Consider the following 57,671-nt stretch of genomic DNA (forward strand, 5'->3'; position numbering starts at 1 on the left):
AATCAGCTGTTCGCCCTCTTCTGCGACCTCGCCCTCATCATCGTGCTCGCCCGAATACTGGGCGCCGTTGCTCAGCGCTTCTCCCAGCCCGCGGTCATCGGTGAGGTGATCGCGGGCATTCTGCTCGGCCCCACTCTCCTCGGCCATTCCGTGCCGGAGTTCCTCTTTCCGCCCGACATACGGCCGATGCTCACCGCGCTCGCCGATGTGGGCATGGCCGTCTTCATGTTCATCGTGGGTCTGGAACTGGACCGGAAAATCCTGCGCGGCACCGGGAAGCTGGCCGCCACCGTGGCGGTCTCCTGCATTCTGCTGCCGTTCGGACTGGGCTCCCTGCTCGCCCTGATGCTGGCGGAGGATCACGCGCCCGACCACCGGCTCAGTTTCGTCCTCTTCATGGGCACGGCGATGTCGGTGACCGCCTTTCCCGTACTCGCCCGCATTCTCACGGACCGGAAGATGCAGCACACCCCGATCGGCGGGCTGGCGCTCGCCTGCGCCGCGATCGGTGACGTGCTCGCCTGGTGCATGCTCGCCGCCGTGGTCGCGCTGGCCGGCGGAGGAGGCGGTGATCAGTGGCTCCTGCTGCTGCTCGTGCCGTACGCCGGTGTGATGGTGTGGGTGGTCCGCCCGCTGCTGCGCCGGCTGGTCGCGGCCGGCGGCCACCGGCTGACGTCCTCGGTGCTGACGGTCGTCCTCGCCGGACTGCTCGTCTCCGGCGCGATCACCGAGCGGATCGGCCTGCATTTCATTTTCGGCGCGTTCCTTTTCGGAGTGGTGATGCCGAAGGAGTCCACGGAGCGGCTCCGCGCGGACATCATCGACCGGATCGGCCATGTGAGCGGTCAGCTTCTGCAACCGGTCTTCTTCATCATCGTGGGTCTGAAAGTCGATCTGTCGGATCTGGGAGGGTCCGGCTGGCTGGACTTCGCGCTCATTCTGACGGTCGCGGTCAGCGGGAAATTCATCGGCGCGTTCCTGAGCGCCCGGGCCTTCGGTGTCACGGCACGCCAGTCGGCGGTGCTCGCCACGCTGATGAACACGAGAGGGCTCACCGAGCTGATCATTCTGACCGCCGGTCTGCAACTCGGAGTGCTCGACGAGCGGTTGTATTCCCTGATGGTCGTGATGGCCGTCGTGACGACGGCGATGGCCGGGCCGCTGCTCGCCGTCTTCCGGCCGCGCAATCCGACCGACCAGGAACCCGTCATACCGGTCCGGGACGCCAAGCCGCCGGCCACCAAGCACTGAGACCGTCGGGTTCCGGCCATGCCGCCGCCCCGGCTCAGCCCTCGGCGGCCAGCTTGTACAGGGCGTTCACCGTCCTCCAGTTGCGGGTGGTGGCCGGGATGCCGAGACGGCGTTCGAAGAAGGCGTTGTCGAGCTTGGTCCTGCCGTAACCGTCGGGGACGTGCAGATGGACCTCGTCGCCGGCCAGGGTGAAGACGGCACTCTCACCGGCCGGCACCGCGAGCCGGGCGGCCTGCTCGGCGGTCGGCTGCCGGGCGAGGAAGGTGACGTACAGCCTGGCCGGGTCGTCCTCCTGGCCGAGGTAGGGGCTGGCGGCCAGGGTGCGGGCCAGCGAGCCGGCGGAGCGCAGCAGGACCGTGACGGACACCCCGAGGTCGTCGGCGATCCGCCGCTCGATGCGCGCGGCCTCCTCGTCGGGCGCCCACGGGCCGGGAGCGTCGAACACCGCGTTGCCGCTCTGCAGATGAGTCCGGACGGCCTCGAACCCCATGCCGGCGAGCAGGGCGCGGAGATCCGCCATGGTGATCCTGGTCCGGCCGCCGACATTGACCCCGCGCAGCAGCGCGATCCGCTTCGTCATGCCCCCAACCTCTCATGCGCACGCGCGCTCACCGGCCGGAGTCCGCACCGAACGCGCCCAGTTCGGTCCGCATCTCGCGTCGGGTGCGCCGCAGCCGGCCCCAGAGTTCGTCGATGCTCTCCCGCACGGCCTGCGCCGAGTCCCCGGCGCGCGGGGCGCCGTCGTCCAGGCGGCGGACCATGCCGTAGACCGCTCCCAGGTCGTGGCTGAGGTCGGCCACGAGGGCCAGCACCCGCTCCGGCAACCGCATCTGGGCCTCTGCGTAGACGTCCCGGTACTGGTCGCGGGCCTCCGTGAGCCGCTGCCGTACGATCCGCAGCTCCTCGTCCCGGCCCAGCGCGAACACCTGGTCGGTGAGCGCGGCCAGGTACTGCCGGGCGGAGGCGTTCAGGGCGACGGAGCAGGCGCGCAGTTCCTGGGCGTGCCGGCGTCGTTCCCGCACCTGTTCGGTGCGGTCCAGCTCGCGCCGCCGGCTGCGGTCGGCCGCGCGCTGGGTCAGCAGCGCGGACAACAGCGTCCCGACGACTCCGACGATCGCGACCACGGGCGCGGTCACTTCCCCGACGTCCACCCCGCCTCCACACCGTAGTTCCGCCACGTTCAGGAAAGCAGTGGCGTGCGCCGGGGTGAACGGCCGGCCCGGACCTCGCCCGGTGTTCGCCCCGCCGCCGACCGGGCCGGACGCTCCCGGCCGCTTTCCCGGGGCCGCCCGGCGCCGCGCCCGCCGCGGGACGGCCTTGCGGAAACCGGGTGGAGGTCGACGCTCCGGCATGCCTACAGTCACGGGATGACCACACGGACCTTCCGCATCACCTTCCGCGGCGCCTTCGACGGCCTGACCGAGGCCCAGCGCGCCGCCCTGCTCGCCGACGCCGCCCGACACGACGTCCTGCGCGCCGCGTTCACGCCCGAGGGGACCCTCACCTACGACATCGCCGCCCGGCCCGCGTTCACCTTCCGCTTCTCCGCCACGGGCGAGAAGGAGGAGGACATCCTGGCGGCGACCGAGCGGGCCGAGCAGACGGCCACGTCCTGGCTGACCGAGCGCGGCTACGGCTTCAAGCACCTGCGGACCACCGCCGAGGACCTCTCCCAGGCGCCCCTGGGCAAGCGGCAGCGCCGCGCCGCCCGGGCGACCGGCTCATGAAGTCCGGGCATAAACTTGAGTAGTCAAGTAGTCGGCAAGAGAAGGGCGGGGCAGGGGCGATGAGCGAGGACGCGCTGGACGCGGCGCTGCGGCTGGTACGGGCCCAGGCGGCGCTGGTACGGCGGTTCGACGCGCGGCTCGGCGGACTGCACGGCGTCAGCCTCGCCGACTTCACGCTGCTGCTCCGGCTGGCGCAGGCGCCCGGCGGCCGGATGCGCCGGGTCGACCTGGCCGAGGCGCTGGGGCTGACCGCTTCCGGGGTCACGCGCGGGCTCGCTCCGCTGGAGCGGATCGGGCTGGTGACCCGGGAGCCGGACGCCCGGGACGCGCGCGTGGCCTACGCGGCGCTGACCGGGACCGGGCGGCGGCTGCTGACGGAGATGCTGGCCACGGCGCGGGAGACGGCCGCCGAGGTCTTCGCCGCCCCGGCCTGGCCGCCGGCGGACATCGCCCGCCTCACGGACCTGCTGTCCCGCCTGGGCGGCACGGGCCTGACGGACCGCTGACGGGCGCCGCTCCGCCGCCTCGGCGCCCCGGCGTCTCGCGGCCCCCGGAGGCGTCAGGCCCCGTCGCCTCCCGGTATCCAGCCCTGGCGGCGCAGTACGGCGGAGACGTCCGGTGCCCGGTAGTGCTCGCCCTTGAGGACCTTGCCGTCGGCGCGGCGGGCGACCTGGCCGTCCGGGCCGCGCTTGCTCATGTTGGCGCGGTGGATCTCGGCGATCACCTCGTCGAGGTCGATGCCGTGCACCAGAGCCGTGCCGTACGCCACGTACACCACGTCGGCCAGCTCGTGCGCGAGCCGGTCCAGCGGACCCTGGACCGCGACCTCGGCGACCTCCGCGGCCTCCTCGGCGAGCAGTTCGCCCCGGTGGGCGGCCAGGGCGGGGTCCACCTCCGTCGGCGTGGCGCGGACGTCGAGACCGAAGGCGCGGTGGAACTCGTGGACGAGGCGGGCGGGCGAAGTGCTCATGCGGCGACTCTAACGGGCGGCACCGACAACGCCCTCCGGCCGCGGTCGCTGTGACCCCGGTCCTGGTCAGCGCCGTACCCGGGCTGGCAGGATCGCCGCATGTCCAAGGTGTTCCCCCGGGCCGGCAGGCGCACGGCGTTCAAGGGCGCGGCCGTCGGTGTCGTGGCTCTCGGGTTGCTGCTGTGGTGGCTGCTGCCGCTCGGCGACAAGCCCCCGAGCGGGACGATCGTGTTCAGCACCGGTACGTCCCGCGGGGTCTATCAGGAGTACGGCGAGCGGCTGCGCACCGAGATGGACCGGGACATGCCGGGGCTGACGGTGAAGCTGCTCACCAGCGCCGGTTCCCAGGAGAACGTGGAGCGGGTGGCGACCGGACAGGCCGACTTCACCATCGCGGCGGCCGACGCGGTGGCCGCGTACGAGTTGCGGCACGGCAGCGGCGCCGGACGGCTGCGCGGGGTGGCCCGGCTCTACGACGACTACCTGCAGCTCATCGTGTCCCCGGACTCGGACATCAGGAACGTCGCGGACCTGCGGCACAAGCGGGTGGCGATCGGGCTGCCCGACTCCGGGGTGCGGCTGATAGCCGAGCGGGTGCTGCGGGCCGCCGGCATCGATCCGCGCGAGGACATCATCCCGGCCGGCGACGGCATCGACGTCGGGCCGGCGCGGCTGCGGGCGGGGAAGATCGACGCCTTCTTCTGGTCCGGCGGGCTGCCCACGAAGGGGCTGGCCGCGCTGGCGAAGAAGGGCGCCTTCCGGTTCGTGCCGATAGACGACGACCTGATGGCCCGGCTGCACGGCCAGGGCGAGAGCGCGCGCTACTACCGGTCCACCAACATCCCCGAGTCGGCCTACCCGACGGTGCAGCAGGGCGCTCCGGTGCCGACGATCGCCGTGTCCAACGTGCTGATGACCCGTACGGACGTCGATCCCCGGCTGACGGAGTGGGTCACCCGCACGGTGATCAAGAGCCGGGACGGCATCGGCGCCCATGTCCACTCCGCCCAGCTGGTCGACCTGCGCACGGCCATCTACACCGACCCGCTCCCCCTCCAGGAGGGCGCCCGGCGCTACTACCGGTCCGTGAAACCGTGACCGGCGGCCTGCCCGGTCCGCGCATGGAGGCCCGGTCCGAGCCTCCGGCCCCGCCCCGTGACGGCCGCCTCGCCGCCTAGCCGGCGCCCATGGAGGTCTCGGCGCTCTCCGCGTGCCGGGGCACCCGGACCGTGACCCGCAGGCCCCGCGGCTCGTGGTGGGCGTAGTCGATCGAGCCGCCGCCCGCCGCGAGCAGGGCGCGGGAGATGGACAGTCCGAGGCCCGAGCCCTTCACGTTCTGGTGCCGGCCGCTGCGCCAGAAACGGTCGCCCACGCGCGCGAGTTCCTCGTCGGTGAGGCCGGGTCCGGTGTCCGTGACGACGACCGCGGTGGTGTCGCCGTCGGCGGCGACGGCGACCTCGACCGTGCCGCCCTCGGGAGTGAACTTCACGGCGTTGTCGATCACCGCGTCCAGGGCGCCGGACAGGGCGATCGGGTCGGCCCAGGCGGTGGTGGGCGGGCAGTCGCCGGTCAGCCGGACGCCCTTGGCCCGCGCGGCCGGCGCCCAGGCGGCCACCCGCTCCCCGGCCAGCGCGCCGATGTCGGTCAGCCCGAGGTCGGCCTCGGCGTGCTCGGCCAGCGCCAGGTCGAGCAGGTCGTCCAGGACCCGCGCGAGACGCTTGCCCTCGGTCCGCACCGAGGCGATCTCCGCGTTGTCCTCGGGGAGTTCGAGCGCGAGCAGTTCGATGCGCAGCAGCAGTGCCGAGAGCGGGTTGCGCAACTGGTGCGAGGCGTCGGCGACGAAGGCGCGCTGCTGCTCCAGCACGGCCTCGACGTTGTCCGCCATCTCGTTGAACGAACGGGCCAGCCGTCTCAGTTCCGGCGGTCCGCCGGCGACCGCGACGCGGGACTTCAGCCGCCCGGTGGCGATGTCGTGCGTGGTGGCGTCCAGGACCCGCACCGGCTTGAGCACCCAGCCGGTCAGCCTGAGCGCGGCGCCGACGGCGAGCAGCATGGCCGCGATCTCGCCGGCGCCGATGACCAGCCAGCCGCGCAGGATCCGGGAGCGCAGCTGCCCGGTGGGCGAGTCGGTGACCACGACCGCGACGACGTCCCCGTCCCGGATCACCGGCGAGGCGACGACGAGCCGGTTGCGCTGCCAGGGCCAGGCCTGCGGCGGATCGTGGCTGCGCCGGCTGAGCAGCGCCTCGTCGAACGCCCGGCGTACCTGGCCCGTGCTCGGGACGAACCAGTCGCCGGGCGCGTTGGCCATCGCCTCCGTGCGGTTGCGGTAGAAGACGCCCGCGCGGATGCCGTAGACGTCGTAGTAGCTCTCCAGCTCGCTGCGCAGGCTCGCCCGGCGCTCGTCGGTCGTGGTGCGGCGGGATCCGCCGGGCCCGTCGGTGACGAACTGGGCGAGCGCGGCGAACCGGGCCGTGTCGTCGATCCGGTCGACGACGACGCGTTGCTGCTGGGCGGCGGCCAGGCTGCCGGCGAGCGGGATGCCGAGCGCGAGCAGCACGGCCGCCAGCAGCACGATGAGCAGAGGGAGGAGACGTGTGCGCACCCGTCCCCGCTAGGCGGCCGGGGCGACGAGCCGGTAGCCGACGCCGCGTACGGTCTCGATCAGCGCGGGCATGCGCAGTTTGGCGCGCAGGGAGGCGACGTGCACCTCCAGGGTGCGGCCGGTGCCCTCCCAGCTGGTGCGCCAGACCTCGCTGATGATCTGCTCCCGCCGGAAGACCACGCCGGGCCGCTGCGCGAGCAGGGCGAGCAGGTCGAACTCCTTGCGGGTCAGCGGGACCACCGCGCCGTCCACGCTGACCTGGCGGGTGGGCAGTTCGATGCGGACGGCGCCGAGCAGCAGGGCGTCCTCGCCGCCGCCGGCGGGGTCCTCGTGGACGGTGCGCCGGCTGACGGCGTGGATCCGGGCGAGCAGTTCCCCGGTGTCGTACGGCTTGACGACGTAGTCGTCGGCGCCCAGGTTGAGGCCGTGGATGCGGGAGCGGACGTCGGAGCGGGCGGTGACCATGATCACCGGCGTGCTGGTGCGTTTGCGTATCTTGCCGCAGACCTCGTAGCCGTCCTGGTCGGGCAGGCCGAGGTCGAGCAGGACGACGCCGAAGCCGTTGCCCTCGGGGACGAGCGCCTGGAGGGCCTCCTCGCCGCTGCGCGCGTGGGTGACCTGGAAGCCATGGCGCGCCAGGACGGCCGACAGGGCCGCGGCGACGTGGTTGTCGTCCTCGACGAGCAGCAGTCTCATCCCCGCCCCCTCCGGTTCAGCGGTCGTACGGTCTCGGTTTCCGTCCGCCTTGTAGATCACAGGCACGCGCGCGTGCACCATGGCAGTGACGCCGATGGACTAGGACGGCGTCAAGGGCCTTCAGGTTGCCCGCGTCTTCCGTTATCCGGCCGATACGCGCGCGGACCGCAAGTGCTACGACATGTGTCCGGTTGCTACCGGATCGTGATGCTCAGATCTCCCTCAGATGTGATGACGCAGGTCACAGCCCCTCACTACTGTCCTCGGATACCCGAGGAGGACGGAGCCTGAGAGCGATGACCAAAGTAACGGTGGCCAAGGAAGACGTGGCCGCGTCCGACGAACTGGTCGTCCTGAAGAGCGTCAACAAGCACTTCGGCGCGTTGCACGTGCTCCAGGACATCGACCTGACGATCGCCCGCGGCGAGGTCGTCGTGGTCATCGGGCCCTCCGGGTCCGGCAAGTCGACGCTGTGCCGCACCATCAACCGCCTGGAGACGATCGATTCGGGCACCATCACGATCGACGGCAAGCCTCTGCCGCACGAGGGCCGGGAGCTGGCGCGGCTGCGGGCGGACGTCGGGATGGTGTTCCAGTCGTTCAACCTGTTCGCGCACAAGACCGTGCTCGAGAACGTGATGCTGGGCCAGGTCAAGGTCCGCAAGGCGGACAAGAAGCAGGCCGAGGAGAAGGCCCGGTCGCTGCTGGACCGGGTCGGCGTGGGCACCCAGGCCGACAAGTACCCGGCGCAGCTGTCCGGCGGTCAGCAGCAGCGGGTCGCGATCGCGCGGGCGCTGGCGATGGACCCGAAGGTCATGCTGTTCGACGAGCCGACCTCCGCTCTCGACCCCGAGATGATCAACGAGGTCCTGGAGGTCATGCAGCAGCTCGCGCGCGAGGGCATGACGATGATCGTCGTCACGCACGAGATGGGCTTCGCGCGGTCGGCCGCGAACCGGGTCGTCTTCATGGCGGACGGCAGGATCGTCGAACAATCCTCGCCCGACCAGTTCTTCAGCAACCCGCGCAGCGACCGGGCCAAGGACTTCCTGTCCAAGATCCTGCACCACTGACCGGCCCGGCCCCCGCCACCCGCGCCTCAGGGACTCGTTCCTCACCACTCAGAAGGATGTTCACGATGAAGCTCCGCAAGGTCACCGCCGCCTCGGCCGTCCTCCTCGCCCTCTCCGTGACCGCCACCGCGTGCGGCGGCGACAAGGACGACAAGGGCTCCGGCGATGGCAAGAAGATCACCATCGGCATCAAGTTCGACCAGCCGGGCATCGGCCAGAAGACGCCGCAGGGTTACGCGGGCTTCGACGTCGACGTGGCCACCTATGTCGCCAAGAAGCTCGGCTACAAGGAGGACCAGATCGAGTGGAAGGAGTCGAAGAGCGCCGACCGCGAGACCATGCTCCAGCGCGGTGACGTCGACTTCATCACCGCCTCCTACTCGATCACCCCGGAGCGCCAGAAGCTGGTCGACTTCGCCGGCCCGTACCTGCTCGCCCACCAGGACGTGCTGGTCCGCGCGGACGACACCTCCATCAAGTCGCCGGCGGACCTGAACAAGGCGCGCCTGTGTTCGGTCACCGGCTCGACCTCGGCGCAGAACGTCAAGGAGAAGCTGGCCCCCAAGGCGCAGCTCCAGAAGTACCCGACGTACTCCGCCTGCCTGACCGGTCTGCAGAACAAGGCGATCGACGCGCTGACCACGGACGACTCGATCCTCGCCGGCTACGCCTCGCAGTCCCAGTTCAAGGGCAAGTTCAAGCTCGGCGGCCTGAAGATGACGAACGAGAACTACGGCATCGGCGTCAAGAAGGGCAGCGACCTCAAGGACAAGATCAACAAGGCCCTCGAGGCGATGGTCTCCGACGGCTCCTGGCAGCAGGCCGTGGACAAGAACTTCGGCCCGGCCGGCTACAAGAACGAGTCCGCCCCGAAGATCGGCGAGATCAAGAGCTGAGGCAACGCCCGGCGGGTGCGCCGTCCCCGAGGGCGGCGCACCCGGGCATCCCTACACGCGGAAGCGCGGGAGAACGTGTTCGACTTTCTTGACGACTACGACGTACTGGGCGCCTTCTGGACGACGGTGCAGCTGACCCTGCTGTCCGCCGTGGGCTCCCTGATCTGGGGCACCCTGCTGGCCGCCATGCGGGTGGGCCCGGTGCCGTTGATGCGCGGCTTCGGCACCGCCTACGTGAACATCGTGCGGAACATCCCGCTCACGGTGATCATCCTGTTCTCCTCGCTCGGCCTGTACTCGACGCTGGGCGTCAGCCTCGGCGCCAGCGACAACATCGACACGGTCAACTTCCGGCTGGCGGTGCTGGGGCTGATCGTCTACACGTCGGCGTTCGTGTGCGAGGCGATCCGGTCCGGCATCAACACGGTGCCGGTCGGCCAGGCGGAGGCCGCGCGCGCCATCGGCCTGGGCTTCTCCCAGGTGCTGTTCCTGGTCGTGCTGCCGCAGGCCTTCCGGGCGGCCGTCGGCCCGCTGACCAACGTGCTGATCGCGTTGACCAAGAACACGACGGTGGCGGCGGCGATCGGCGTCGCCGAGGCGGCGCTGGTGATGAAGGACATGGTCGAGAAGGAGGCGCAGCTGCTGCTGATCTCCGCGATCATCGCCTTCGGCTTCTGCTGCCTGACCCTGCCGACCGGCCTGATCCTCGGCTGGGTGGGCAAGAAGGTGGCGGTGAAGCGATGACTTCGATCCTGTACGACGCCCAGGGGCCGCGCGCCAAGCGGCGCAACATCCTCTACACGGTGCTCTTCCTCGTCGCGCTCGCGGCCGTCGTCTGGTGGGTGTACACCGCCCTCGACGAGAAGAACCAGCTGGCCTGGGCGCTGTGGAAGCCGTACCTCGGCGGCGGTACCGAGGCGTACTCGGCCTACATATGGCCGGGCCTGGAGAACACCCTGAAGGCCGCGGCGCTGTCGATGGTCATCGCGCTGCCCCTGGGCGCCGTCCTCGGTATAGCGCGGCTGTCGGACCACGTCTGGGTGCGGGTGCCGGCGGCGGTCGTCGTGGAGTTCTTCCGCGCGATCCCCGTCCTGGTCCTGATGATCTTCGGCCTGGCGCTGTTCGCCCAGTACACCGACGTGAACTCGGACGACCGTCCGCTCTACGCGGTCGTCACCGGCCTGGTGCTGTACAACGCGTCGGTCCTCGCCGAGATCGTCCGCGCGGGCATCCTCGCGCTGCCGAAGGGCCAGTCCGAGGCGGCCATGGCGATCGGCCTGCGCAAGGGGCAGGTGATGCGGGTCATCCTGCTGCCGCAGGCGGTCACCACGATGCTGCCGGCGATCGTCAGCCAGCTGGTGGTCATCGTCAAGGACACCGCGCTCGGCGGCGCCGTCCTCACCTTCCCCGAGCTGCTCGCCTCGGCGAACACCATGAGCGGCTACTACGGCGCCAACACCATCGCCTCCTTCACGGTCGTCGCCGTGATCTACGTGGTCATCAACTTCTCGCTGACCTCGTTCGCGAGCTGGCTGGAGGGCCGGCTGCGGCGGCGCAAGAAGTCGACCGGCGCGATGCTGAGCGTCGACGACATGGCCGACATCCCGGGTCACGCGGGCACCGGAACCTCGGCCTGACGGCAAGTCAGACCCGAACGCACCACTCGGGGGCAGCGGCATGATCGCCACTGCCCCCGGTCGCTTGACGCGAACTCTGCCAATGGGTTGCATACGTTTTGTGATCGTGCACCCCGCTCCTCCTTCCTGTTCACTTGTCTTCGTCAGGGCATCGTCACGGGCAGGGGGCGCCGCGTCATGGACCCGGTGATCATTGTCGGAGCGGGACCCGTCGGACTGACGCTCGCCCTGCTGCTGACCCGTCAGAACGTCCCCGTCGTCGTCCTGGACGAGGGCCCCGGCAAGGACGAGCCCCGTCCGGCGCGCACCGTCGTACTGCGCGAGGACACGGCCGCCCTGCTGGAACGGCTGACCGGAGTGGCGCTCGACGGGCACGGCGTGCGCTGGGCCGGATGGCGGTCCGTCAGGCGCAGGCAGGTGATGACCGAGATCGCCTTCGCCGAGGACGACCCCGCCGCGCCGCTGCACATCGCCCAGCACGTCGTGACGAACGCCCTGCGCGCGGCCCTCGCCGGCGAACCGCTGGCCGAGATCGCCGTCGACAGCCGCCTGGACACCGTCGAGCAGGACCGGTCCGGCGTGACCGCGCACACCCGGGGTCCCAAGGCCACCTGGTGGCGCGGCGGTTACCTGGTCGGCTGCGACGGCCCCCGCTCGACCGTGCGCAAGCTCCAGGACATCCGCTTCCCGGGCCGTACGGCCGTGGAGCGGCACGCGGTCGCCGCGCTGCGGACGGAACTTCCGTGGGAGGGCTGTGCGTTGCTCCACCGGATGCCGCCGTGGCGGCAGTCCGGGCCCTCGGCCGGAGAGGTGACCGCCCGCCCGCTCCCGGACGGCGCCTGGCGCCTGGACTGGCTGCTGCCACCGGGAAAGGAGCTGGTCACGCCCGAGATCCTGCTGACCCGGATCCGCGAGACCCTCACGGGCTGGACGGGCAGCGACGCACCGGCGTACGACCTGCTCGACACCGGTGTCCACACGGTGCACCACCGGCTGGCCCGCCGCTGGCGCGCCGGCCGGGTCTTCCTCGCCGGGGACGCGGCCCACCTGCACGGCGCGTTCGGCACCCAGGGGCTCGACGAGGGTCTGCGGGACGCCGACAACCTCGCCTGGAAGCTCGCCACGGCCTGGCACCACGGCCCGCACGAGGCCCTGCTGGACAGCTACCAGACCGAGCGGCGCGCGGTGGTCGCCGCCCGGCTGCGCGCCGCCGACCAGGCACTGCCGGTGCTGCGCGGCGGCGGACTGCGCGGCATCGTCCCGGGCGCGGCCCGCGGGCACGACGCGCAGTTCACCGACGGCCATCTGGGGCGCGGTGCGCTGGGCGCACCCGGCACGTACGCCGGCTCGCCGCTCGAGCCCGGGCACCTGGAGGCGGCGATCCCCGTCGACACCCCGCCCGGCGCCCAGGTGACCGACGTCCGGGTCACGGCGGAGGACGGCTCCTTCGTCCGGCTGCGGGACCGGCTCGGCCGCGGCGCGCTGCTGGTCGTGCTGATCGCGCCCGGTACGGGGGTGTGGGACCGCAAGCACTGGGTGTCCGCCGGGGTGATGCCCCGGCTCGCGGCGGCCGTGACGGCGCTGCCGCACCCCGCCGAGCTGCTGGTCGCCGAGAGCTACCCGGGTGCGCCGGCGCACAGTGTGCTGCTGGTACGCCCCGACGGCCACCTGGTCACCGCGCTGAGCGGGGTCCGCCCGGCCGACCTGTACACGGCGGCGCAGGCCACGCTGGGCGGCCCGGCACCGGACCCGGAGCCGCAGCCGGAGGAGGACCGGGCCGAGGAGCGGACGAGCGAACAAGCGGCGACGGCAGAAGCGGGCGCGGGCCGGCGCTGACCCTCCGGACCGGGCAGACGGCCCGTCGTGCCGCACCTCCACGCCGACGGCAACCGACGTCCCGGCCGCGGCCGATCGCGAGCGGGGGGTGACTCCGGGCCCGGCCGCCCCCTGGAAGCCGGCAGGCCCCTGGCCCACACCGAACATGAGCGAACGCACGGCCACTCCCAGGCACGCCTGCCTCCGGCCCCACCGCACGCCGAGAACGAAGGCCGGGCACCGGGTCCCGCCGGACGCCGAGAACGGGAGCCGGGCTTTGGGTCCCGCCGGACGCGAGCGGCGACCGCTGCTCCGGTCCGTGCGCGGCGCTACACCGGGATGCGTCCGGGCGTGAGTGGACGCGCGCCCGCTCCCGGGAGTGCCCGACGCCGGCTCCACCTGCCGCCAGGCGCTGAGCGCAGAAGCCGGGCTCCGACTCCCGTCGGGCGCGAGCAGTGTCCGCTTCCGTCCTGCGCGGGGCACTACACCGGATACGTCCGTCTACGGCCCGCGCCGGGCTCAGGTAGGGCCCGGGCCCTCACCCCGCCCGCATCCGTACCGTCCGCGACCCGGCCCGCGCCGGGCCCGAGGAGGACCCCTTCCCTGCCCGCGCGGGCAGGGAAGGGAGGCGTTCGCTGCCGGGGCGCGCCGGGCGCGAGCGTAGGCGGCCGGTTCCTGGTTCGCCCCGGGCGCTCAGTGGGAACGGTGCGCCTTCGGCCTGCGCTGATCGCGCGCTCTCGCTCCCCGTCCACGGGATGACACTCGGTTGACCGAGGTGGGCCGGCATGCTGTACTCCCGATCGTGACCGACACCTGCGTGCGCCTGTGGCGGAGGGTCCACATGGACCTCGTCCGCTACGCGGGCTGCGTGTGTCGCCCGTCCTGCTGAATTCGCTCCCCTTTCCTCACCGGGCGTCGTCGCGCGCCCGTTTCCGCGAACTCCCAGGACGGTGTGCTCGTGTCTGTCCCCTCTTCCCCGCCCTCCCTCGTGTCCGCTGCCGCCACCGCGGCGCCCACGCAGGCGGACCTCCTCGACTTCGTCCGGCGCACGGCGGCCGACGCCGAGCTGATCGCCTCCCTCCCGCTCGACCCGGAGGGCCGTACGTGGGTCCGGCTGGACGGCCCCGGCGGCAGCGAGGCCTGGCTGATCGGCTGGCCGCCCGGCACCGGCACCGGCTGGCACGACCACGCCGACTCGGTCGGCGCCTTCCTCACCGCCTCGGGCGAGCTGACCGAGAACTCCCTCGCCGCCCGGCTGCCCACCGACGGCTGGAAGACCCTGGAACTCACCGACGGCGTGGACCGCGTACGCCGGCTGCCCGCGGGACAGGGCCGCGCCTTCGGCCGTCACCATGTGCACGAGGTGCTCAACGAGTCCCTCGACCGACACGCGATCTCCGTCCACGCCTACTACCCGCCGCTCCCGCACATCCGTCGTTACAGTCGCACCGGCCAGGTGCTGCGCCTGGAGCAGGTCGAACGCCCGGAGGACTGGCAGTGAGCCACCACACCAGCGAACAGCCGCCCGGCATCGACGAGGTGCTGGAGCGGGTCCGGACGGGCTACCGGCGCATCGAGGCACGGGAGGCGCACAAGGCCGCCCTCCTCGGTGACGCGCTGCTGGTCGACATCCGGTACGCCGCCCTGCGCGAACGGGACGGCCTCATCCCCGGTGCCGTCGTGGTCGAGCGCAACGAGCTGGAGTGGCGCCTCGACCCCCGGGGCAGCCACCGCCTCCCCGAGGCCACCGGACACGACCTGCGCGTCGTGGTGATCTGCAACGAGGGGTACGCCTCCAGCCTCGCCGCCGCCTCCCTCCACCAGCTGGGCCTGCACCGGGCGACGGACCTGGTGGGCGGTTTCCAGGCGTGGCGGGCGGAGGGCCTGCCGGTGGAGCCGGCGACGGCCTGAGGACAGCGGTGCCCGCGGCGGTCGCCGGTGTCACTCCTTCGCCGTGGCGACCGTCACCGGCCGCACCCGCAGCGCCGTGCGTCCCGGCACGGCGCTGGCCACCAGCGCGAGGAGGCCGGCGAACCCGACGACGCCGGCGTAGAGCAGCGGGGTGACCGTGGGTGCGGCCCGGCCCGTCATGCCGAGGCTGAATGCGGTGAGCACGGCGAGGGCGATACCACTGCCGAGCGAAGTGGCGAGGAAGAGAACCGACAGCGCCTCGGTGCGCAGCATGCGCAGGACCTGCCGCCGGGTCGCGCCGGCGAGGCGGAGCAGCGCGAACTCCCGGACCCGCTCGGCGACCGACATGGCGAGCGTGTTGCCGACGGCGATCGCGGTGAAGGCCAGCACCAGCCCCATGGCGAGATAGCCGACCTCGGCGTTCGTCCGCTCCTGGTCGGCCTGGAGGGCATCGGCGGCGGCCGGCGAAAGAACCCGCAAGCCCGGGAACTCACGGAGCGTGTTCGCCAGTTCTCCCTGTGTGCGGGCCGTGCTGACGAGGACGGAGGAGGCGAGCGGGTTGTCGACGTGGGGGGCCACGAGGCCGTGGTCGAAGGTGAGATCGCCGAAGCCGAGTCCCTTGGCGTAGACGGCGGCGACGGTGAGCGTGGCGGGCGTGCCGTCGCCGAGCGTGACGTTCAGGGGGCTTCCCGGCCGCAGATGCTGCTGGTCCGCGGCCACTTCGCTGACGGCGACGGTGCCGGGGCCGAGCCGGTCGAGGGAGCCGGCGGTGACCTCCGGGTCCCAGGTGCGGGTCAGACCCGCCGGGGTGACGCCCTGCGCCGGGTACTTGTCCAGGCCGACGCGGACGGTCGTCCGGACCACCTCGGTGACCGTGTCGTGCCGTGCGCGCAGCCGCCCGGCGGCCTCGCCGGGGACGCCGGGCCCCCGGGCGGCCACGACCCAGTCGGCCCGGACACCTTCGCGGACCTGGGCGCGGGCGGCGTGCCCGAGGGTCTCCTGGACGAACAGGACGGTGCAGGTCATGCCGACGAGCAGGGTGAGAGGGGTGACGACGGAGGCCATCCGGGCGGCGTTGCCGCGCAGGTTGGCGGTGGCGAGCCGGCCGCCGTGCCCGGTGAGCCGGAGCGGGCCGGCGAGCAGCAGCACGGCGGCCCTGACCAGGAGCGGACCGAGCAGGGCCACGGAGGTGGACAGGACGACGACGGCGAGGAAGGTCACGGGGGTCGAGGCGGGCTCGGTGCGCAGGACGGTGAGGACGACGACGAGGACGGTTCCGCCGGCCAGGAGCAGCAGCCCGGCGGCGATCCGGCCGAGCGCGGGCCGGCTGCGCTCGGTCCTGGCTTCGGCCAGGGCCTCGGCCGGGCGGATCCGGGCGATCCTGTGGCCGGCGATCCGGGCCGCCGTCCAGGCGGCGAGCAGGGTGGCGACGAGGGCGACGAGCGGCGGGAAGACGCCGACGGTGCGCTCGAGGGTGTCGGGTACGGCGCCGAGGGCGACGAACCTGGAGTACAGCCAGTCGCCCAGTGGCAGTCCGAGCAGTGCGCCGGCCGTGCCCGCCGCCGCACCGACGATCAGCGCCTCCCGGCCGAGCAGCCCGCGGACCTGCCCGGACGTGGCGGCGACGGCCCGGAGCAGGGCGAGTTCGCGGTGGCGCTGCCGGACGGTGAGCCCGAAGGTGCCGACGACCACGAGGACCGCCACCAGCAGCGACGTGCCGCCCATCGCGGCGCCCATGCTGACCAGCCGGGTGCGGGCGGCGGCCGCGTCCAGGAACTCGACGGGCCCGCGGCCCTCGCCGGTACTGACCTGGGCCGTGGTGCCGTGCAGCGCCCGCGTCACGGCCCGGCGCACCCCCTCGGGGTCCGTGCCCTTGGCCGGCAGCACGCCGAACGCGGTGACCCGTCCGGGGTGCGCGGCCAGTCGGCGGGCCTCGGCGCCGGAGAAGAACAGGGACGTCTGGTGGCGCACGGGGGTGGCCGGGGTGGCGACACCGGTGATCCGGTAACTCCGCGGGGCCCGCGTGGACTGCACGGTGAGCCGGTCGCCGGGCCGGAGCCGGGCCCGCGCGGCGAGGTCGGCGTCGATGACGAGGTCACCGGCGGCCATGGGGGCGTGGCCCGCGGTCAGCCGGTACGGGGTGAGCGCGGCGGAGTCCCAGGCATGGCCGTGGGCGGTACGGCCGCCGGTGCCGGCCGGGGTCGTCGGCTGGGCGGGGAAGGTGAGTTCGGGGACGACCCGGGCCACGCCAGGGGTGCGGGCGAGCGTGTCGCGCAGTCGCCCGGGAAGCCAGGCGCGTTCGGCGATGGGCTTCGCCTTGTGCTTGACCTTCGTCTTGCCGTGCTTGTGCTTGACGGTGGTCCGGTGCACGTACTGGTCCGCGGAGATCACGACGGGAGCGGCGGCGTAGCGCTCGGTACGGATGGTGCCGCGCAGGCCGGTGTCGAGGAGGGTGCCGCACGCGGTGATCAGGGCCGCCGCGCACATCAGGGCGAGGAAGGCGCCGAGGAATCCCGCCTTCCGGGCCCGGACGGTCCGCAGTGCGTAGCGCAGCATCATGGGGACGGGCTCTCTTCTGTTGTACACGTCGGTTGTGTGCGCTGGGCGCGCGTACAGAGTCGCCGGTACAGGGGCGGGAGAGCACTGCGGTGACCCGGCGTCTTGGCAGGGGGACACCCCACCCCCGGGGGCCGGGGGCTAACCCCACCCCGGCGCCCGACGCCGGTTGCCACCGGACGCCCCGTGAGGCCCGTGCCGGAAGTCCCCTTCCCGGAAGGACCGGTACGCCCTCGGCCTCCAGCGGACCGGAGCCTCGTCCCCGTGGAGTCAGAAGTCCCCGTCCCCGAGGAATTCGGTGTCCTCGCCCTCCTCCTCCAACGCCTGGCGGACGACGCGGAGGGCCATGCCCTCGGGATAGCCCTTGCGGGCGAGCATGCCCGCGAGCCGGCGGATCCGTTTGTCGCGGTCCAGGCCACGGGTGGCACGCAGTTTGCGGTCGACGAGGTCCCGGGCGGTCGCCTCCTCCTGCTCGGAGTCGAGCCGGGCGACGGCGTCCTCGATCAGCGCCGAGTCGACGCCCTTGGTCCGCAGTTCCCGGGCGAGGGCGCGACGGGCGAGTCCCCGGCCGTGGTGCCGGGACTCCACCCAGGCGTCCGCGAAGGCTCCGTCGTCGATGAGCCCGACCTCCTCGAACCGGTCCAGCACCTCCTGGGCGACGTCCTCGGGGATCTCCCGCTTGCGCAGGGCGTCCGCGAGCTGCTTGCGGGTGCGCGGGGTCCCGGTGAGCAGGCGCAGGCAGATCGCCCGGGCCCGCTCAGCCGGGTCCCCTGAAGACTCCCCCCGCTCGTCCCTCGCCGAGGAAGGGGCGCCTTCGTCCTCACCTGGCGCGTCCCCGAAACCGCGCCGCCGCCGGCCGCGGGCGCGTCCCCCGCCCCGCGCGCCGCCGGATCCTCCGAAGCCACGGCCGCCGGGTGAACCGCCCCCGTGCGGCTCACCGCCCGCGCCGCCCGTGTCCGGGCCGCCGTCACCCTCGTACCCGCCGGTGCTCCCGTACGCGCCGGCGGCCCCGTGTCCGCCGGCGCCATGGGCGTCGGGCCCGTCGTGCTCCTGCCGCCCTCGGTACCGCTCACGTCCCCCGTGCCCGTCGTACCCGTCGTGCTCGCCGTATCCGTCGTCCCGGTGTCCGTCGCCACCGTCCGGGGCGGAGTGCGGACGGCCTCCGGTGCCCCTCCCCCGTGGGGCACCGGGGGTGGCGTACTCGTACTCGGCCCAGTCGGTTCGTCGTGTCACGGGTCAGCTCTTGGCTGCGGCGGCCTTGGGCTTGGTGGCCTTGGCGGCCGCTGCGGCGGGAGCCGGCTTGGCGGCGTCCCCGGCCGTCGCGGTGGCGACCGCCGCGTCGGCGCCCGGCTCGGCGGCGGGCTCCTCCGGCCGGACCCCCACGCCCAGCTTCTCCTTGATCTTCTTCTCGATCTCGTTGGCCAGGTCGGGGTTGTCCTTGAGGAAGTTGCGCGCGTTCTCCTTGCCCTGGCCGAGCTGGTCGCCCTCGTACGTGTACCAGGCGCCGGCCTTGCGTACGAAGCCGTGCTCCACGCCCATGTCGATCAGACCGCCCTCGCGGCTGATGCCCTGGCCGTAGAGGATGTCGAACTCGGCCTGCTTGAAGGGCGGCGCGACCTTGTTCTTGACGACCTTGCAGCGGGTGCGGTTGCCGACCGCCTCCGTGCCGTCCTTCAGGGTCTCGATGCGGCGGATGTCGATGCGCACCGAGGCGTAGAACTTCAGCGCCCGGCCACCGGTCGTGGTCTCGGGGGAGCCGAACATCACGCCGATCTTCTCGCGGAGCTGGTTGATGAAGATGGCGGTGGTCTTGGACTGGTTGAGCGCGCTGGTGATCTTCCGCAGCGCCTGGCTCATCAGGCGGGCCTGCAGACCGACGTGGCTGTCACCCATCTCGCCCTCGATCTCCGCGCGCGGCACGAGCGCGGCGACGGAGTCGATGACGATGAGGTCGAGGGCACCGGAGCGGACCAGCATGTCCACGATCTCCAGCGCCTGCTCGCCGTTGTCCGGCTGGGAGAGGATCAGGTTGTCGATGTCGACGCCGAGCTTGCGCGCGTACTCGGGGTCGAGGGCGTGCTCGGCGTCCACGAAGGCGACCTGGCCGCCGGCCTTCTGCGCGTTCGCCACGGCGTGCAGGGTCAGGGTCGTCTTGCCGGAGGACTCCGGTCCGTAGATCTCCACGACACGGCCGCGCGGCAGGCCGCCCACGCCGAGGGCGACGTCGAGCGCGGTCGAGCCGGTCGGGATGACCTCGATGGGCTCCTTCGACCGCTCGCCCATGCGCATGACCGCGCCCTTGCCGAATTGCCGTTCAATCTGCGCGAGCGCGGCGTCGAGCGCCTTCTCGCGGTCGGTTCCTGCCATGGGTTCCACCCGGTTTGCTTGAGTCGATCGCTTCACGTCAAAGACGCTAACGCCTGCCACTGACAATGCGCCCCGACGCAGGCCCGGCCTGTGGATAACCGAGGGGCATCTTCCCGTAAAGAGGGGCAAAAACCCCAGCCGACAGCCTCGCCTGAGTCTCCATAAGAATAGATGTTCGATTTTTGTGTCAAGCGCACCACTGACCACGCGCGCCCCAGCCCGAGACGTCCGGACCCTCTCTCGCCCGCCGGCGACGCCGGCCTCCGGCGCGCGGCGATGATCGCGCGCGGGGTGCTGCCGGCGTGGACCCGCCGCCAAAGAGCCGCCGGCCACTCGACGGCTCCGTTCGAGCCGCTGCACGCCGTCCTCGCCCTGCCCCAGCCGGCCTTGCCGCTGTCCCGCACGCCCTGGAGCGAGCGGGCGCGCCGGCGGGTCGTGCCCGGAGCGGCCCGCTGTCACGCGGCGGCCGCCGCCGGGTGGGCGGTGCTGTCGCAGCGAGGAGCGGCGCGGAGTCGCGGCTCCGCCGTGCACGAGCGGGCTACGGTCGCTCGTGCCCGCCGGGGCGGCGGCCGGCCCACAGCCGTCGCGCGCGCGTGAACGCGCCGGAACCGGACGGGGGCCTGCTGCGGTGCCCGTGCACCCGGGGGTCGTCCGTGACGGCGTACCGCTTCACGTACGCGCCCAGGAACGCCTGGAGCGTGGCCACCGCCGGGATGGCGATCAGCGCGCCGACGGCGCCCAGCAGCGCGGTGCCGGCGATGACCGAGCCGAAGGCGACCGCCGGGTGGATGTCGACGGTCTTGGCGGTCAGCTTGGGCTGGAGCATGTAGTTCTCGAACTGCTGGTAGATCACGACGAAGACCAGCACCCACACCGCGTACCAGGGGTTGACGGTGAACGCGATCAGCATCGGCAGCGCGCCCGCGAGGTACGTCCCGATGGTGGGGATGAACTGCGAGACCAGGCCCACCCAGACCCCGAGCACGGGGGCGTACGGCACGCCCATGCACTCCAGCAGGATGTAGTGCGCGATGCCGGAGATGAGCGCCATGAGACCGCGCGAGTAGAGGTAGCCGCCCGTCTTGTCGACGGCGATCTCCCAGGCGCGCAGCACCTCGGCCTGACGGGCGGGCGGCAGGACGGAGCACAGGGCGCGGCGCAGCCGGGGGCCGTCCGCGGCGAAGTAGAACGAGAACAGGCCGACCGTGAGCAGCTGGAAGAGGCCGCCGAGCACCTGGGCGGAGATGTCGAGGACGCCGGCCGCGCTGTTCTGCACGTATTTGCGCAGCCAGGCGGAGTGGAGCAGGCCCTCCTGTATGTCCACCCGTTTGAGGTCGGTGCGGAAGGTCTTGTTGATCCAGTTGATCAGCGAGTCCAGGTACTCCGGGAAGCCCTCGATCATCTTGATGATCTGGCCGGCCAGCATCGAGCCGAGCAGGGTGACGAACCCGGCTATGACGATGGTCAGACCGAGGAAGACCAGGAAGGTGGCGAGCCCCCTGCGCATACCGCGGGCCGACATCCGGCTCACCGCCGGCTCTATCGCGAGGGCCAGGAAGAAGGCGATCAATATGTTGATCAACAGTGCGGTGAGCTGGTGGAAGGCCCAGCTGCCCAGCTGGAACGCTGCGATCAGCGCGAGCGCGAGCACCATGGCGCGGGGCAGCCAGCGCGGCATCCGGGCGCCGGGCGCGACGGCGTCGGCGAGCGGGGGCCGGACGGGCGGGGTCGTCGCGGCCGGTGCCGCCTGCCGGACGGACGGCTCGCCGTCCTCGGCGGTGGATGCCAGGGATTCCTCGTCAGTGGGTGCCACTCGCCCAGTCTCGCCCACGCCACCGACAACCGGAGCCCGCGCGCGACCTTCGTGCGGGATCGGAACCGTACTGTCGATTTCCCGGACGGCAAAAGCCGACAAATCCGGCAGTCGGCCAGTCCGTGGCGGCCCGGTGCCTCCTTGGCACGGCGGCGATGCCCGGACCCGTCAGCGCCGCTCGCCGGGCACGTCCATGACCGCGCACACCACGCGCCACACGTCCTTGGCCGCCCAGCCGGCGTCCAGCGCCTCGTTCACCGTGCGCCCGCCCAGTTCGGACATGACGTGATCGCGCGCGAACATCTCGGCGTACCCCGGACCGAAGTGTTCCGCCATTCGCTGCCAGAAGACCGTCAACCGCATGCCTTCAGTATCCCGCCCCCGGGGGTGGGCCCGGCCCGGAGCGCCTGCGGGGACCGCTTCGCGCCCTACGGTCTGACCCATGGCAGATTCAGGAGTCTCCCCACTCCCCTCCACGCCCCCGGCGCACTCCCCGCTCTTCCGCGCCGAACAGTTCGTGTGGCTCACCGCGCGCGTGCTGGAGCAGCGTCTTTTCGCGTACCACTTCCTGCACGGCTGCCCGGAGGCCGTGGACGCGGCGCTGGACGCCTACCGCAACGAGGACGGCGGATACGGGCACGCGCTGGAACCCGATCTGCGCGGGCCCGTCAGCCAGCCCCTGCACACCGCGCGCGCCCTGCGCGTACTGGATGTCATCGGGCGCTGCGGCGGGCAGCGGGTGGAACGCGTGTGCCGCTATCTGACCTCCGTCTCCACCCAGGAGGGTGCTCTCCCGGCGGTCCACCCGGGCCAGCGCGGGTATCCGACGGCGCCGTTCGTCCCGGTGATCGACGACCCTCCCAGCGAGCTGCTGTCCACCGGCCCGGTGGTCGGGCTGCTGCACCGCAACGAGGTGTGGCACGCCTGGCTGTTCCGGGCCACCGACTACTGCTGGCACGCGGTGGAGTCACTGGAGAAGTCCCACCCCTACGAGGTGCAGGCCGCGGTGGCCTTCCTGGACTCCGCTCCCGACCGCCCGCGTGCGGAGGCCGCCGCCGGCCGGCTGGGCCGCCTGGTGCGGGAGCAGCGGCTCGCGGCTCTGGACCCGGACCGGCTCGACGCCTTCCCGGTCGCCTCCGGCTACGCGCCCGGCGAGCACCACTTCCCGCACGACTTCGCCCGGAACCCGGACTCGCTCGCGCGCGCGTGGTTCACGGACGACGAGATGGCGCGCTCCCTGGACCACCTGGCCGCCGGGCAGCGGGAGGACGGCGGCTGGCCCGTCACCTGGCACCAGTGGGCCCCGGCGCCCACGCTGGAGGCGCGCCCTGTGGTGACGATCGAGGCCCTGCGCACCCTGAGGGCCTACGGCCGCTTCGTGGGCTGAACCGCCGCCCCGGGCCCCTTGTCCGGCGGCCCGGGCCCGGCCGGCTCAGCCCCCGATGGCGCGCAGGCCCGCCGTCACCACCACGGCCGCCGCCACGACCAGCAGGAAGGGAGCGCGCAGCAGCAGGGCCACGGCCGCGGCGCCGAGCCCCGCGGCCCGGGCGTCGAGCACCAGCGTGTGGCCGTCGGCGAACGTCTGCTGGGCCGTGAGCGCGGCGAGCAGGGCGACCGGCAGCAGGGCGGCCAGCCGCCGGACGTACGGCCGCTCGACGGCGTGCGCCGGCACGAGCAGTCCGGCGAGTTTGACGGCGTAACAGCCGACGGCGGTCACGATGATCGCGATCCAGATGGTCACCGAGCCTCCTCCGCCCCGTTCGTTCCGGCCCTGGAGTCCCGGCGGCCGGTTCCCGGCGCGCCGGCCGACGCGTCGCCGCCGGTACGGCCGCCGCGCCGGGACTCTGCGACGAGGGCCAGCGGCGCCGCCAGTGCCGCCACCAGCACCGGCACACCGGCCGGCAGCACCGGCAGCAGTCCGAGGCCCAGCAGGACGGCGAGGCCCGCGACGGCGCGTTCGGTGGTCGTCCTCAGCATCGGTGCGAGCAGGGCCAGGAACACCGCGGGTCCCGCCGCGTCCAGCCCCCACGCGCGCGTGTCGCCGATCGCCTCGGCCCCCAGCGCGCCGAGCAGCGTGGTGAGGTTCCACAGCGCGTACAGGCTGAGCCCGGTGACCGTGAAGCCGAGCCGGGCGGTGTGCCGGTTCGGCTGTGCCAGGGTCACCGCGGTGGTCTCGTCGATCACCCACTGGGCGGCGAACGGCCGTACCGCGCGCGGGAGGGCGAGCAGCTGCGACAGCCGCAGCCCGTAGAAGGCGTTGCGCACGCCCAGGAAGAAGGCTCCGGCGGCGGCCGTGAACGGGTTGCCGCCGGCGGCCAGCGCCCCGATCAGGGCGAACTGAGAGGCGCCGGTGAAGACCAGAAGACTGAGCGCGCAGGTCTGGAGCAGCCCGAGTCCGCTGCCGGCCGAGGTCACCCCGAAGGCGAACCCGGACAGCCCCACCGCGACGCCGACCCCCAGGGCGTCCCGGACGACGGTCGTGTCGGGCTTGTCCGCGCCTTCGGCTGTCCGGTCCGTAAGTGCTGTGTGCTGTGTCACGCCCCGGACGGTACGGACGACGGCCGGCCGGCGTCTTGTACGTTCTTGCGCTCGTCTCCTCCGCGCCCGCGCTCGGCCGCGTTCGCGTGTTCCCGCTGGTAGGCGCCCGGCGGCACGCCGACGATCCGGGTGAAGTGCCGGTTGAGGTGGGGCTGGTCGGTGAAGCCGACGGCTACGGCCGCCTCGGCGGGAGGCGTGCCCGCGTCCAGCAGCAGCCGGGCGCGGCGCACCCGGGCGTCGGTCAGCCAGGTGTGCGGCGGCATGCCGTAGGCGTCACGGAACGCCCGCAGCAGGGCGAACGGACTGGTCCCGAGGTCCCGGGCGAGCCGCTCCAGGGTCGGTGGCCGGGACATCCGCTCGTCGAGCACCGCACGCGCGCGTGCCGCGATCCGCGCGCCGGCCGTCCGGGTCCGCCGCTCGGGCGGCGAGCCTCCGTTCCGCCGCAGCAGCCTGGTGACGGCGACCCGCAGGAGCGTGTCGGCGGCCAGCGCGTTGCCCTCGTCGGTGGCGCGCAGCACCTGGTGGACCAGCCGGACGGCGTAGGGGTCGTCGAAGACCGGGCTGACGAAGCCGGGCGTGCCCCGCAGGGTGGTGGTCTCGGCGGCGATCCGGGCGACCACGTCGGGCGACGGGTACAGCGCTCCGTACCGCCAGCCTTCGGGCACGCCCGCGCGGCCGGTGTGCGGGGTGTCCGGGTTGACCAGGGCGAGCGCGCCGGCGCCGGCGGAGACGTCGGAGCCGCGGTGGTGGAAGACCTCGACGCCGTCCGCTATGGCCGCGATCACGAAGTTCTCGTGGGTGTGCCGGACGAAGGTCTTGCGGATGTACCGGGCCCGCAGCAGGTCGACTCCGGGCAGATCCGTGGACCGCCAGTGCCGTGCCCGCTCGCCTGAACCCGCCATCCGCCCATTCTCCCGTCCGGTCCGGCGCCCCACCCGCCCCGTCCGTCATATGAACATCCCGGCCCGGCAGCCGCGCCCTGCCCCCTGTCCGTCCCGCACCGTCCGCCCGACCGGCACGCGAAGCCGCCCTTTCCCCTTTCCGCAGGTCAGGCCGATTGTCAGTGGGTGGGTGCACGATGGACGCATGGTCAGCTCCGCACGCCGAGCCCTGGACGGCTTCTCCCCCGCGACCCGCGACTGGTTCACGGGGGCCTTCTCCGCGCCCACCGCCGCCCAGGCGGGCGCGTGGCAGGCCATCCGTGAGGGCTCGGACGTGCTGGTGGTCGCCCCGACCGGCTCGGGCAAGACACTGGCCGCGTTCCTCGCCGCTCTCGACCAGCTGGCCTCGGCCCCGCCCCCGGCCGACCCCAAGAAGCGCTGCCGGGTGCTGTACGTGTCCCCGCTGAAGGCATTGGCGGTCGACGTCGAACGCAATCTGCGCAGCCCGCTGACCGGCATCCGCCAGGAGTCCGTGCGGCTCGGCCTGCCCGAACCCGAGATCAGGGTCGGCATCCGCTCCGGTGACACCCCGCCCGCCGAGCGCCGCGCCCTGTCCACCCGCCCGCCGGACATCCTGATCACCACTCCCGAGTCGCTGTTCCTGATGCTCACCTCGGCCACGCGGGACGCGCTCACCGGCGTGGAGACGGTGATCCTGGACGAGGTGCACGCGGTCGCCGGCACCAAGCGCGGCGCGCACCTCGCGCTCTCCCTGGAGCGGCTGGACGAACTGCTGCCGCGGCCCGCCCGCCGGATCGGCCTGTCGGCGACCGTGCGCCCGGTGGACGAGGTGGCACGCTATCTGTCCCCGCGCCGCAAGGTGGAGATCGTCCAGCCGGAGTCCGGCAAGGAGTTCGACCTCTCCGTGGTCGTCCCGGTCGAGGACATGGGCGAGCTGGGAGGCTCCCCCGCGGCCGACGCCGCCGAGGGCGGGGAGCGGCCGTCGATCTGGCCGCATGTGGAAGAGCGGATCGCCGACCTGGTCCAGGCCCACCGGTCCACGATCGTCTTCGCCAACTCCCGCCGCCTGGCGGAGCGGCTGTGCAACCGGCTCAACGAGATCGCCTATGAACGGGCGACCGGCGAGACCTTGGGCGAACACCACTCCCCCGCTCAGCTGATGGGCGGCTCGGGCGCGGCCCAGGGCGCGCCGCCGGTGATCGCCCGCGCGCACCACGGATCGGTCTCCAAGGAGCAGCGGGCCCTGGTCGAGGAGGACCTGAAGGCCGGCCGGCTGCCCGCCGTGGTGGCCACCTCCAGCCTGGAGCTGGGCATCGACATGGGCGCCGTCGACCTCGTCGTGCAGGTCGAGTCCCCGCCGTCGGTCGCCTCCGGGCTCCAGCGGGTGGGCCGCGCGGGACACCAGGTGGGCGCCGTCTCCACCGGTGTCGTCTTCCCGAAGTACCGGGGCGACCTGGTCCAGGCCGCCGTGGTCACCGAGCGGATGCGCACGGGCGCCATCGAGTCGCTGAAGGTGCCCGCGAACCCGCTGGACGTGCTCGCGCAGCAGGTGGTGGCCATGACGGCGCTGGACACCTGGCAGTTCGACGACCTGCTGGCCGTGGTCCGCCGCGCGGCCCCGTTCGCCTCGCTGCCCGAGTCGGCGTTCACGGCGGTCCTGGACATGCTCGCGGGCCGCTATCCGTCCGACGCGTTCGCCGAGCTGCGCCCGCGCGTGGTGTGGGACCGCGTGGCCGGCACGGTCACCGGCCGTCCGGGCGCCCAGCGGCTGGCCGTCACCTCCGGCGGCACGATCCCGGACCGCGGATTGTTCGGCGTCTTCCTCGCCGGTTCCGACCCCAAGAAGGGCGGCGGCCGGGTCGGCGAGCTGGACGAGGAGATGGTCTACGAGTCCCGGGTGGGCGATGTCTTCACGCTGGGCACGAGTTCCTGGCGGATCGAGGACATCACCCGCGACCGCGTCCTGGTCTCGCCCGCGCCGGGCGTGCCGGGCCGGTTGCCTTTCTGGAAGGGCGACCAGCTGGGCCGCCCGCTGGAGCTGGGCCGCGCGGTGGGCGCGTTCCTGCGCGAGGTCGGCTCGCTGTCCAGGGACGACGCGCGGCTCAGGCTGCTGGCGGCCGGGCTGGACGCCTGGGCGGCGGACAACGTGCTGTCGTATCTGGCCGAGCAGCGCGAGGCCTGCGGCCACGTCCCCGACGACCGCACGATCGTCGTGGAGCGCTTCCGCGACGAGCTGGGCGACTGGCGGGTCGTCGTGCACTCCCCCTTCGGCGCGCAGGTCCACGCCCCCTGGGCGCTCGCCCTCGGTGCCCGCCTGTCCGAGCGGTACGGCATGGACGCGCAGGTCATGCACGCCGACGACGGCATCGTGCTGCGCCTGCCCGACGCCGACCTGATGGGCCTGGACCTGCTCGACCAGGAGCCGGCGAAGGCCGGCACCGCGTACGACAGCGAGCAGGCCCCGGTCGGCGCGGCGGACGTCGCCTTCGACAAGGGCGAGGTCGACCAGGTCGTCACCGACCAGGTCGGCGGCTCGGCACTGTTCGCCTCCCGGTTCCGCGAGTGCGCCGCCCGCGCGCTGCTGCTGCCGCGCCGCAACCCCGGCAAGCGGACCCCGCTGTGGCAGCAGCGCCAGCGCGCGGCCCAGCTGCTCCAGGTGGCGAGCGAGTTCGGGTCGTTCCCGATCGTCCTGGAGGCGGTCCGCGAATGCCTCCAGGACGTCTTCGACGTCCCCGGGCTGGTCGAGCTGATGGGCGACATCGAGTCCCGCAAGGTGCGCCTGGTCGAGGTCACCACCCCCGAGCCCTCCCCGTTCGCCCGCTCCCTGCTCTTCGGGTACGTCGCCCAGTTCCTGTACGAGGGCGACTCGCCGCTGGCCGAGCGCCGCGCCGCCGCGCTGTCCTTGGACTCACGGCTGCTGGCCGAGCTGCTGGGCCAGGCGGAACTGCGCGAACTGCTCGACGCCGAGGTGCTGACCGAGCTGGAGCGCGAGCTGCAGTGGCTCACCGAGGACCGCCGGGTCAAGGACGTCGAGGGCGTCGCCGACGTACTCCGGCTGCTCGGCCCGCTCACCGACGCGGAGTTGGTCGCGCGAGGCGCGGACCCCGGGTGGGCGCGGGAGCTGGCCGGGGCTCGGCGGGCCATCAGGGTGCGGATCGCGGGCGTCGACCACTGGGCGGCCGTGGAGGACGCGGGCCGGCTGCGCGACGCGCTCGGCACGGCCCTGCCGGTCGGTGTCCCCGAGGCGTTCACCGAGCCGGTCAAGGACCCGCTGGGCGATCTCCTCGCGCGCTACGCCCGCACCCACGGCCCGTTCACCTCGACCGCCGCGGCGGCCCGGTTCGGGCTCGGTGTCGCGGTCACCGAGGGCGCCCTGCAGCGGCTGGCCGCGGCCGGCCGGGTCGTCCAGGGCGAGTTCCACCCGGCCGGGATCGGCCAGGAGTGGTGCGACGCGGCCGTGCTGCGCCGGTTGCGCCGCCGCTCCCTGGCGGCCCTGCGGCACGAGCTGGAACCGGTGCCGCCCGCCGCGCTCGCCCAGTTCCTGCCGCAGTGGCAGCACATCGGCAGGGGCCACGAGCTGCGCGGAGTCGACGGCCTGGTGCGAGCCGTCGAACAGTTGCAGGGCGCCTCCGTGCCCGCCTCCGCGCTGGAGAAACTGGTCCTGCCCTCCCGCGTGGCCGGCTACACGCCGTCGATGCTCGACGAGCTGACCGCCGCCGGCGAGGTGGTGTGGGCCGGGGCGGGCGCCCTTCCCGGCAAGGACGGCTGGATCTCGCTGTACCTGGCGGACACGGCCCCGCTGCTGCTCCCGGCACCGCACCCGCTGGAAACGACCGCGCTCCACGAGTCCGTCCTCGACACCCTCTCCGGCGGGTACGGCCTGTTCTTCCGGCAGATCGCCGACCAGGTCCGCGCCACCACCCACCCCGACGTCACCGACCCCCAGCTGGCCGACGCCCTGTGGGACCTCGCCTGGTCGGGCCGGCTCACCAACGACACCCTGGCGCCGATGCGCGCCCTGCTGGGTTCCGGCCGGACGGCGGGCTCGACCGCGCACCGCGCCAAGCGTGCCGTCCCGCGCGGGCGCTACGGCTCCTTGACGGCCGCCGCGCGCACCGCCTCCCGCACCGGCCCGCCGACCGTCGCCGGCCGCTGGTCGCTGCTGCCGGCGGCCGAGCCGGACGCCACCGTGCGCGCCCACGCGCTGGCCCGTGCGCTCCTGGACCGGCACGGCGTGGTCACCCGGGGCGCGGTCGCGGCGGAGGGCGTCGAAGGCGGCTTCTCGGCGGTGTACCGGGTGCTGTCGGTGTTCGAGGAGAGCGGTCAGGCCCGGCGCGGTTATGTGGTCGAGGGACTGGGCGCGGCCCAGTTCGCGATGGACGGCGCGGTGGACCGCCTCCGCGCGGTGGCGAACGCCCGCGAGCGCACCGAGGGCCGGCCCGCCCCGGCCGACCGGAACGGCTTCGGCTTCCCGGGCCCGGCGAACGGCTTCGGCACCCCGGATACCGCGAACGGCTTCGCGGGACAAGGCCTCCCGAACCCGTTCGACGGCCCCCGGGAAATCCACGGCACCACCGGCGCCCCGCACGGCCATGCCACCGCCCCCGGCCCCTTCGACGGAGCCGACGGCGGTTTCGCCCACCCCGGTCCGGACGGCGACTTCACCTGGCCGCCGGACGACCGTGCCGGCACCGACGGCGACCCGTTCTCGTCCCGCGACTTCGCGGACCCGTTCGCCTCCCCGGGCTACGGCGGCCCGCGCGGCGGCGGCACCGGAACCACCCACGGTCCGGGCGGCTCCCCCGGCGGGCCCCCGCACCGCGGCCACGGCTACGGCCGCTCGGGCTCCGCCGCGCCCGACCCGCGTGCCGTGGTCCTCGCCGCGGCCGACCCCGCGAACGCCTACGGCTCCGCGCTGCCCTGGCCGGAGCCGCCGACCGGCGCCGGACACAAGCCGGGCCGGAAGGCGGGTTCGCTGGTGGTCCTGGTGGAGGGCGAGCTGACGCTCTACATGGAGCGCGGCGGCAAGACGCTGCTGGCCTGGCCCACCGGGCCGGACGCGGACACCGCCGCGCCGGACGACCCTCGCCTCCGTACGGCCGCCGAGGCGCTGGCCGTGGCGGCCCGCGCGGGGTCGCTCGGCACGGTCACGGTGGAACGGATCAACGGCACCCAGGCCCTGACGTCCCCGGCGGGCACGCTCCTGGAGGCGGCGGGCTTCGTGGCCACGCCCCGCGGTCTCCGCCTGAGACCATGACACCGCCCTGGCGCCTACCCGACGCCGGCCTGACACCACCCCACGCCCGGGCTTCCGGCACCGGCCCGCACGCCCCCGCCCACGTGGCACGCTGGAGGCATGCCCGAAGGTGACACGGTCTGGCAGGCCGCGCGGCGGCTGCACGAGGCCCTCGCGGGCAAGGCGCTGACCCGCAGCGACTTCCGCGTGCCCAAGTACGCGACGGTCGACCTGGCCGGCCGAGCGGTGCTGAACACCATCCCGCGCGGCAAGCACCTGCTGACCCGCTTCGAGGGCGGCCTGACCCTGCACACCCATCTGCGCATGGAAGGCGCGTGGAAGGTGTACGGCACGGGCGAGCGCTGGCGGGGCGGACCGGCCCACCAGATCCGCGCCGTCCTGTCCACCGCCGACCGCGCGGCCATCGGCTACCGTCTCCAGGTCCTGGAGCTGCTGCGCACGGCCGACGAGGAGCGGGTCGTCGGCCACCTCGGCCCCGATCTGCTCGGCCCGGACTGGGACCCCGAGCGTGCCCTGGCCAACCTCCTGGCGGACCCCGCCCGGCCGCTCGGCGAGGCCCTGCTGGACCAGCGCAATCTGGCGGGCATCGGCAACGTCTACAAGAGCGAGCTGTGCTTCCTGCTCGGCGTGACCCCGTGGCTGCCCGTCGGCGCGCTCCCCGCCGACCGCGCCGAGAAGCTGCCCGCCCTGGCCCAGCGGCTCCTGGAGGCCAACCGCGACCGTCCGGTCCGGCAGACCACCGGCGTGCACCGGCACGACCTGTTCGTCTACGGCCGCGCACCCCGGCCCTGCCTGCGCTGCCACACCTCCGTCCGCGTGGCCGACCAGGGCGACGGCTCCCAGGACCGCCCCACCTACTGGTGCCCCACCTGCCAGCCGGGCCCCGCCCCGGCACCCGGCTCCCCGCAGCGCTGGCGGGAGAAGTACCCCCGCCGCCCTCGCACCCCCTGAGCCGTCCCGGCATTTGACGATCCGTCAGCCACGTTCGCACCGTCCCCGTCACGGCCCTGAGCGCCTACGACCTCGGTGGACCCACCGCCTTCGTCACCGATACCTCCGGCGGCACCGGCCGGGCCTGCGCCGTGCCGCTCGCCGAGGCGGGCGCGACGGTGCGCTGTGCCGACCGGGAAGCGGACGGCCTGGACGGCACGCTGAGCCTGATGGGACCGCGGACAGCCGGACCGTCCAGACGCGCCGCGCCACCGGCACCGACGACGGGCCCGCCACCCGCGAGTCGCCGCGCGAGCGCCGCGCCGATCGGTGACCGCGGCGGCGCGGCCCGGGTCCACGTCCTCGACGTCACCGACCGGCACGGGCTCGCCGGGGCGGTCCGCTCCTGCGACCGGCCGGACGTGCTCGCCGCCATCGCCGGCATCATGCGCAGCGGCCCGGCCCCGGGCACCCGCCCCGCGGCCCCGGACCGGACGTCGACGTCAAGGACGTGCTGTAGGCCGCCCGGCGGCGGCCCACAGGACTCGCGGCGGCGTCGCCATGGCCTCCGGCTCGGCCGGCACCGGCGGCGCCGGGCCGCTCCGCTACGGCGCGGCCAAGGCGGCCGTGGTGCAGCCGCCCAGGACGCCGGCCGGCGAGACGGGCCCGCACGGCTTCCGGGTCACCAGGGTCACGCCGGAGTGGACCCGCGTCCCGGTGACCGCCCGCCACGGCCGCGCGCCCCGGGCGCACACCGAGGCCGTGACGACCCGGATGACACCGCCGGACCGGGCCGGCGAGCCGGACGACGTCGCCCAGGCGGTGCAGCACCTGGTCTCGACGCGTCGGCGTTCACGACGGGCCGGACACTTCGCCCGAACGAGGGTGTCGCGATGTCCTGGTGACGTCCCCGGCCCGCCAGGCGGCCCCCCAGCACCCCGTCGGCACGGCCCCGGCCGCGCGCGCCTTGGGCGCGCAGTGCACGGGCAGCAGGCTCAGCCCCCAGCCGCCGGCCACGACGGCTCCCTCCAGCACGCCCGAGCCCTGTCCCAGGGTCAGCCGCAGCGCGGCCCACCACCACAGCGCCCCGAGCCCGAGCGCGGCCCCCCAGCGCACTATGCGTCCCGCCATGCCCGCCATCACCTCCAGCCGGACGCTAGACCCTCGCCCGCCCCGCGCGGGAGGCGCACCACGGGCTCACCGATGCATCACCGGACCACACCGTGGAGTGTCCGGCCGCCCCGGCTACGCGTTCTCCGCCTGGAACATCCAGTGGTGCTTCTCCAGATCCGCGGTGATCGCGATGAGGAGGTCCTGGGTGACGGGGTCGGGCGCCTCGGTCGCGGTCACCCGCTCCCGCATCCGGGTGATCACCGAGCCCAGCGCGTCCACCATCGCCGCGACCGCGTCCGTGTCCTTGATCCAGCCCGCCGGAGCCGTCTTGATGCCGCTGCCGGAGGCCACCGTGGCGGCGCGCCCGTCGGGCGGTATGCCCAGCGCCGACGCCCGCTCGGCGACCGTGTCGGAGTGGGCGCGGGCGGAGGCGACGACCTCGTCCAGCTGGAGGTGGACGGAGCGGAACCGGGGGCCGACGACGTTCCAGTGGATCTGCTTGCCGGTCAGCGAGAGGTCCAGCAGGTCCACGAGGGCACCCTGGAGCGCCTCGGCCACGGTCTTCAGGTCCGCGTCGGCCAACGGGCTCTTCACGACGTACATCCGTTTCCTCCGGTACTTCGGCGCCGTCATATCCCTCTCACGATGACCGCACCGAACACACCCGGCAAACGGGATCTCTCGCCACAAACACCGCATCCGATGGACGAGAAGCCCCGGCCGGCCGTCCAGGAAGACCTGGGCGAGCCCTGCCGGGGCTTCGTTCGTTCAGGGGCGTCAGGCCGCGCGCGCGGACCTCACGCGGCGACCACGTCCGCGGGCGCCTTGATGGTGACCCGTTCCGGTGGCACACCGGCCACCGACACGGAGCCCAGCATCGGGCGGACCGGCGTGGGCACGGGCTCGGTGGCCCGGGCGGACTGGGCCAGTTCGGCGAGCGCCAGTTCGTCGCTCACTTCCCGCATCAGTTCCGACATCCGTACGTCCAGCGCGTCGCAGATGGCGGCGAGCAGTTCGGAGGAAGCCTCCTTCTGCCCCCGCTCCACCTCGGAGAGATAGCCGAGTGAGACTCGGGCGGACGAGGAGACTTCGCGCAGAGTACGGCCCTGGCGTTGGCGCTGCCGACGCAGCACGTCACCCAGCAGGCGACGGAGCAGAATCATCGGTGGCTCCCTCCTCGGACCGCGTAGCCGCATCCTTCTCGCCCCACCGTACCGCCTTGCGCCGCGGCCGTGCGGGGAGCGATGTCGTGTTCACTCAGGGCTGCAAACATCAAAACCCCCCGTTCCGTTCCGTATCCTGTGCCCGCTCATTCCCAGTCTGTTCGCCCGCAAGCTGCTCCAGGAGCACTGCGAGTACGCTCCGTACACTCTCCATACGAATTTCCGCACGGCTGCCGTTCAACCGCAGCACCCGGACTTTTCCGCCACCGGCAGAACCGGACCGGCCGGTGGTGGGGCCGTCCACGGCCACGAAAACCGTCCCGACGGGCTTGCCGTCCTGCGGATCGGGGCCGGCCACTCCGGTGGTCGCGATGCCCCAGTCGGCACCGAGGAGCTTGCGGACTCCGGCCGCCATCTCGCCCGCGACCTGCGGATCCACCGCACCGCGCTGGGCCAGCAGAGTGTCGTCGACACCGAGCAGGCCGTGCTTCAGCTCGGTGGCGTAGGCGGTGACCGAGCCCCGGAACACCCGGGAGGCCCCGGGCACCCCGGTGATCTCCGCCGCCACCAGGCCCCCGGTCAGCGACTCGGCGACGGCAAGGGTCTCGCCCCTCACGGTCAGTAGTCGCACCAGTTCGGTGGCCTGGGAACTCACGCTTCCTTCTCCTCCAACGCCGCCGCGCGCTCGGCGATTCCCTGCCGGCGCAGGACAATGGCTTGTCTTACGTAGTCGAGGCCCGTCACGACCGTGAGGACGACCGCCGCGGCCATCACCCAGAACCTCAGGGTGGCCAGCCATCCCGTCAGCGCCAGGACGTACATGCCGACGGCCACGCCCTGGGTGAGGGTCTTCAGCTTGCCGCCGCGGCTGGCGGGGATCACGCCGTAGCGAATGACCAGAAAACGCAGCAGCGTGATGCCGAGTTCCCGGCCGAGGATCACGGCCGTCACCCACCAGGGCAGGTCGCCCAGCGCCGACAGGCAGATGAGCGCCGCGCCCATGATCGCCTTGTCGGCGATGGGGTCGGCGATCTTCCCGAAGTCGGTGACCAGGTTGTACGTCCGCGCCAGATGACCGTCGAACAGGTCGGTGATCATGGCGATGGCGAACGCGGCCCAGGCCAGCGAGCGCCAGGCCGGGTCATAGCCGCCGTCCGCCAGCATCAGCGCCACGAAGCCGGGCACCAGGAGCAGCCGGAGCATGGTCAGCAGATTGGCGACGTTCCAGACGCTGGCCTGGTTGACGGCCGCGGCCGTGATCTTGCCGCCGCGGGCGGGCCTGCCGCCTTCGTCGGCGGAACCAGAAGCGGAACCGGAGGCCTCGGACCGGGCGTCGTCGGCAGCGCCGGCGGTGCCCCGGGCGCGGTGCGCGCCGGAGGAGCCGCCCGCGGCGGATGCCGGGACTCCGGTCATCTGCCCGCCTCCTCACTCCACGCGGGTGAGCCGGCCAGCGGCTCGGCCACCAGGTCGACACCTTCCGTGCCGACCACCTTCGCCTCGACCATACGTCCGACGCTCAGGCCCTCGCCGCTCGTGAGCAGCACCTGGCCGTCGGTCTCCGGCGCCTGGTGCGCGGCACGGCCGTGGACGCCCTCCTCCTCGTCCACCGACTCCACCAGGACCCGCACGGTCTCGCCGAGGCGCTCCTCGGCACGCTGCGAGACCAGCTCCTCCGCCAGCCGGGAGATGTGGGCCAGGCGCTCGGCGACGACGTCCTCGTCCAGCTTGTTCTCGTACGTCGCCGCTTCCGTGCCCTCCTCGTCGGAGTAGCCGAAGACGCCGATGGCGTCCAGCCGGGCGCCGTTCAGGAAGCGCTCCAGTTCGGCCAGGTCGGACTCGCTCTCGCCGGGGAAGCCGACGATGAAGTTCGAGCGCACGCCGGCCTCGGGGGCCTTGCTCCTGATGGTGTCCAGCAGCTCCAGGAACCGGTCGGTGTCGCCGAAGCGGCGCATGGCGCGCAGCACGCCGGGCGCGGAGTGCTGGAAGGACAGGTCGAAGTACGGGGCGACCTTGGGCGTGGAGGTGAGGACGTCGATCAGTCCGGGGCGCATCTCGGCCGGCTGGAGGTAGCTCACCCGGACCCGCTCGATGCCGTCGACCGCGGCCAGCTCCGGCAGCAGGGACTCCAGCAGGCGGATGTCGCCCAGGTCCTTGCCGTAGGAGGTGTTGTTCTCGGAGACCAGCATGATCTCCTTCACGCCCTGCTCGGCCAGCCAGCGGGTCTCGTTCAGGACATCGCTGGGGCGGCGGGAGATGAAGGAGCCGCGGAAGGAGGGGATGGCGCAGAAGGAGCAGCGCCGGTCGCAACCCGAGGCGAGCTTGACCGAGGCGACGGGGGAGCCGTCCAGGCGGCGGCGCAGCGGCGCGCGGGGCCCGGAGGCGGGGGCCACGCCCTCCGGCAGGTCGGCCGGGGCGTGGCCGGGCAGCGCCACGGAGGTGGCCGACTGCTGTCGCTCGGCCGGGCTGATCGGCAGCAGCTTGCGCCGGTCGCGCGGGGTGTGGGAGGCGTGGATGCCGCCGGAGAGGATGGTCTGCAGGCGGTCGGAGATGTCGGTGTAGTCGTCGAAGCCGAGCACGCCGTCGGCCTCGGGGAGCGCCTCGGCCAGTTCCTTGCCGTACCGCTCGGCCATGCAGCCCACCGCCACGACGGCCTGGGTTCTCCCGTGGCCCTTGAGGTCGTTGGCCTCCAGCAGGGCGTCGACGGAGTCCTTCTTCGCGGCCTCCACGAAGCCGCAGGTGTTGACCACGGCGACGTCGGCGTCCGCGGCGTCGTCCACGAGCTGCCAGCCGTCCGCCTCCAGACGGCCTGCGAGCTCCTCGGAATCCACCTCGTTACGAGCGCAGCCGAGAGTGACGAGTGCGACGGTACGGCGTTCAGGCATGTGCTCAAGACTACTTTGTCTCACCGACAGCCCACGTCGACGGGGTTGGCGGGGGCCGGCCGACTCCGTCACATCCGCGGGGACGCGGCCCGTCAGCCGGCCACGGGGTCGCCCTTGGTGTAGGTGAGACGCTCCACCGCGCCGGGCCGGAAGGTGTCCTCGATCTTCTTGCCGTTGACGTACAGCTCGATCGCGCCCGCGTCGCCCAGGATCAGGTTGATCTTGGAGTTGTCCTGGAAGGTCTTGGACTGGCCCCGCTTGAGCAGTCCGTCGAAGAGCATGCGGCCGTTGTGGTCCTTGGCGGAGATCCAGCTGCGTCCGTTGGGCGCGCTGACCTGGACGGTGACCTTGTCCTGGGGCGCGGCGGCGATGGCGCTGTCGGAGGGCTCGACGGTGGGCGCGGCCCGCTGGTCCTTCTTCGGCGGGGCCGGGGCGCTCTTGCCGGTGCCGGAGGGGCTGCCCTCGGCGACCTGGGACTTGGAGTCGCCGGCGGAGTCGCCGCCCTTGAACGCGGTGAATCCGACGAACCCGATCACGACGACGATGGCGGCGACCATCGCCGCCGTCCAGTTCGGGCCGCGCCGCTCGGGCCGGATCCGCTCCGCCTCGAACAGGGGCGCGGCGGGGGTGGGCGCGGGACGGCCGCCGTGCTCGGCGTCGTACTGGGCGATCAGTGGTTCGGGGTCGAGGTGGACGGCCCTGGCCAGCGTGCGGATGTGTCCACGGGCGTACACGTCGCCGCCGCAGGGGGCGAAGTCGTCCGCCTCGATGGCGTGCACGATGGCGATACGGACACGAGTGGCGGTGCTGACGTCGTCCACGGTCAGCCCGGCCGCGATCCGCGCCTGCTTCAGGACGCGGCCCACGGAGGGTCGGGCTTCCTGGGACTCGTCTTGGAACGGACGCTCGTCTTCAGGGGAGTTGCCGATGGACACGGGGGCGCCTTTCGAGCGTGTAGCCACCTGTGCTGGAAGCTCAGTCTAGGGGGGTGACGAAAGGGTGGGGCAACCGGACGGTATGACTTTGTACGCCAGCGGAATGGCACGACATGCCGATGGTCGGACAAGCAGGTACCCGAGGGCGAGGCCCCTACCTGACCTTTCGCTCAACTGGACGTACGACAAACCCGAACGGTTGCCTGGTACGTCCTAACGGGTGGGTCACGGCCGCTGGGCCGCCCGGCGCAACCGGGCTGGGCCGGACGGCCGAGCGCGTCACCCCTCGGTCTCTCCCCGGATCATCGCGAGCACACCGTCCAGGTCGTCCGGCTTGACCAGCACGTCCCGCGCCTTGGAGCCCTCGCTCGGGCCCACGATGTTGCGGGACTCCATGAGGTCCATCAGCCGCCCGGCCTTGGCGAAGCCGACGCGCAGCTTGCGCTGGAGCATGGACGTCGACCCGAACTGGGTGGAGACCACCAGCTCGGCGGCCTGGCACAGCAGGTCGAGGTCGTCGCCGATGTCCTCGTCGATCTCCTTCTTCTGCTTGGTGCCCACGGTGACGTCGTCCCGGAAGACGGGCGCCATCTGCTCCTTGCAGTGCCGGACGACGGCCGCGACCTCCTCCTCGGTCACGAACGCGCCCTGCATACGGGTCGGCTTGTTCGCGCCCATCGGCAGGAACAGGCCGTCGCCCTTGCCGATCAGCTTCTCGGCGCCCGGCTGGTCGAGGATGACCCGCGAGTCGGCCAGCGAGGAGGTGGCGAAGGCCAGCCGGGAGGGCACGTTGGCCTTGATCAGGCCGGTGACCACGTCGACCGAGGGACGCTGGGTGGCGAGGACCAGGTGGATGCCGGCCGCGCGCGCGAGCTGGGTGATGCGCACGATGGCGTCCTCGACGTCACGCGGGGCGACCATCATCAGGTCGGCCAGCTCGTCCACGATCACCAGCAGGTACGGGTACGGCTGGAGCTCGCGCTCGCTGCCCGGCGGCGGCTCGACCTTGCCCTCGCGCACCGCGCGGTTGAAGTCGTCGATGTGCCGGTAGCCGTAGGCGGCCAGGTCGTCGTACCTGAGGTCCATCTCGCGGACCACCCACTGCAGCGCCTCGGCGGCCCGCTTGGGGTTGGTGATGATCGGCGTGATCAGGTGCGGGATGCCCTCGTAGGCGGTCAGCTCGACGCGCTTGGGGTCGACCAGGATCATCCGGACGTCCTCCGGGGTCGCCCGCATCATCACCGAGGTGATCAGGCAGTTGATGCAGGACGACTTGCCGGAGCCGGTGGCGCCGGCGACCAGCATGTGCGGCATCTTCGCCAGCGAGTGCATGACGTACCCGCCCTCGACGTCCTTGCCGAAGGCGACCAGCATCGGGTCGTCGTCCTCGGCGGACTCCGCGAGGCGCAGCACGTCGCCGAGGTTGACCATCTCCCGGTCGGTGTTGGGGATCTCGATGCCCACCGCGGACTTGCCCGGGATGGGGCTGATGATCCGCACGTCCGGGCTGGCCACCGCGTACGCGATGTTCTTGGTCAGCGCGGTGATCCGCTCGACCTTCACGGCGGGGCCCAGCTCCACCTCGTAGCGGGTGACCGTCGGGCCGCGGGTGAAGCCGGTGACGGCCGCGTCGACCTTGAACTCGGTGAAGACCTGGGTGAGCGAGGCGACGACCGCGTCGTTGGCGGCGCTGCGCGCCTTGCCGGGGCCGCCGCGCGTCAGCAGGTCCAGGGAGGGCAGCGCGTAGGTGATGTCCCCGGACAGCTGGAGCTGCTCCGCGCGCGCGGGCAGGTCGCGGGGCGCCTCGGGGGCCTTCTTGGTCAGGTCGGGTACGGCCTTGGTGAGGTCGGGTACGGCCCTGGTGAGGTCGGGGACGGCCTTGGTCAGGTCGGGGACGGCCTTGGCCGGGTCGGGTACGGCCGCGGGCCGGGCCTTCTCCTGCTTCGGCCGGGCGGCGGGCACCGGCGCGGGCACCGTGGCGGTGTCCTCGGTCTCGCCCGCGCCCACCCCCTGGCTGAGGTCGGCGACCACCGGGGAGGGCGGCATCCCGTGCAGCACGGCACCGTCCAGCGCGGCGGCGGCCGCCGCGGCGACGTCCACGGCGTCCGGGTGGCGCTGCGGATCCGGCTGGGGCACGGCGGAGCGCCTGGGACGCCCGCGGCGCTGCGCGAGGGCCACGGCCTCGGCGTCCTGCGGGTCGTACGCCCGCGGGGCGCCGGAGCGCCTGCGCGGGCGCGCGGGCGCCGCCTCCCGCCACTCCTCGTCGTAGCCGACCTCCTCGGCGGCGAACCGGTCCGCCTCGTGGTCGTGCAGCAGGCCCAGCACCACGCCGAGCCGCCGCAGCCGCTGCGGGATGGCGTTGACCGGGGTCGCGGTCACCACCAGCAGCCCGAAGATCGTCAGCAGCACCAGCAGGGGGACGGCGAGCACCTCGGTCATGGCGTACGTCAGCGGAGTGGCCGCCGCCCAGCCGATGAGACCGCCGGCGTCCCTTATGCCCTGCATGCCGACGCTGCGCGCGGGCGAGCCGCAGGCGATGTGGACCTGGCCGAGCACGCCGACGACGAGCGCGGACAGGCCGATCACGATCCGTCCGTTGGCCTCCGGCTTCTCCGGGTGCCGGATGAACCGTACGGCGATCACCGCGAGCAGTATCGGCACCAGCAGGTCGAGCCGGCCGAAGGCGCCGGTGACCAGCATCTCCACCAGATCGCCGACGGGCCCGCGCAGGTCCGCCCAGGTGCCCGCGGCGACGATCAGCGCGATGCCGAGCAGCAGCAGCGCGACGCCGTCCTTGCGGTGGGCCGGGTCGAGGTTCTTCGCGCCCTGCCCTATGCCGCGGAAAACGGCGCCGACGGCGTGCGCGAGGCCCAGCCAGAGGGCGCGCAGGACGCGGTAGACGCCCCCCGTGGGGCTGGGCGCCGGCCTCGGCGGCGCGGCCTTCCTGACCACGGCCTTCCTGGCGGGTGCCTTCTTGGCCGGGGCCCTCTTCGCGACGGCCTTCTTCGCCGGAGCCTTCGCGGGAGCCGCCGCCTTCTTGGCGGGCTGCTTCTTGGCTGCGGAGGGACGTGAGGCCATGGTGTGAGGTTACCGGGGGAGACGACAGCGGACACGTGTGCCCACAGCTTCACCCGTTCGTGTCGTGCCTGCCAAGGCGCGAAACTGACGCACGCTCATGCGCAACCCCGGGACAGGCCGGATCAGTTCTGCGAGGGCACCGGGGCGCCGCTGCCGCCCGTGCCCGGCTCCAGTGCGTCCAGGGCACGGCGCAAACCGGTGAGTTTGCGCTCCAGATGAGCCGCCGTGGCCACCGCCGCCGCGTCCGCGGAGTCGTCGTCGAGCTGCTTGGACAGCGCCTCCGCCTGCTCCTCGACGGCCGCGAGCCGCGCGGACAGCTCGGCGAGCAGCCCGGCCGACTCCTTGCCGGCCACCCCGCCCTTGCCGCCGCCCTCCAACTGGAGCCGCAGCAGCGCCGCCTGCTCCCTCAGCTGGCAGTTCTTCATGTACAGATCGACGAACACCGAGACCTTGGCCCGCAGCACCCACGGGTCGAACGGCTTGGAGATGTAGTCCACCGCGCCCGCCGCGTAACCCCGGAAGGTGTGGTGCGGGCCGTGATTGATGGCCGTCAGGAAGATGATCGGAATGTCCCGCGTCCGCTCCCGCCGCTTGATGTGCGCGGCGGTCTCGAAACCGTCCATGCCCGGCATCTGGACATCCAGCAGGATGACCGCGAAATCGTCCGTGAGCAGTGCCTTGAGCGCTTCCTCCCCGGACGATGCCCGCACCAGCGTCTGATCGAGCGCCGAGAGGATCGCCTCCAGCGCCAGCAGATTCTCCGGCCGGTCATCGACCAGGAGGATCTTGGCCTTCTGCACCATGGCCCGCCCTCCTCGCCCCGGCGGTACACCGGGCGCCGCCCCAGGGGACGACTCCCTTTCGCCGCCCGTCCTTGTGCCGGTCATCGTAGCCGCACCCCGCCTGTCACCACACCCTGTCACCGCGATGTCACGGTGCACGTACCGAGAACGCGGCGGGGTCCCGGATGGTTCCCGGAATCCAGGGTTCCCCCGCGTCACCACCCTTCATCATGCAGCAACTCCCCGGGCGCGCCGCGGGTTCCCCCGGTGTTCCCGGCGCGCCCGGCCGTGCCGCCCGGCCGGCATCACTCCGGCCGCATCCACTGGTTCATCACCGACAGCAAGTGATCGGGGTCGACCGGCTTGGTGACATAGTCGGAGGCGCCCGACTGGAGCGCCTTCTCCCGGTCGCCCTTCATCGCCTTCGCGGTGAGCGCGATGATCGGCAGGCCCGCGAACTGCGGCATCCTGCGGATCGCCGTGGTCGTCGCGTACCCGTCCATCTCGGGCATCATGATGTCCATCAGCACCACCGCCACGTCGTCGTGCTGCTCCAGCACCTCGATGCCCTCGCGGCCGTTCTCGGCGTACAGCACCGACAGCCCGTGCTGCTCCAGAACGCTGGTGAGCGCGAACACATTGCGGATGTCGTCATCGACGATCAGCACCTTCTCGCCACCGAACCGCACCGTGGGCGCGGAGTGCTCCTGCTCCGGCACGGCCGTCCACTGCTCGGCCCGCTGCGTCTCCTCGGGCAGGGCGCGCCGCCGCCGCCGGAAGAGCGCGGCCGGGCCGTTCTGCGTCTCCCGGTACGACTTCACCTCGGCCGGCGTCTCGATCTCCGCCGCGGACAGCTCCGAGGAGAGGCGCGCCTCGGAGGCGACCAGGTCACCGGCCTCCAGCGCGGGCGCGGACTGCTGGTAGCCCTGCGGCGGCAGTTCGCTCATGTGCAGCGGCAGATAGAGCGTGAACGTCGAACCGCGCCCGGGCTCGCTCTGCGCGTGGATCTCCCCGCCGAGCAGCTGAGCGATCTCCCGCGAGATGGACAGCCCGAGGCCGGTACCGCCGTACTTGCGGCTGGTGGTGCCGTCCGCCTGCTTGAACGCCTCGAAGATCACCCGCATCTTGCTGGCCGCGATGCCGATGCCGGTGTCGGTCACCGAGAACGCGATCAGCTCACCGGCCGGGTCGGTCAGCGAACCCGCCTCCAGCAACTGCTCCCGGATCGAGTCCGGCACACCCGCGCCGGCCGGCCGGATCACCAGCTCCACCGAGCCGGAGTCGGTGAACTTCACCGCGTTGGACAGCAGATTGCGCAGCACCTGCAACAACCGCTGCTCGTCGGTGTGCAGGGTGGCCGGCAGCTCGGGCGAGACCCGCACGGACAGGTCCAGGCCCTTCTCCGCGGTCAGCGGCCGGAAGGTCGCCTCCACATAGTCCACCAGCTGGACCAGCGCGATCCGGGTCGGCGAGACGTCCATCTTGCCCGCCTCGACCTTCGACAGGTCCAGGATGTCGTTGATCAGCTGGAGCAGGTCGGAGCCCGCGCCGTGGATGGTCTCGGCGAACTCCACCTGCTTCGGCGAGAGATTGCCCTCGGCGTTGTCGGCGAGCAGCTTCGCCAGGATCAGCAGCGAGTTGAGCGGGGTGCGCAGCTCGTGCGACATGTTGGCGAGGAACTCGCTCTTGTAGCGCATCGACACCGCGAGCTGCTCGGCGCGCTCCTCCAGGACCTGCCGGGCCTCCTCGATCTCGGTGTTCTTCACCTCGATGTCCCGGTTCTGCCGGGCCAGCAGCTCGGCCTTCTCCTCCAGTTCGGCGTTGGACGCCTGCAGCGCCTTCTGCCGGTTCTCCAGCTCGGCCGACCGCTCCCGCAGCTGCTCGGTCAGCTCCTGCGACTGCTTGAGCAGCTGCTCGGTCTTGGTGTTGACCGAGATGGTGTTGACGCTGGTCGCGATCATCTCGGCGATCTGGTTCAGGAAGTCCTTCTGGATCTGCGTGAACGGCGTGAAGGACGCCAGCTCGATCACACCGAGCACCTTGCCCTCGAACAGCACCGGCAACACGATGACCTGCGCGGGCGGCGCCTCCCCGAGCCCGGAGGAGATCTTCAGATAGCCGCTGGGCGCCCGGTCCACCAGGATCGTGCGCTTCTCCTGGGCGGCCGTGCCGATCAGCGCCTCACCGGGCCGGAACGACGTCGGCATGGAGCCCATCGAGTAGCCGTACGAGCCCAGCATCCGCAGTTCGTAGTCGTCCTCGCCGTTGCCGACGCCCTTGCCCTCCATCAGCGGCATCGCCAGGAAGAACGCGCCGTGCTGCGCGGACACCACCGGCGTCAGCTCGCTCATGATCAGCGAGGCCACGTCCTCCAGGTCACGGCGGCCCTGCATGAGGGAGGAGATACGGGCCAGGTTGCCCTTGAGCCAGTCCTGCTCCTTGTTGGCGATCGTGGTGTCGCGCAGGTTGGCGATCATCTTGTTGATGTAGTCCTGCAACTCCTGGATCTCGCCGGCCGCGTCCACGTCGATCTTCAGGTTCAGGTCACCCCGCGTCACCGCGGTCGCCACGCGCGCGATGGCCCGCACCTGCCGGGTCAGGTTCTCGGCCATCTCGTTCACGGACTCGGTCAGGTCGCGCCAGGTGCCGTCCACGTCACGCACGCGCGCCTGGCCGCCCAGCTGTCCCTCCGTGCCCACCTCGCGGGCCACCCGGGTGACCTCCTCGGCGAAGCTGGACAGCTGATCGACCATCGTGTTGATCGTCGTCTTCAGCTCCAGGATCTCGCCGCGGGCGTCGATGTCGATCTTCTTCGTCAGGTCACCCTTGGCGATGGCCGTCGTCACCATGGCGATGTTGCGCACCTGACCGGTGAGGTTGGACGCCATCTGGTTCACCGACTCGGTGAGGTCCTTCCAGGTGCCGGCCACCCCCGGCACATGCGCCTGACCACCGAGGATGCCGTCCGTGCCCACCTCGCGGGCCACCTTGGTGACCTGGTCGGCGAACGAACTCAGCGTCTTCACCATGGTGTTGATGGTGTCGGCGAGCTGCGCCACCTCACCGCGCGCCTCGATCGTCACCTGCCGGGTCAGATCGCCGTTGGCGACGGCCGCGGCCACCTGCGAGATGTTGCGCACCTGCATGGTCAGGTTGTTGGCCATCAGGTTGACGTTGTTGCTGAGGTCCTTCCAGATGCCCGTGACGCCCGGCACGTGCGCCTGGCCGCCCAGGATGCCCTCGGTGCCCACCTCACGGGCCACCCGGGTCACCTGCTCGGCGAAGCTGGACAGCTGATCGACCATCGTGTTGACCGTCGTGACGAGTTCGAGGATCTCGCCCTTCGCGTCCACGGTGATCTTCTTCGACAGATCGCCCTTCGCGACCGCCGTCGTGACCTCGGCGATGTTGCGCACCTGGATCGTCAGGTTGTTCGCCATGAAGTTCACGGACTGCGTGAGGTCCTTCCAGGTGCCGGAGACCCCCTGCACCTCGGCCTGACCGCCCAGGATGCCCTCCGTACCCACCTCCCGGGCCACGCGCGTGACCTGGTCCGCGAACGACGACAGCTGGTCCACCATCGTGTTCAGCGTGTTCTTCAGCTCCAGGATCTCCCCGCGCGCGTCCACGGTGATCTTCTGGGAGAGGTCGCCGCGCGCCACGGCGGTGGCGACCTGCGCGATGTTGCGCACCTGGGCCGTCAGGTTGCCCGCCATGCCGTTCACGGAGTCGGTCAGGTCCCGCCACACACCGGCGACCCCGGGCACCTGCGCCTGACCGCCGAGCCGGCCCTCGGTACCCACGTCCCGCGCGACCCGGGTCACCTGGTCGGCGAAGGCCGACAGCTGGTCCACCATCGTGTTGATCGTGTTCTTCAGCTCGAGGATCTCGCCGCGCGCGTCGACGTCGATCTTCTGCGACAGGTCACCGCGCGCCACGGCCGTCGTCACCTGCGCGATCTGCCGCACCTGTGACGTCAGGTTGCCGGCCATGAAGTTGACGGAGTCCGTCAGCTCCTTCCACGTGCCCGAGACGCCGTCCACCCGGGCCTGACCGCCGAGGCGGCCCTCCGTCCCCACGTCCCGGGCCATCCGCGTGACCTGGTCGGCGAAGCTCGACAGCTGGTCCACCATGGTGTTCACGGTGTTCTTCAGCTGGAGCATCTCGCCCGAGACGTCCACGGTCACCTTCTGCGACAGATCACCGTTCGCCACCGCCGTCGTCACCTGGGCGATGTTGCGCACCTGACCGGTGAGGTTGCGGAACGCGGTGTTGACGGAGTCCGTCAGGTCCTTCCACGTACCGGCCGCACCCGGCACCTGCGCCTGGCCGCCCAGCTCGCCCTCGACACCGACCTCCCGCGCGACCCGCGTGACCTCCGCGCCGAACGACGACAGCTGGTCCACCATGCCGTTGACGGTGTTCTTCAGCTCCAGCATCTCGCCGGCCACGTCCACGGTGACCTTCTGCGACAGATCACCGTTGGCCACGGCGGTCGTCACCGTCGCGATGTCCCGCACCTGCGTCGTCAGGTTCCGGAACACCGTGTTGACGGAGTCCGTCAGGTCCTTCCACGTACCCGCCGCACCCGGTACGTTCGCCTGCCCGCCGAGCCGCCCCTCCGCGCCGACCTCGTTCGCCACCCGGGTGACCTCGTCCGCGAAGATCCGCAGCGTCTCGGTCATCTGGTTGATCGTCTCGGCCAGCCGCGCCACCTCGCCGCGCGCCGGAACGGTGACCTTCTGCGACAGGTCACCGCTGGCCACGGCCGTCGTCACCTGCGAGATCCCGCGGACCTGCGCGGTCAGGTTGCCCGCCATCGTGTTGACGGAGTCGGTCAGCTCCTTCCACACACCGGCCACCCCGGGCACCTGCGCCCGGCCGCCGAGGATGCCCTCCGTGCCCACTTCCCGGGCCACTCGCGTGACCTCGGAGGAGAAGGCCGACAACTGGTCCACCATCGTGTTGACGGTGTTCTTCAGCTCCAGCATCTCGCCGGCCACGTGCACGGTCACCTTGCGCGACAGATCGCCCTTGGCGACCGCCGTCGTCACCAGGGCGATGTCCCGCACCTGTGCGGTCAGCCGGTCCGCCATCGTGTTGACGGACTCGGTCAGGTCCTTCCACGAACCCGACATCCCGCGCACCCGGGCCTGCCCGCCGAGCTTGCCCTCGGTACCGACCTCGCTGGCCACGCGCGTGACCTCGTCCGTGAACGTCGACAACTGGTCCACCAGGTTGTTGACGGTACGGCCGACCTTCAGGAACTCCCCGCGCAGCGGATGCCCCGTCCCGCCGTCCGGCGCCTGCGTCCGCAGCTCCATCCGCGGCGACAAGTCACCCTCGGCGACCGCCGTCAGCACCCGGCCGACCTCCGAGACGGGCCAGACCAGATCGTCCACCAGCGCGTTGGAGTGCTCGATGGCCGCGGCCCAGGAACCCTCGCAGGCCGCCGTCTCCAGCCGTTCCGTGAGTTTTCCCTCACGCCCCACCATGCGCCGCACCCGCGCCAGCTCACCGGTCAGATGCAGATTCCGGTCGGCCACCTCGTTGAAGACAGCCGCGATCTCCGAGATCACGCCGTCCCCGGAGACCGTCAGCCGCTTGCGGAAGTTCCCGTCCCGCATCGCCACGAGGGCCGCCAGCAGCCGGTTCAGCGCGGCCGTGTCCACGGTCGTGGTGCCGCCGCTCCTGCCCAGGGACGGTCCGCCTTTCGCGCGCGTCTTCGTGCCTCGCGTCGCCGCGCCAGACTCCACTGTGTCCCTCCCGGAGGGGTAGACCGTTACTGCTGTGCTCGGCCGCTTCGGCCCGGCGTGCCGTCACCGGCATACCGGGCGCTTCCACGAACCGGTTACTTCTGCGTATGTCCACCGGACGGGATCCGGCCACACCTGGGGCTGTTGCCCGTAGTGCGCCCGGCACACGCGGCCCGGTCAGACCTTCGTCAGAAGCTTGCCCAGTGTTTCACCCCGGCCGAACCCGGCCATAACAGTTCGGCAGCTTCGCACATCGTCCGCACACCCTGAGGGCGTAAACACCGAAGACCGGCATCCGCTCGGACCGTGAAGGTAAGTAACCTTGCATCCGGCTGTCCAGCCGCACCGGTCCGACCGGCCTGGGCGGTGGCACGAGTACGAGCGGGCATCGGAGGGGCGGCCGGACATCATGACCACCGGACTGATCCCCGGGGGGCAGCCCCCGGAGCCACAGCCGACGGACGAGCCGATGCCGCGGCAGCGGCTCGACCCGGCCGGCGAGCCAGCCCCGCATGCCGACGAACGGCCGAGGAGTTCTGTGATCACCGCGCGAGCGGCTGCCAGTTTCGAGCCCGTCGGGCGATCGGTCGCGACCGCCCGTTCCTTCGTCCGCGACACCCTCCAGGGCTGGGGATTCGCCGACATCGTCGACGACGCGGTCGTCCTGACCAGCGAACTGGTGACCAACGCCGTCGTCCACGCGGGCACCCACGCGGACGTGCTGTGCCTGCGCACCCAGGACGGCGTGCGCATCGAGGTCTCCGACCGCTACCCCGAGCGCGAGGTCCCCCTCCAGAGTTCCGCCGTCTCCATGAGCAGCCCGGACCGCGAGGGCGGCCGCGGACTCCAGCTGTGCGCGGCCCTCGCCACCCGCTGGGGCGTCGACTACACCCCGACCCACAAGAACGTCTGGTTCCAGCTCGACCTGCCCGAACGCCCGGTCGGCACCCGCACCGCCGGCCCGGCCCTGCCCGCCGACCTGCTGCCGCTGGCCGACGGCCGGGTCCGCGTCGCCGTCCTCCAGATCGACCGCAAGGGCGGCATCAGCGCCTGGAACGAGGACGCGGAGGAACTGTTCGGCTATCCGGCCTCCGACGTCATCGGCAAGCCCCTCACCGACCTGGCGGCCTGGCCGCACACCCCGGGCACCGGCACCGGCATCGCCGAGGCACTCGGGCTCTCCCGCTGGGAGGGCACCTACGGCATCCGCCGCTCCGACGGCCGCGTGTCCCAGGTGTACGCCTCCCACCTGCGGGTCCGCGACACCGGCGGCGAACCCTCGACCGTCTGCCTGCTGGTGCGCGACCACGAGCGCGCCGTCCTGCAGACGCCGTCCCGCGTCCCGGCCGGCGACCAGAGCACGTCCTCCGACGGGCAGGGCACCGACCCCTTCGAGGTGTTCATCGGCTCCCCCGCGCCGGACGACCTCGACGGGCTGCTCCAGCGCACCGTGGAGCGCGCCCGCGACATGCTCGACGGCGACTCCGCCTTCCTGCTGCTGGCCACCGACGACGAGACGGAGCTGGAGGTCCGCGCCTCCACCGGACTGCCCTCCGCCCGCCAGCGCTTCGCCCGCGTCCCGGTCGAGGCGGGCCCGGGCCGCTACGGCTCCGCCCGCATGCCCGCCGTCCACGACGACCTGGCCGCCGTCCCCGGAGCGGTACCGCTGCTCACCGGCACCGGCATGCGCTCGGTCGTCACCGTCCCGCTGAAGGTCGAGGGCCGCCTCACCGGCTCCCTCGGCGTCGCGGCCGAGGCACCCGGCCGGTACACCAACGAGGAGGCGCTGCGCCTGCAGTTCGCCGCCGACCGGATCGCCCTGGCCGTCGAGTCGGCCCGCCTCGGCGAGCTGGAACGGCTGCGCCGCGGCTCGTTGAGCTTCCTCGTCGAGGCCTCCGACCTGCTGGCCGGCACCCTGGACCGCGACCAGACGCTGGCCCTGATGGCCCAGATGACGGTCCCGACCCTGGCCACCTGGTGCGCGGTGTACACGATCGCCGACCAGGCCTCCGAACCGTACCTCTCGTACGTCCTGCACGAGGACGAGGAACTCATCGACGGCATCAAGTCGTTGCTGTCGAAGATCCCGCCGCCGGACCCGGTGCCGACGCCCGGCGCCCGGGTCTGGACGGCCCCGGGCGAGGTCGCCCACCAGGCGGCCCTGCGCAGCTCCATGCGCAGCCTGGGCCTGGCCGGCGGGCCCACGCACCGGGTCGCCTCCGGCATCGGCCCGACGCTCTCGACGGCGTCCGCGGTCGGCGGCGAGACCGTGGTCCTGCCGCTCGTCGCCCGCAACCGCGTCATCGGCATGCTGACCCTCGGCAAGCCCACCGACGAGCACTTCCGCCAGGAGATCCTGGAACTCGCCGAGGACCTCAGCCGCCGGGCCGCCCTGGCCCTGGACAACGCCCGCCTGTACTCGGAGCGCACGGCCATCAGCCAGTCCCTCCAGCGCAGCCTGCTGCCGCCGGGCCTGCCGCAGATCGACGGCGTCGAGGTCGAGGTCATCTACCGCGCGGCGGGCGAGGGCAACGAGGTCGGCGGCGACTTCTACGACGTCTTCCCCATCGGCAACGGCGCGTACGGCTTCGCCATCGGCGACGTCTGCGGTACGGGTCCCAACGCGGCGGCGGTCACCGGACTGGCCCGGCACGCCTTGCGCCTGCTGGCCCGCGAGGGCCTGCCCGGGCCGGCGGTCCTGGAGCGCCTGAACTCCGCGATCCTCGACGAGGGGGACCGCAGCCGCTTCCTGACGTTGCTCTACGGCGAGTTGCGCACGCAGGACGACGGCAGCGCGGAGCTGAAGGTGGTGTGCGCCGGCCATCCGCTGCCGTTGCGCCTGCGCCAGGACGGCACGGTGACGGCCGCGGCCGAACCGCAGCCGCTGCTGGGCGTCATCGAGGACTTGGAGCTGTACGAGGAGACGGTCACCCTGGATCCGGGGGACGTGCTGCTCTGCGTCACGGACGGCGTCACCGAACGCCGGGAGGGCACGCGCATGCTGGGCGACGACGGTCTCGCCGATGTCCTCACCACGTGCACGGGTCTGACGGCGGGTGCGGTCGCGGCACGCATCATGCGCGCGGTCGAGCGTTTCGCGTCGGACGCCCCGTCCGACGACATGGCGATTCTGGCGATGCGCGTGCCGGGCCTTCACATGGAGGTGTGAAGAAGCACGAATAAGGCCCCACCCGGAAGGGTGGGGCCTTATTTGGCGGAGCCCCCAAACGGAATCGAACCGTTGACCTTCTCCTTACCATGGAGACGCTCTGCCGACTGAGCTATAGGGGCCTGTCGTTTTCGAGGTTTCCCTCGCGGCGACAGAGAAACTGTACCCCGAACCGGCCGCAGTTCCCAAATTCGTTCGGGCCTGGTCAGAAGGCGGGCTGAAGCAGCCCGCCGAGGGCGTTGCAGGCGGCGGCCGTCCGCTGCATGTCGCGCTTGGTGAGCATGGCGTCCACGGGCAGTGCGAGGGTCTCGTCGGCGGCCAGCTCGGTCTCCGGCAGCGACACGCACCGCCGGAACTCCGGCAGTCGGTGCACGGGCGTCTTCACCGGTACCCGGCACTCGACTCCTCTGGCCCGCAGGGCATGCGCGAACGCGTCCCGGTCCGGCCGGCCGTTGCCGGGCACCCGCACGACGTACTGCTGATAGGTGTGCCCGTCCCCGCCGTCCGGTGTCCGTACGCCCTTGAGTTTGACGTCGAGGTAGGCGGCCCGCTGCCGGCGCTGGGCTATCTCGTCGTACGGCGCCTCGGACTCGCCCTGCTCCAGCACCAGCAGCCCGTGCCGCCGCCCGAGCGCGTGCAACCGCCGCATGTCGGCGCGCCGTCCGAAGCGGTGTACGACAACCACCGCGGCGGTGCCGGGAGTTATGGCCGCCTCGACCGCGTCGGGGGCGAGGCAGTAGGTCACCGGGTCTATGTCGGCGAACACCGGGAGCGCGCCCGCCGAGGACACGGCCTGGGCGACTTCGACGTTCCCGAAGGCCGGTACGACGACCTCGTCACCGGCCCCGACGCCGGCGGCCCTGAGCATCGCTGCAGTTCCCATGTCCGGAATGCTGTGCCCGGAACGTGAACGACACGTTACGCGAAACAGAAAAAGGCCGGACCCTGAACCGAAGTTCAGGATCCGACCTTTATCAAAGATTGTTCGGCGGTGTCCTACTCTCCCACAGGGTCCCCCCTGCAGTACCATCGGCGCTGTGAGGCTTAGCTTCCGGGTTCGGTATGTAAACCGGGCGTTTCCCTCACGCTATGACCACCGAAACACTATGAAACAATCAACCGGAACGCCCCCCAAGGGGGCGACATGGTCGTGGTTTCAGAACCAACACAGTGAACGCGAGCATCAATGGACAAGCCCTCGGCCTATTAGTACCAGTCAACTCCACCCGTTACCAGGCTTCCATATCTGGCCTATCAACCCAGTCGTCTACTGGGAGCCTTACCCCATCAAGTGGGTGGGAGTCCTCATCTCGAAGCAGGCTTCCCGCTTAGATGCTTTCAGCGGTTATCCCTCCCGAACGTAGCCAACCAGCCATGCCCTTGGCAGAACAACTGGCACACCAGAGGTTCGTCCGTCCCGGTCCTCTCGTACTAGGGACAGCCCTTCTCAAGACTCCTACGCGCACAGCGGATAGGGACCGAACTGTCTCACGACGTTCTAAACCCAGCTCGCGTACCGCTTTAATGGGCGAACAGCCCAACCCTTGGGACCGACTCCAGCCCCAGGATGCGACGAGCCGACATCGAGGTGCCAAACCATCCCGTCGATATGGACTCTTGGGGAAGATCAGCCTGTTATCCCCGGGGTACCTTTTATCCGTTGAGCGACGGCGCTTCCACAAGCCACCGCCGGATCACTAGTCCCGACTTTCGTCCCTGCTCGACCCGTCGGTCTCACAGTCAAGCTCCCTTGTGCACTTACACTCAACACCTGATTGCCAACCAGGCTGAGGGAACCTTTGGGCGCCTCCGTTACCCTTTAGGAGGCAACCGCCCCAGTTAAACTACCCATCAGACACTGTCCCTGATCCGGATCACGGACCCAGGTTAGACATCCAGCACGACCAGACTGGTATTTCAACGACGACTCCACCCACACTGGCGTGCGAGCTTCACAGTCTCCCAGCTATCCTACACAAGCCGAACCGAACACCAATATCAAACTGTAGTAAAGGTCCCGGGGTCTTTCCGTCCTGCTGCGCGAAACGAGCATCTTTACTCGTAGTGCAATTTCACCGGGCCTATGGTTGAGACAGTCGAGAAGTCGTTACGCCATTCGTGCAGGTCGGAACTTACCCGACAAGGAATTTCGCTACCTTAGGATGGTTATAGTTACCACCGCCGTTTACTGGCGCTTAAGTTCTCAGCTTCGCCACACCGAAATGTGACTAACCGGTCCCCTTAACGTTCCAGCACCGGGCAGGCGTCAGTCCGTATACATCGCCTTACGGCTTCGCACGGACCTGTGTTTTTAGTAAACAGTCGCTTCTCGCTGGTCTCTGCGGCCACCCCCAGCTCAGAGCGCAAAGCTCATCACCAGGTGTGGCCCCCCTTCTCCCGAAGTTACGGGGGCATTTTGCCGAGTTCCTTAACCATAGTTCACCCGAACGCCTCGGTATTCTCTACCTGACCACCTGAGTCGGTTTAGGGTACGGGCCGCCATGAAACTCGCTAGAGGCTTTTCTCGACAGCATAGGATCATCCACTTCACCACAATCGGCTCGGCATCAGGTCTCACCCTGCAAGAGTGGCGGATTTGCCTACCACTCGGGCTACACCCTTACCCCGGGACAACCACCGCCCGGGATGGACTACCTTCCTGCGTCACCCCATCACTCACCTACTAACCGCTTGGTCCGGCGGCTCCACCACTTTCCATTCCCCGAAGGGTCCGGAACGGCTTCACGGCCTTAGCATCACGATGCTCGATGTTTGACGCTTCACAGCGGGTACCGGAATATCAACCGGTTATCCATCGACTACGCCTGTCGGCCTCGCCTTAGGTCCCGACTTACCCTGGGCAGATCAGCTTGACCCAGGAACCCTTAGTCAATCGGCGCAAACGTTTCTCACGTTTGTATCGCTACTCATGCCTGCATTCTCACTCGTCAACCGTCCACGACTACCTTCCAGTGCCGCTTCACCCGGCAGACGACGCTCCCCTACCCATCACAGCACCCGTTGGGGCTTATTGCTGCAATGACACGACTTCGGCGGTACGCTTGAGCCCCGCTACATTGTCGGCGCGGAATCACTAGACCAGTGAGCTATTACGCACTCTTTCAAGGGTGGCTGCTTCTAAGCCAACCTCCTGGTTGTCTGTGCGACTCCACATCCTTTCCCACTTAGCGTACGCTTAGGGGCCTTAGTCGATGCTCTGGGCTGTTTCCCTCTCGACCATGGAGCTTATCCCCCACAGTCTCACTGCCGCGCTCTCACTTACCGGCATTCGGAGTTTGGCTAAGGTCAGTAACCCGGTAGGGCCCATCGCCTATCCAGTGCTCTACCTCCGGCAAGAAACACACGACGCTGCACCTAAATGCATTTCGGGGAGAACCAGCTATCACGGAGTTTGATTGGCCTTTCACCCCTAACCACAGGTCATCCCCCAGGTTTTCAACCCTGGTGGGTTCGGTCCTCCACGAAGTCTTACCTCCGCTTCAACCTGCCCATGGCTAGATCACTCCGCTTCGGGTCTTGAGCGTGCTACTAAAACGCCCTATTCGGACTCGCTTTCGCTACGGCTTCCCCACCCGGGTTAACCTCGCAACACACCGCAAACTCGCAGGCTCATTCTTCAAAAGGCACGCAGTCACGAGAACAAGGCAAGCCTCGTTCCGACGCTCCCACGGCTTGTAGGCACACGGTTTCAGGTACTATTTCACTCCGCTCCCGCGGTACTTTTCACCATTCCCTCACGGTACTATCCGCTATCGGTCACCAGGGAATATTTAGGCTTAGCGGGTGGTCCCGCCAGATTCACACGGGATTTCTCGGGCCCCGTGCTACTTGGGTGTTTCTCAAACGAGCCGCTGATGTTTCGACTACGGGGGTCTTACCCTCTACGCCGGACCTTTCGCATGTCCTTCGCCTACATCAACGGTTTCTGACTCGTCGACCAGCCGGCAGACTGATCAAGAGAAATCCCACAACCCCGTATACGCAACCCCTGCCGGGTCTCACACGCATACGGTTTGGCCTCATCCGGTTTCGCTCGCCACTACTCCCGGAATCACGGTTGTTTTCTCTTCCTGAGGGTACTGAGATGTTTCACTTCCCCTCGTTCCCTCCACACTGCCTATGTGTTCAGCAGCGGGTGACAGCCCATGACGACTGCCGGGTTTCCCCATTCGGAAACCCCCGGATCAAAGCCTGGTTGACGACTCCCCGGGGACTATCGCGGCCTCCCACGTCCTTCATCGGTTCCTGGTGCCAAGGCATCCACCGTGCGCCCTTAAAAACTTGGCCACAGATGCTCGCGTTCACTGTGTAGTTCTCAAACAACGACCAGCCACCCATCACCCCAGACCAAAGGTCCGAGTGCACTGGGGCCGGCAACTGAGGAAGTTCGCTCCCTCAGACACCCAACAGCGTGCCCGACCAGACCCCGTCCGGTGATCATGCGTTCCACGCCCCGAAGAGCAGTACTAACAGCCACCGGCCCGAAACATCCGACCGAGTAGTCAACGTTCCACCCATGAGCAACCAGCATCAGACATTCGCTGATGTACTGGCCTCTGGACCGCTAGGCGGCCTAGAAGTGCTCCTTAGAAAGGAGGTGATCCAGCCGCACCTTCCGGTACGGCTACCTTGTTACGACTTCGTCCCAATCGCCAGTCCCACCTTCGACAGCTCCCTCCCACAAGGGGTTGGGCCACCGGCTTCGGGTGTTACCGACTTTCGTGACGTGACGGGCGGTGTGTACAAGGCCCGGGAACGTATTCACCGCAGCAATGCTGATCTGCGATTACTAGCGACTCCGACTTCATGGGGTCGAGTTGCAGACCCCAATCCGAACTGAGACCGGCTTTTTGAGATTCGCTCCACCTCACGGTATCGCAGCTCATTGTACCGGCCATTGTAGCACGTGTGCAGCCCAAGACATAAGGGGCATGATGACTTGACGTCGTCCCCACCTTCCTCCGAGTTGACCCCGGCGGTCTCCCGTGAGTCCCCAGCACCACAAGGGCCTGCTGGCAACACGGGACAAGGGTTGCGCTCGTTGCGGGACTTAACCCAACATCTCACGACACGAGCTGACGACAGCCATGCACCACCTGTACACCGACCACAAGGGGGGCACTATCTCTAATGCTTTCCGGTGTATGTCAAGCCTTGGTAAGGTTCTTCGCGTTGCGTCGAATTAAGCCACATGCTCCGCCGCTTGTGCGGGCCCCCGTCAATTCCTTTGAGTTTTAGCCTTGCGGCCGTACTCCCCAGGCGGGGCACTTAATGCGTTAGCTGCGGCACGGACAACGTGGAATGTTGCCCACACCTAGTGCCCACCGTTTACGGCGTGGACTACCAGGGTATCTAATCCTGTTCGCTCCCCACGCTTTCGCTCCTCAGCGTCAGTATCGGCCCAGAGATCCGCCTTCGCCACCGGTGTTCCTCCTGATATCTGCGCATTTCACCGCTACACCAGGAATTCCGATCTCCCCTACCGAACTCTAGCCTGCCCGTATCGACTGCAGACCCGGGGTTAAGCCCCGGGCTTTCACAACCGACGTGACAAGCCGCCTACGAGCTCTTTACGCCCAATAATTCCGGACAACGCTTGCGCCCTACGTATTACCGCGGCTGCTGGCACGTAGTTAGCCGGCGCTTCTTCTGCAGGTACCGTCACTTTCGCTTCTTCCCTGCTGAAAGAGGTTTACAACCCGAAGGCCGTCATCCCTCACGCGGCGTCGCTGCATCAGGCTTTCGCCCATTGTGCAATATTCCCCACTGCTGCCTCCCGTAGGAGTCTGGGCCGTGTCTCAGTCCCAGTGTGGCCGGTCGCCCTCTCAGGCCGGCTACCCGTCGTCGCCTTGGTGAGCCGTTACCTCACCAACAAGCTGATAGGCCGCGGGCTCATCCTGCACCGCCGGAGCTTTACAGCCTCCACCATGCGATGGAAGCTCATATCCGGTATTAGACCCCGTTTCCAGGGCTTGTCCCAGAGTGCAGGGCAGATTGCCCACGTGTTACTCACCCGTTCGCCACTAATCCCCTCCCGAAGGAGGTTCATCGTTCGACTTGCATGTGTTAAGCACGCCGCCAGCGTTCGTCCTGAGCCAGGATCAAACTCTCCGTGAATGTTTTCCCGTAATCGGGATGACACATCACGAGAGCGGTGCGAGAGGAGGAATAGTCCTCTCGCACACAGCGTCCTCGCTGTGTTTTTTCAAAGGAACCTCGTCCCGGCCGTGATGACCGGAGACGGGGTATCAACATATCTGGCGTTGACTTTTGGCACGCTGTTGAGTTCTCAAGGAACGGTCGCTTCCTTTGTACTCACCCTCTCGGGCTTTCCTCCGGGCGCTTCCCTTCGGTCTTGCGTTTCCGACTCTATCAGATCTTTTCTCGATCCGATTTCCTCGGTGCTTTCCAGGTTCCCGCTCTCGCGTTTCCCTTTCCGGCGGTTCCGACTTTATCAGAAGTTCTGAGCCGGTTTTCCACCCGCTCCGGGCGACCGTGTCCAGCGCGTGAAGTGCTGGGGTTCCCGGGTGGGCGGAGCCGTAAACGTACTGGAGCGGGGCGCCTCGATGCAAATCGAGGCGCCCCGCTCCAGGTCAGCACCGACGGGGCGTCAGACCTCCACGACCACCGGCAGGATCATCGGCCTGCGGCGATAGGTGTCCGAGACCCACTTGCCGAGGGTCCGGCGGATCAGCTGCTGGAGCTGGTGCGGCTCCACGACGCCGTCCTGGGCGGACCGCTCCAGGGAGTCCGTGATCTTCGGGAGCACGTCGGCGAACGCCGAGTCCTCGATACCGGAGCCACGGGCCTGGATGTGCGGGCCGCCGGTGATCTTGCCGGTGGAGGCGTCCAGGACGACGAAGACCGAGATGATGCCCTCGTCGCCGAGGATCTTGCGGTCCTTCAGCGCCGGCTCGCCGACATCGCCGACCGACAGGCCGTCGACGTATACGTAACCGGCCTGGACCTTGCCGGAGATCTTGGCCTTGCCGTCGACGAGGTCGACCACCACGCCGTCCTCGGCGATGACGATCCGGTCGTGCGGGACACCGGTCAGGACGCCCAGCTCGGCGTTGGCCCGCAGATGGCGCCATTCGCCGTGGACGGGCATCAGGTTTCTCGGCCGGCAGATGTTGTAGAAGTACAGCAGCTCGCCCGCGGACGCGTGGCCGGAAACGTGCACCTTGGCGTTGCCCTTGTGGACGACGTTGGCGCCCCAGCGGGTCAGGCCGTTGATCACGCGGTAGACCGCGTTCTCGTTCCCGGGGATCAGCGAGGAGGCGAGGATGACCGTGTCGCCGTCGACGATGCGGATCTGGTGGTCGCGGTTGGCCATGCGGGACAGGGCCGCCATCGGCTCGCCCTGGGAGCCCGTACAGACCAGGACCACCTTTTCGTCGGGCAGGTCGTCCAGCGCCCGGACGTCGACCACCAGGCCCGCCGGGACCTTCAGATAGCCGAGGTCGCGGGCGATGCCCATGTTGCGGACCATGGAGCGGCCGACGAAGGCGACCCGGCGGCCGTACTCGTGCGCCGCGTCCAGAATCTGCTGGATGCGGTGGACATGGCTGGCGAAGCTGGCCACGATGATCCGCTTGCGGGCGCCGGCGAAGACCTGCCGCAGGACGTTGGAGATGTCGCGCTCGTGCGGGGTGAAGCCCGGGACCTCGGCGTTCGTGGAGTCGGTGAGGAGGAGGTCGATGCCCTCCTCGCTCAGCCGCGCGAAGGCGTGCAGGTCGGTGAGGCGGTTGTCCAGCGGAAGCTGGTCCATCTTGAAGTCGCCGGTGTGCACCACCATGCCGGCGGGGGTGCGGATGGCCACGGCGAG

The 57,671-nt window shown here is 70.9% G+C and carries 41 protein-coding genes, 1 tRNA gene, 3 rRNA genes and 1 pseudogene (2 of these 46 only partly in view); 17 read left to right on the top strand and 29 right to left on the bottom strand.

Features of this window, described 5'->3' with window-relative positions; translation table 11 throughout:
* Nucleotides 1-1,251, top strand: partial view of a cation:proton antiporter gene (locus SCK26_RS09945; protein ID WP_318200920.1) — the 3' portion only. Its footprint begins 9 nt before the window's first position; only the last 1,251 of its 1,260 coding nucleotides appear in the window; its start codon lies off the left edge, out of view; the stop codon is at nt 1,249-1,251.
* 34 nt (nt 1,252-1,285) lie between these two features.
* Here the strand turns inward: SCK26_RS09945 and SCK26_RS09950 are convergent, their stop codons facing one another.
* Entirely contained in the window at nt 1,286-1,831 is a 546-nt protein-coding gene (locus SCK26_RS09950) for a DUF1697 domain-containing protein (RefSeq protein WP_318200921.1), read from the bottom strand.
* A gap of 28 nt (nt 1,832-1,859) precedes the next feature.
* Nucleotides 1,860-2,402, bottom strand: coding sequence for a hypothetical protein (locus tag SCK26_RS09955; protein ID WP_318200922.1), 543 nt, complete (start codon nt 2,400-2,402; stop codon nt 1,860-1,862).
* A 216-nt stretch (nt 2,403-2,618) separates the two neighbouring features.
* Between SCK26_RS09955 and SCK26_RS09960 the strand changes: the two genes are divergently transcribed.
* Together SCK26_RS09960 and SCK26_RS09965 are read left to right on the top strand one after the other, a co-directional pair.
* On the top strand, nt 2,619-2,978 hold the full coding sequence (locus tag SCK26_RS09960) for a DUF6204 family protein (RefSeq protein WP_318200923.1): 360 nt from the start codon (nt 2,619-2,621) through the stop codon (nt 2,976-2,978).
* Between the two features lie 59 nt (nt 2,979-3,037).
* Nucleotides 3,038-3,484 (top strand): MarR family winged helix-turn-helix transcriptional regulator, encoded by a 447-nt coding sequence (locus SCK26_RS09965; RefSeq protein ID WP_318200924.1) that lies wholly within the window; start codon nt 3,038-3,040, stop codon nt 3,482-3,484.
* Nucleotides 3,485-3,537: 53 nt separating this feature from the next.
* On the opposite strand, the gene SCK26_RS09970 is transcribed toward SCK26_RS09965, so the two are convergent.
* Nucleotides 3,538-3,948 carry a MazG nucleotide pyrophosphohydrolase domain-containing protein gene (locus SCK26_RS09970; protein WP_318200925.1) on the bottom strand — a complete coding sequence of 137 codons (411 nt, stop codon included), beginning with the start codon at nt 3,946-3,948 and terminating at the stop codon, nt 3,538-3,540.
* A 99-nt stretch (nt 3,949-4,047) separates the two neighbouring features.
* Here SCK26_RS09970 and SCK26_RS09975 point away from each other — a divergent pair, with 99 nt between their 5' ends.
* A complete protein-coding gene (locus SCK26_RS09975) occupies nt 4,048-5,046 on the top strand; it encodes a TAXI family TRAP transporter solute-binding subunit (RefSeq protein WP_318200926.1) in 999 nt (332 codons plus the stop codon).
* 76 nt (nt 5,047-5,122) lie between these two features.
* Here SCK26_RS09975 and SCK26_RS09980 read toward each other — a convergent pair whose 3' ends face one another.
* Complete coding sequence (locus tag SCK26_RS09980; RefSeq protein ID WP_318200927.1) at nt 5,123-6,553, bottom strand: HAMP domain-containing sensor histidine kinase; 1,431 nt, start codon at nt 6,551-6,553, stop codon at nt 5,123-5,125.
* 9 nt (nt 6,554-6,562) lie between these two features.
* On the bottom strand, nt 6,563-7,249 hold the full coding sequence (locus SCK26_RS09985; RefSeq protein WP_318200928.1) for a response regulator transcription factor: 687 nt from the start codon (nt 7,247-7,249) through the stop codon (nt 6,563-6,565).
* 296 nt (nt 7,250-7,545) lie between these two features.
* Between SCK26_RS09985 and SCK26_RS09990 the strand changes: the two genes are divergently transcribed.
* The 8 genes from SCK26_RS09990 to SCK26_RS10025 all read left to right on the top strand — a co-directional run bounded on the left by SCK26_RS09990 (nt 7,546) and on the right by SCK26_RS10025 (nt 14,581).
* Complete coding sequence (locus tag SCK26_RS09990; protein ID WP_318200929.1) at nt 7,546-8,322, top strand: amino acid ABC transporter ATP-binding protein; 777 nt, start codon at nt 7,546-7,548, stop codon at nt 8,320-8,322.
* A gap of 65 nt (nt 8,323-8,387) precedes the next feature.
* On the top strand, nt 8,388-9,218 hold the full coding sequence (locus tag SCK26_RS09995) for a glutamate ABC transporter substrate-binding protein (protein ID WP_318200930.1): 831 nt from the start codon (nt 8,388-8,390) through the stop codon (nt 9,216-9,218).
* A 75-nt stretch (nt 9,219-9,293) separates the two neighbouring features.
* Nucleotides 9,294-9,962 carry an amino acid ABC transporter permease gene (locus tag SCK26_RS10000; RefSeq protein ID WP_318200931.1) on the top strand — a complete coding sequence of 223 codons (669 nt, stop codon included), beginning with the start codon at nt 9,294-9,296 and terminating at the stop codon, nt 9,960-9,962.
* Complete coding sequence (locus tag SCK26_RS10005; RefSeq protein ID WP_318200932.1) at nt 9,959-10,855, top strand: amino acid ABC transporter permease; 897 nt, start codon at nt 9,959-9,961, stop codon at nt 10,853-10,855. The genes SCK26_RS10000 and SCK26_RS10005 overlap by 4 nt, the downstream gene beginning before the upstream one ends.
* A gap of 177 nt (nt 10,856-11,032) precedes the next feature.
* A complete protein-coding gene (locus SCK26_RS10010; protein ID WP_318200933.1) occupies nt 11,033-12,691 on the top strand; it encodes an FAD-dependent monooxygenase in 1,659 nt (552 codons plus the stop codon).
* Between the two features lie 796 nt (nt 12,692-13,487).
* Nucleotides 13,488-13,559 carry a putative leader peptide gene (locus SCK26_RS10015; protein ID WP_309544753.1) on the top strand — a complete coding sequence of 24 codons (72 nt, stop codon included), beginning with the start codon at nt 13,488-13,490 and terminating at the stop codon, nt 13,557-13,559.
* Nucleotides 13,560-13,628: 69 nt separating this feature from the next.
* Entirely contained in the window at nt 13,629-14,171 is a 543-nt protein-coding gene (locus SCK26_RS10020) for a cysteine dioxygenase (RefSeq protein WP_318200934.1), read from the top strand.
* Entirely contained in the window at nt 14,168-14,581 is a 414-nt protein-coding gene (locus SCK26_RS10025; RefSeq protein ID WP_318200935.1) for a rhodanese-like domain-containing protein, read from the top strand. Before SCK26_RS10020 ends, SCK26_RS10025 begins: the two co-directional genes overlap by 4 nt.
* Nucleotides 14,582-14,611: 30 nt before the next feature.
* On the opposite strand, the gene SCK26_RS10030 is transcribed toward SCK26_RS10025, so the two are convergent.
* The 5 genes from SCK26_RS10030 to SCK26_RS10050 all read right to left on the bottom strand — a co-directional run bounded on the left by SCK26_RS10030 (nt 14,612) and on the right by SCK26_RS10050 (nt 21,680).
* On the bottom strand, nt 14,612-17,140 hold the full coding sequence (locus tag SCK26_RS10030) for an ABC transporter permease (RefSeq protein ID WP_318205972.1): 2,529 nt from the start codon (nt 17,138-17,140) through the stop codon (nt 14,612-14,614).
* 267 nt (nt 17,141-17,407) lie between these two features.
* Nucleotides 17,408-18,370 (bottom strand): recombination regulator RecX, encoded by a 963-nt coding sequence (gene recX, locus SCK26_RS10035; protein ID WP_318200936.1) that lies wholly within the window; start codon nt 18,368-18,370, stop codon nt 17,408-17,410.
* 3 nt (nt 18,371-18,373) lie between these two features.
* Complete coding sequence (recA, locus tag SCK26_RS10040; RefSeq protein ID WP_318200937.1) at nt 18,374-19,504, bottom strand: recombinase RecA; 1,131 nt, start codon at nt 19,502-19,504, stop codon at nt 18,374-18,376.
* A 538-nt stretch (nt 19,505-20,042) separates the two neighbouring features.
* On the bottom strand, nt 20,043-21,293 hold the full coding sequence (locus tag SCK26_RS10045) for an AI-2E family transporter (protein WP_318205973.1): 1,251 nt from the start codon (nt 21,291-21,293) through the stop codon (nt 20,043-20,045).
* Between the two features lie 192 nt (nt 21,294-21,485).
* The gene (locus SCK26_RS10050) at nt 21,486-21,680 is read right to left on the bottom strand and encodes a DUF3046 domain-containing protein (RefSeq protein WP_318200938.1); all 195 of its coding nucleotides are present in this window, start codon (nt 21,678-21,680) and stop codon (nt 21,486-21,488) included.
* Between the two features lie 79 nt (nt 21,681-21,759).
* Between SCK26_RS10050 and SCK26_RS10055 the strand changes: the two genes are divergently transcribed.
* Nucleotides 21,760-22,704 carry a hypothetical protein gene (locus tag SCK26_RS10055; protein ID WP_318200939.1) on the top strand — a complete coding sequence of 315 codons (945 nt, stop codon included), beginning with the start codon at nt 21,760-21,762 and terminating at the stop codon, nt 22,702-22,704.
* Nucleotides 22,705-22,749: 45 nt separating this feature from the next.
* Here SCK26_RS10055 and SCK26_RS10060 read toward each other — a convergent pair whose 3' ends face one another.
* The 3 genes from SCK26_RS10060 to SCK26_RS10070 are packed head-to-tail and all read right to left on the bottom strand — an operon-like array spanning nt 22,750 to nt 24,757.
* Entirely contained in the window at nt 22,750-23,058 is a 309-nt protein-coding gene (locus tag SCK26_RS10060; protein WP_318200940.1) for an AzlD domain-containing protein, read from the bottom strand.
* Nucleotides 23,055-23,855 (bottom strand): AzlC family ABC transporter permease, encoded by an 801-nt coding sequence (locus SCK26_RS10065; protein WP_318200941.1) that lies wholly within the window; start codon nt 23,853-23,855, stop codon nt 23,055-23,057. Before SCK26_RS10065 ends, SCK26_RS10060 begins: the two co-directional genes overlap by 4 nt.
* Nucleotides 23,852-24,757: an AraC family transcriptional regulator gene (locus SCK26_RS10070; RefSeq protein WP_318200942.1), complete on the bottom strand. Its 906-nt coding sequence runs from the start codon at nt 24,755-24,757 to the stop codon at nt 23,852-23,854. The genes SCK26_RS10065 and SCK26_RS10070 overlap by 4 nt, the downstream gene beginning before the upstream one ends.
* Before the next feature lie 184 nt (nt 24,758-24,941).
* On the opposite strand from SCK26_RS10070, the gene SCK26_RS10075 reads away from it, so the two are divergent.
* The 3 genes and pseudogenes from SCK26_RS10075 to SCK26_RS10085 all read left to right on the top strand — a co-directional run bounded on the left by SCK26_RS10075 (nt 24,942) and on the right by SCK26_RS10085 (nt 31,849).
* Nucleotides 24,942-30,014: an ATP-dependent helicase gene (locus SCK26_RS10075; RefSeq protein ID WP_318200943.1), complete on the top strand. Its 5,073-nt coding sequence runs from the start codon at nt 24,942-24,944 to the stop codon at nt 30,012-30,014.
* Between the two features lie 99 nt (nt 30,015-30,113).
* Nucleotides 30,114-30,965: an Fpg/Nei family DNA glycosylase gene (locus tag SCK26_RS10080; RefSeq protein WP_318200944.1), complete on the top strand. Its 852-nt coding sequence runs from the start codon at nt 30,114-30,116 to the stop codon at nt 30,963-30,965.
* A 56-nt stretch (nt 30,966-31,021) separates the two neighbouring features.
* Nucleotides 31,022-31,849: pseudogene (locus SCK26_RS10085) on the top strand (SDR family NAD(P)-dependent oxidoreductase).
* On the opposite strand, the gene SCK26_RS10090 reads toward SCK26_RS10085, so the two are convergent.
* From SCK26_RS10090 to SCK26_RS10135, 10 genes are all read right to left on the bottom strand, one after another.
* Nucleotides 31,797-32,075 (bottom strand): hypothetical protein, encoded by a 279-nt coding sequence (locus SCK26_RS10090; RefSeq protein ID WP_318200945.1) that lies wholly within the window; start codon nt 32,073-32,075, stop codon nt 31,797-31,799. The pseudogene SCK26_RS10085 and the gene SCK26_RS10090 overlap by 53 nt on opposite strands.
* Nucleotides 32,076-32,189: 114 nt before the next feature.
* On the bottom strand, nt 32,190-32,660 hold the full coding sequence (locus tag SCK26_RS10095; RefSeq protein WP_318200946.1) for a DNA starvation/stationary phase protection protein: 471 nt from the start codon (nt 32,658-32,660) through the stop codon (nt 32,190-32,192).
* Nucleotides 32,661-32,854: 194 nt separating this feature from the next.
* Nucleotides 32,855-33,220, bottom strand: a complete 366-nt coding sequence (locus SCK26_RS10100; RefSeq protein ID WP_318200947.1) for a helix-turn-helix domain-containing protein — start codon at nt 33,218-33,220, stop codon at nt 32,855-32,857.
* 109 nt (nt 33,221-33,329) lie between these two features.
* The gene (locus tag SCK26_RS10105; protein WP_318200948.1) at nt 33,330-33,875 is read right to left on the bottom strand and encodes a CinA family protein; all 546 of its coding nucleotides are present in this window, start codon (nt 33,873-33,875) and stop codon (nt 33,330-33,332) included.
* Nucleotides 33,872-34,633 (bottom strand): CDP-diacylglycerol--glycerol-3-phosphate 3-phosphatidyltransferase, encoded by a 762-nt coding sequence (gene pgsA / locus SCK26_RS10110; RefSeq protein WP_318200949.1) that lies wholly within the window; start codon nt 34,631-34,633, stop codon nt 33,872-33,874. Before pgsA ends, SCK26_RS10105 begins: the two co-directional genes overlap by 4 nt.
* A complete protein-coding gene (gene rimO, locus SCK26_RS10115) occupies nt 34,630-36,102 on the bottom strand; it encodes a 30S ribosomal protein S12 methylthiotransferase RimO (protein ID WP_318200950.1) in 1,473 nt (490 codons plus the stop codon). Before rimO ends, pgsA begins: the two co-directional genes overlap by 4 nt.
* Nucleotides 36,103-36,194: 92 nt before the next feature.
* Nucleotides 36,195-37,037, bottom strand: coding sequence for a helix-turn-helix domain-containing protein (locus SCK26_RS10120; RefSeq protein WP_318200951.1), 843 nt, complete (start codon nt 37,035-37,037; stop codon nt 36,195-36,197).
* Nucleotides 37,038-37,316: 279 nt separating this feature from the next.
* Nucleotides 37,317-40,115, bottom strand: a complete 2,799-nt coding sequence (locus SCK26_RS10125) for a DNA translocase FtsK (protein WP_318200952.1) — start codon at nt 40,113-40,115, stop codon at nt 37,317-37,319.
* A gap of 122 nt (nt 40,116-40,237) precedes the next feature.
* Nucleotides 40,238-40,918: a two-component system response regulator gene (locus tag SCK26_RS10130; RefSeq protein ID WP_318200953.1), complete on the bottom strand. Its 681-nt coding sequence runs from the start codon at nt 40,916-40,918 to the stop codon at nt 40,238-40,240.
* Between the two features lie 284 nt (nt 40,919-41,202).
* On the bottom strand, nt 41,203-46,653 hold the full coding sequence (locus SCK26_RS10135; RefSeq protein WP_318200954.1) for a HAMP domain-containing protein: 5,451 nt from the start codon (nt 46,651-46,653) through the stop codon (nt 41,203-41,205).
* A gap of 409 nt (nt 46,654-47,062) precedes the next feature.
* Between SCK26_RS10135 and SCK26_RS10140 the strand changes: the two genes are divergently transcribed.
* Nucleotides 47,063-49,822 carry a SpoIIE family protein phosphatase gene (locus SCK26_RS10140; RefSeq protein WP_318200955.1) on the top strand — a complete coding sequence of 920 codons (2,760 nt, stop codon included), beginning with the start codon at nt 47,063-47,065 and terminating at the stop codon, nt 49,820-49,822.
* 49 nt (nt 49,823-49,871) lie between these two features.
* Here SCK26_RS10140 and SCK26_RS10145 read toward each other — a convergent pair.
* The 6 genes from SCK26_RS10145 to SCK26_RS10170 form a co-directional block, all read right to left on the bottom strand.
* Nucleotides 49,872-49,944, bottom strand: a tRNA-Thr gene (locus SCK26_RS10145).
* 83 nt (nt 49,945-50,027) lie between these two features.
* Nucleotides 50,028-50,690 (bottom strand): DegT/DnrJ/EryC1/StrS family aminotransferase, encoded by a 663-nt coding sequence (locus tag SCK26_RS10150; RefSeq protein WP_318205974.1) that lies wholly within the window; start codon nt 50,688-50,690, stop codon nt 50,028-50,030.
* Nucleotides 50,691-50,805: 115 nt separating this feature from the next.
* Nucleotides 50,806-50,923 (bottom strand): 5S ribosomal RNA (gene rrf / locus SCK26_RS10155).
* Nucleotides 50,924-51,008: 85 nt separating this feature from the next.
* Nucleotides 51,009-54,130, bottom strand: a 23S ribosomal RNA gene (locus tag SCK26_RS10160).
* 303 nt (nt 54,131-54,433) lie between these two features.
* Nucleotides 54,434-55,960, bottom strand: a 16S ribosomal RNA gene (locus tag SCK26_RS10165).
* The 16S, 23S and 5S rRNA genes sit together here, the layout of an rRNA operon.
* 493 nt (nt 55,961-56,453) lie before the next feature.
* Nucleotides 56,454-57,671, bottom strand: the 3' portion of a protein-coding gene (locus SCK26_RS10170; protein WP_318200956.1) for a ribonuclease J. Its footprint extends 468 nt past the window's final position; the window shows 1,218 of its 1,686 coding nt (coding positions 469-1,686); its start codon lies beyond the right edge, outside the window; its stop codon occupies nt 56,454-56,456.

Source organism: Streptomyces sp. SCL15-4 (genome assembly GCF_033366695.1).
Taxonomy (GTDB): Bacteria; Actinomycetota; Actinomycetes; order Streptomycetales; family Streptomycetaceae; genus Streptomyces.

Coding starts and splice junctions, on each gene's coding strand:
- SCK26_RS10050 (WP_318200938.1), bottom strand. CDS start 21,680: ATGCGGTTGACGGTCTTCTGGCAGCGAATGGCGGAACACTTCGGTCCG.
- SCK26_RS10140 (WP_318200955.1), top strand. CDS start 47,063: ATGACCACCGGACTGATCCCCGGGGGGCAGCCCCCGGAGCCACAGCCG.
- SCK26_RS09995 (WP_318200930.1), top strand. CDS start 8,388: ATGAAGCTCCGCAAGGTCACCGCCGCCTCGGCCGTCCTCCTCGCCCTC.
- recA (WP_318200937.1), bottom strand. CDS start 19,504: ATGGCAGGAACCGACCGCGAGAAGGCGCTCGACGCCGCGCTCGCGCAG.
- SCK26_RS09970 (WP_318200925.1), bottom strand. CDS start 3,948: ATGAGCACTTCGCCCGCCCGCCTCGTCCACGAGTTCCACCGCGCCTTC.
- SCK26_RS10150 (WP_318205974.1), bottom strand. CDS start 50,690: ATGCTCAGGGCCGCCGGCGTCGGGGCCGGTGACGAGGTCGTCGTACCG.
- SCK26_RS09975 (WP_318200926.1), top strand. CDS start 4,048: ATGTCCAAGGTGTTCCCCCGGGCCGGCAGGCGCACGGCGTTCAAGGGC.
- SCK26_RS10075 (WP_318200943.1), top strand. CDS start 24,942: ATGGTCAGCTCCGCACGCCGAGCCCTGGACGGCTTCTCCCCCGCGACC.
- SCK26_RS10125 (WP_318200952.1), bottom strand. CDS start 40,115: ATGGCCTCACGTCCCTCCGCAGCCAAGAAGCAGCCCGCCAAGAAGGCG.
- SCK26_RS09990 (WP_318200929.1), top strand. CDS start 7,546: ATGACCAAAGTAACGGTGGCCAAGGAAGACGTGGCCGCGTCCGACGAA.
- SCK26_RS10005 (WP_318200932.1), top strand. CDS start 9,959: ATGACTTCGATCCTGTACGACGCCCAGGGGCCGCGCGCCAAGCGGCGC.
- SCK26_RS10030 (WP_318205972.1), bottom strand. CDS start 17,140: ATGATGCTGCGCTACGCACTGCGGACCGTCCGGGCCCGGAAGGCGGGA.
- SCK26_RS10010 (WP_318200933.1), top strand. CDS start 11,033: ATGGACCCGGTGATCATTGTCGGAGCGGGACCCGTCGGACTGACGCTC.
- pgsA (WP_318200949.1), bottom strand. CDS start 34,633: ATGACCGGAGTCCCGGCATCCGCCGCGGGCGGCTCCTCCGGCGCGCAC.
- SCK26_RS10130 (WP_318200953.1), bottom strand. CDS start 40,918: ATGGTGCAGAAGGCCAAGATCCTCCTGGTCGATGACCGGCCGGAGAAT.
- SCK26_RS10070 (WP_318200942.1), bottom strand. CDS start 24,757: ATGGCGGGTTCAGGCGAGCGGGCACGGCACTGGCGGTCCACGGATCTG.
- SCK26_RS10100 (WP_318200947.1), bottom strand. CDS start 33,220: ATGATTCTGCTCCGTCGCCTGCTGGGTGACGTGCTGCGTCGGCAGCGC.
- SCK26_RS09960 (WP_318200923.1), top strand. CDS start 2,619: ATGACCACACGGACCTTCCGCATCACCTTCCGCGGCGCCTTCGACGGC.
- SCK26_RS09950 (WP_318200921.1), bottom strand. CDS start 1,831: ATGACGAAGCGGATCGCGCTGCTGCGCGGGGTCAATGTCGGCGGCCGG.
- rimO (WP_318200950.1), bottom strand. CDS start 36,102: ATGCCTGAACGCCGTACCGTCGCACTCGTCACTCTCGGCTGCGCTCGT.
- SCK26_RS10095 (WP_318200946.1), bottom strand. CDS start 32,660: ATGTACGTCGTGAAGAGCCCGTTGGCCGACGCGGACCTGAAGACCGTG.
- SCK26_RS10090 (WP_318200945.1), bottom strand. CDS start 32,075: ATGGCGGGACGCATAGTGCGCTGGGGGGCCGCGCTCGGGCTCGGGGCG.
- SCK26_RS10055 (WP_318200939.1), top strand. CDS start 21,760: ATGGCAGATTCAGGAGTCTCCCCACTCCCCTCCACGCCCCCGGCGCAC.
- SCK26_RS10080 (WP_318200944.1), top strand. CDS start 30,114: ATGCCCGAAGGTGACACGGTCTGGCAGGCCGCGCGGCGGCTGCACGAG.
- SCK26_RS09965 (WP_318200924.1), top strand. CDS start 3,038: ATGAGCGAGGACGCGCTGGACGCGGCGCTGCGGCTGGTACGGGCCCAG.
- SCK26_RS09985 (WP_318200928.1), bottom strand. CDS start 7,249: ATGAGACTGCTGCTCGTCGAGGACGACAACCACGTCGCCGCGGCCCTG.